Source organism: Cognatundibacterium squillarum (assembly GCF_014652435.1).
GTDB lineage: Bacteria > Pseudomonadota > Gammaproteobacteria > Burkholderiales > Burkholderiaceae_D > Undibacterium > Undibacterium squillarum.
Map to the genome: position 1 here is coordinate 57,672 of NZ_BMYU01000005.1, position 57,671 is coordinate 115,342.

At 53.1% G+C, this 57,671-nt stretch carries 55 protein-coding genes (2 of these 55 cut by a window edge); 35 read left to right on the plus strand and 20 right to left on the minus strand.

Annotation, left to right across the window (positions count from 1 at the left end; genetic code table 11):
- Positions 1–291, plus strand: the 3' portion of a protein-coding gene (locus IE092_RS11260; RefSeq protein ID WP_189357283.1) for a flavodoxin family protein. The gene continues 285 nt to the left of window position 1, outside the view; 291 of the gene's 576 nt are visible here — the last part of the coding sequence; its start codon lies off the left edge, out of view; it ends in the stop codon at positions 289–291.
- 54 nt (positions 292–345) lie between these two features.
- Here IE092_RS11260 and IE092_RS11265 read toward each other — a convergent pair whose 3' ends face one another.
- The 12 genes from IE092_RS11265 to IE092_RS11320 form a co-directional block, all read right to left on the minus strand.
- On the minus strand, positions 346–1,185 hold the full coding sequence (locus IE092_RS11265) for a DUF2145 domain-containing protein (protein ID WP_189357284.1): 840 nt from the start codon (positions 1,183–1,185) through the stop codon (positions 346–348).
- Between the two features lie 2 nt (positions 1,186–1,187).
- A complete protein-coding gene (locus IE092_RS11270) occupies positions 1,188–1,607 on the minus strand; it encodes a hypothetical protein (protein ID WP_189357285.1) in 420 nt (139 codons plus the stop codon).
- Positions 1,608–1,745: 138 nt separating this feature from the next.
- Positions 1,746–3,128 carry a serine hydrolase gene (locus IE092_RS11275; RefSeq protein WP_189357286.1) on the minus strand — a complete coding sequence of 461 codons (1,383 nt, stop codon included), beginning with the start codon at positions 3,126–3,128 and terminating at the stop codon, positions 1,746–1,748.
- Positions 3,129–3,139: 11 nt separating this feature from the next.
- Complete coding sequence (locus tag IE092_RS11280) at positions 3,140–3,715, minus strand: hypothetical protein (RefSeq protein WP_189357287.1); 576 nt, start codon at positions 3,713–3,715, stop codon at positions 3,140–3,142.
- The gene (locus IE092_RS11285) at positions 3,712–4,266 is read right to left on the minus strand and encodes an RNA polymerase sigma factor (protein ID WP_189357288.1); all 555 of its coding nucleotides are present in this window, start codon (positions 4,264–4,266) and stop codon (positions 3,712–3,714) included. Before IE092_RS11285 ends, IE092_RS11280 begins: the two co-directional genes overlap by 4 nt.
- 168 nt (positions 4,267–4,434) lie before the next feature.
- Entirely contained in the window at positions 4,435–6,504 is a 2,070-nt protein-coding gene (locus IE092_RS11290; protein ID WP_189357289.1) for a M13 family metallopeptidase, read from the minus strand.
- Positions 6,505–6,579: 75 nt separating this feature from the next.
- Positions 6,580–7,476, minus strand: coding sequence for a sulfurtransferase (locus tag IE092_RS11295; protein WP_189357290.1), 897 nt, complete (start codon positions 7,474–7,476; stop codon positions 6,580–6,582).
- Between the two features lie 90 nt (positions 7,477–7,566).
- Positions 7,567–8,049, minus strand: a complete 483-nt coding sequence (locus IE092_RS11300) for a GNAT family N-acetyltransferase (protein ID WP_189357291.1) — start codon at positions 8,047–8,049, stop codon at positions 7,567–7,569.
- Positions 8,046–8,483 carry a GNAT family N-acetyltransferase gene (locus tag IE092_RS11305; protein ID WP_189357292.1) on the minus strand — a complete coding sequence of 146 codons (438 nt, stop codon included), beginning with the start codon at positions 8,481–8,483 and terminating at the stop codon, positions 8,046–8,048. Before IE092_RS11305 ends, IE092_RS11300 begins: the two co-directional genes overlap by 4 nt.
- Entirely contained in the window at positions 8,483–9,328 is an 846-nt protein-coding gene (locus tag IE092_RS11310; RefSeq protein ID WP_189357293.1) for a LytR/AlgR family response regulator transcription factor, read from the minus strand. The genes IE092_RS11305 and IE092_RS11310 overlap by 1 nt, the downstream gene beginning before the upstream one ends.
- Positions 9,325–10,431: a sensor histidine kinase gene (locus IE092_RS11315; protein WP_189357294.1), complete on the minus strand. Its 1,107-nt coding sequence runs from the start codon at positions 10,429–10,431 to the stop codon at positions 9,325–9,327. The genes IE092_RS11310 and IE092_RS11315 overlap by 4 nt, the downstream gene beginning before the upstream one ends.
- A 137-nt stretch (positions 10,432–10,568) precedes the next feature.
- Positions 10,569–11,810 carry a CaiB/BaiF CoA transferase family protein gene (locus tag IE092_RS11320; RefSeq protein ID WP_189357295.1) on the minus strand — a complete coding sequence of 414 codons (1,242 nt, stop codon included), beginning with the start codon at positions 11,808–11,810 and terminating at the stop codon, positions 10,569–10,571.
- A 51-nt stretch (positions 11,811–11,861) separates the two neighbouring features.
- On the opposite strand from IE092_RS11320, the gene ugpQ reads away from it, so the two are divergent.
- From ugpQ to IE092_RS11365, 9 genes are all read left to right on the plus strand, one after another.
- The gene (gene ugpQ, locus IE092_RS11325) at positions 11,862–12,608 is read left to right on the plus strand and encodes a glycerophosphodiester phosphodiesterase (RefSeq protein WP_189357296.1); all 747 of its coding nucleotides are present in this window, start codon (positions 11,862–11,864) and stop codon (positions 12,606–12,608) included.
- 121 nt (positions 12,609–12,729) lie between these two features.
- Positions 12,730–13,056 carry a hypothetical protein gene (locus tag IE092_RS11330; protein WP_229793144.1) on the plus strand — a complete coding sequence of 109 codons (327 nt, stop codon included), beginning with the start codon at positions 12,730–12,732 and terminating at the stop codon, positions 13,054–13,056.
- A gap of 200 nt (positions 13,057–13,256) precedes the next feature.
- A complete protein-coding gene (alaS, locus tag IE092_RS11335; RefSeq protein ID WP_189357297.1) occupies positions 13,257–15,869 on the plus strand; it encodes an alanine--tRNA ligase in 2,613 nt (870 codons plus the stop codon).
- A complete protein-coding gene (locus tag IE092_RS11340) occupies positions 15,866–16,375 on the plus strand; it encodes a GNAT family N-acetyltransferase (protein WP_229793145.1) in 510 nt (169 codons plus the stop codon). The genes alaS and IE092_RS11340 overlap by 4 nt, the downstream gene beginning before the upstream one ends.
- A gap of 10 nt (positions 16,376–16,385) precedes the next feature.
- Positions 16,386–16,904 (plus strand): NUDIX domain-containing protein, encoded by a 519-nt coding sequence (locus tag IE092_RS11345; RefSeq protein ID WP_229793146.1) that lies wholly within the window; start codon positions 16,386–16,388, stop codon positions 16,902–16,904.
- A gap of 161 nt (positions 16,905–17,065) precedes the next feature.
- Complete coding sequence (locus IE092_RS11350) at positions 17,066–17,293, plus strand: sulfurtransferase TusA family protein (RefSeq protein WP_189357298.1); 228 nt, start codon at positions 17,066–17,068, stop codon at positions 17,291–17,293.
- 350 nt (positions 17,294–17,643) lie between these two features.
- Positions 17,644–18,396 (plus strand): electron transfer flavoprotein subunit beta/FixA family protein, encoded by a 753-nt coding sequence (locus tag IE092_RS11355; protein ID WP_189357299.1) that lies wholly within the window; start codon positions 17,644–17,646, stop codon positions 18,394–18,396.
- An 80-nt stretch (positions 18,397–18,476) separates the two neighbouring features.
- On the plus strand, positions 18,477–19,409 hold the full coding sequence (locus tag IE092_RS11360) for an electron transfer flavoprotein subunit alpha/FixB family protein (RefSeq protein WP_189357300.1): 933 nt from the start codon (positions 18,477–18,479) through the stop codon (positions 19,407–19,409).
- A 137-nt stretch (positions 19,410–19,546) separates the two neighbouring features.
- A complete protein-coding gene (locus tag IE092_RS11365) occupies positions 19,547–21,337 on the plus strand; it encodes an acyl-CoA dehydrogenase (protein ID WP_189357301.1) in 1,791 nt (596 codons plus the stop codon).
- 40 nt (positions 21,338–21,377) lie between these two features.
- Here IE092_RS11365 and IE092_RS11370 read toward each other — a convergent pair whose 3' ends face one another.
- Positions 21,378–21,785: an NINE protein gene (locus IE092_RS11370; RefSeq protein ID WP_189357302.1), complete on the minus strand. Its 408-nt coding sequence runs from the start codon at positions 21,783–21,785 to the stop codon at positions 21,378–21,380.
- Positions 21,786–21,956: 171 nt separating this feature from the next.
- Here IE092_RS11370 and rpsP point away from each other — a divergent pair, with 171 nt between their 5' ends.
- The 10 genes from rpsP to IE092_RS11420 all read left to right on the plus strand — a co-directional run bounded on the left by rpsP (position 21,957) and on the right by IE092_RS11420 (position 31,049).
- Positions 21,957–22,205 (plus strand): 30S ribosomal protein S16, encoded by a 249-nt coding sequence (gene rpsP / locus IE092_RS11375; protein WP_189357303.1) that lies wholly within the window; start codon positions 21,957–21,959, stop codon positions 22,203–22,205.
- A 13-nt stretch (positions 22,206–22,218) separates the two neighbouring features.
- Positions 22,219–22,761, plus strand: coding sequence for a ribosome maturation factor RimM (gene rimM, locus IE092_RS11380; RefSeq protein WP_229793147.1), 543 nt, complete (start codon positions 22,219–22,221; stop codon positions 22,759–22,761).
- Positions 22,762–22,766: 5 nt separating this feature from the next.
- Positions 22,767–23,528: a tRNA (guanosine(37)-N1)-methyltransferase TrmD gene (gene trmD, locus IE092_RS11385; protein ID WP_189357485.1), complete on the plus strand. Its 762-nt coding sequence runs from the start codon at positions 22,767–22,769 to the stop codon at positions 23,526–23,528.
- Between the two features lie 111 nt (positions 23,529–23,639).
- Positions 23,640–24,023, plus strand: a complete 384-nt coding sequence (gene rplS / locus IE092_RS11390; RefSeq protein WP_189357304.1) for a 50S ribosomal protein L19 — start codon at positions 23,640–23,642, stop codon at positions 24,021–24,023.
- Between the two features lie 65 nt (positions 24,024–24,088).
- Positions 24,089–24,751, plus strand: coding sequence for a CoA pyrophosphatase (locus IE092_RS11395; RefSeq protein ID WP_189357305.1), 663 nt, complete (start codon positions 24,089–24,091; stop codon positions 24,749–24,751).
- A 115-nt stretch (positions 24,752–24,866) separates the two neighbouring features.
- On the plus strand, positions 24,867–25,811 hold the full coding sequence (locus IE092_RS11400) for a CobD/CbiB family protein (protein ID WP_189357306.1): 945 nt from the start codon (positions 24,867–24,869) through the stop codon (positions 25,809–25,811).
- Positions 25,812–26,712: 901 nt separating this feature from the next.
- Positions 26,713–27,048 carry a DUF3579 domain-containing protein gene (locus IE092_RS11405; RefSeq protein ID WP_189357307.1) on the plus strand — a complete coding sequence of 112 codons (336 nt, stop codon included), beginning with the start codon at positions 26,713–26,715 and terminating at the stop codon, positions 27,046–27,048.
- Positions 27,049–27,114: 66 nt separating this feature from the next.
- Positions 27,115–27,843, plus strand: coding sequence for a histidine phosphatase family protein (locus tag IE092_RS11410; protein WP_189357308.1), 729 nt, complete (start codon positions 27,115–27,117; stop codon positions 27,841–27,843).
- A 159-nt stretch (positions 27,844–28,002) separates the two neighbouring features.
- Entirely contained in the window at positions 28,003–29,739 is a 1,737-nt protein-coding gene (locus IE092_RS11415) for an AMP-binding protein (protein WP_189357309.1), read from the plus strand.
- Between the two features lie 167 nt (positions 29,740–29,906).
- On the plus strand, positions 29,907–31,049 hold the full coding sequence (locus IE092_RS11420; protein ID WP_189357310.1) for an ATP-grasp domain-containing protein: 1,143 nt from the start codon (positions 29,907–29,909) through the stop codon (positions 31,047–31,049).
- Positions 31,050–31,067: 18 nt separating this feature from the next.
- Here IE092_RS11420 and IE092_RS11425 read toward each other — a convergent pair whose 3' ends face one another.
- The 5 genes from IE092_RS11425 to IE092_RS11445 form a co-directional block, all read right to left on the minus strand.
- Positions 31,068–31,673 carry a response regulator transcription factor gene (locus IE092_RS11425; protein WP_189357311.1) on the minus strand — a complete coding sequence of 202 codons (606 nt, stop codon included), beginning with the start codon at positions 31,671–31,673 and terminating at the stop codon, positions 31,068–31,070.
- Positions 31,670–32,764, minus strand: coding sequence for a sensor histidine kinase (locus IE092_RS11430; protein ID WP_189357312.1), 1,095 nt, complete (start codon positions 32,762–32,764; stop codon positions 31,670–31,672). The genes IE092_RS11425 and IE092_RS11430 overlap by 4 nt, the downstream gene beginning before the upstream one ends.
- A 61-nt stretch (positions 32,765–32,825) precedes the next feature.
- A complete protein-coding gene (locus IE092_RS11435; protein ID WP_229793148.1) occupies positions 32,826–34,619 on the minus strand; it encodes a CIA30 family protein in 1,794 nt (597 codons plus the stop codon).
- A gap of 226 nt (positions 34,620–34,845) precedes the next feature.
- Positions 34,846–36,711: a signal peptide peptidase SppA gene (gene sppA / locus IE092_RS11440; RefSeq protein WP_189357313.1), complete on the minus strand. Its 1,866-nt coding sequence runs from the start codon at positions 36,709–36,711 to the stop codon at positions 34,846–34,848.
- A 21-nt stretch (positions 36,712–36,732) separates the two neighbouring features.
- Positions 36,733–37,746, minus strand: a complete 1,014-nt coding sequence (locus IE092_RS11445) for a S1/P1 nuclease (protein ID WP_189357314.1) — start codon at positions 37,744–37,746, stop codon at positions 36,733–36,735.
- A 252-nt stretch (positions 37,747–37,998) separates the two neighbouring features.
- On the opposite strand from IE092_RS11445, the gene IE092_RS11450 reads away from it, so the two are divergent.
- A complete protein-coding gene (locus IE092_RS11450; protein ID WP_189357315.1) occupies positions 37,999–39,660 on the plus strand; it encodes a peptide chain release factor 3 in 1,662 nt (553 codons plus the stop codon).
- 273 nt (positions 39,661–39,933) lie between these two features.
- Here IE092_RS11450 and IE092_RS11455 read toward each other — a convergent pair whose 3' ends face one another.
- Positions 39,934–40,722 carry a hypothetical protein gene (locus tag IE092_RS11455; RefSeq protein ID WP_189357316.1) on the minus strand — a complete coding sequence of 263 codons (789 nt, stop codon included), beginning with the start codon at positions 40,720–40,722 and terminating at the stop codon, positions 39,934–39,936.
- Positions 40,723–41,209: 487 nt separating this feature from the next.
- Positions 41,210–41,719 carry a hypothetical protein gene (locus IE092_RS11460; RefSeq protein WP_189357317.1) on the minus strand — a complete coding sequence of 170 codons (510 nt, stop codon included), beginning with the start codon at positions 41,717–41,719 and terminating at the stop codon, positions 41,210–41,212.
- 1,137 nt (positions 41,720–42,856) lie between these two features.
- Between IE092_RS11460 and IE092_RS11465 the strand changes: the two genes are divergently transcribed.
- The 14 genes from IE092_RS11465 to nagZ all read left to right on the plus strand — a co-directional run.
- Positions 42,857–45,508 (plus strand): TonB-dependent receptor, encoded by a 2,652-nt coding sequence (locus IE092_RS11465; RefSeq protein WP_189357318.1) that lies wholly within the window; start codon positions 42,857–42,859, stop codon positions 45,506–45,508.
- A 233-nt stretch (positions 45,509–45,741) separates the two neighbouring features.
- The gene (locus IE092_RS11470) at positions 45,742–46,413 is read left to right on the plus strand and encodes an energy transducer TonB (protein ID WP_189357319.1); all 672 of its coding nucleotides are present in this window, start codon (positions 45,742–45,744) and stop codon (positions 46,411–46,413) included.
- A 321-nt stretch (positions 46,414–46,734) separates the two neighbouring features.
- Positions 46,735–47,595, plus strand: coding sequence for a MotA/TolQ/ExbB proton channel family protein (locus tag IE092_RS11475; protein WP_189357320.1), 861 nt, complete (start codon positions 46,735–46,737; stop codon positions 47,593–47,595).
- A gap of 133 nt (positions 47,596–47,728) precedes the next feature.
- Entirely contained in the window at positions 47,729–48,163 is a 435-nt protein-coding gene (locus tag IE092_RS11480) for an ExbD/TolR family protein (protein WP_189357321.1), read from the plus strand.
- Positions 48,164–48,176: 13 nt separating this feature from the next.
- On the plus strand, positions 48,177–48,608 hold the full coding sequence (locus IE092_RS11485; protein WP_189357322.1) for an ExbD/TolR family protein: 432 nt from the start codon (positions 48,177–48,179) through the stop codon (positions 48,606–48,608).
- Between the two features lie 108 nt (positions 48,609–48,716).
- Positions 48,717–49,133, plus strand: coding sequence for an ExbD/TolR family protein (locus IE092_RS11490; protein ID WP_189357323.1), 417 nt, complete (start codon positions 48,717–48,719; stop codon positions 49,131–49,133).
- A gap of 294 nt (positions 49,134–49,427) precedes the next feature.
- Positions 49,428–50,363 carry a glucosamine kinase nucleotide-binding domain-containing protein gene (locus tag IE092_RS11495; RefSeq protein ID WP_189357324.1) on the plus strand — a complete coding sequence of 312 codons (936 nt, stop codon included), beginning with the start codon at positions 49,428–49,430 and terminating at the stop codon, positions 50,361–50,363.
- Between the two features lie 19 nt (positions 50,364–50,382).
- Complete coding sequence (locus IE092_RS11500) at positions 50,383–51,117, plus strand: GntR family transcriptional regulator (protein WP_189357325.1); 735 nt, start codon at positions 50,383–50,385, stop codon at positions 51,115–51,117.
- Positions 51,114–52,226 carry an N-acetylglucosamine-6-phosphate deacetylase gene (nagA, locus tag IE092_RS11505; RefSeq protein ID WP_189357326.1) on the plus strand — a complete coding sequence of 371 codons (1,113 nt, stop codon included), beginning with the start codon at positions 51,114–51,116 and terminating at the stop codon, positions 52,224–52,226. The genes IE092_RS11500 and nagA overlap by 4 nt, the downstream gene beginning before the upstream one ends.
- A complete protein-coding gene (locus IE092_RS11510; protein WP_229793149.1) occupies positions 52,207–53,229 on the plus strand; it encodes an SIS domain-containing protein in 1,023 nt (340 codons plus the stop codon). The genes nagA and IE092_RS11510 overlap by 20 nt, the downstream gene beginning before the upstream one ends.
- Before the next feature lie 196 nt (positions 53,230–53,425).
- Positions 53,426–54,667 carry an ABC transporter substrate-binding protein gene (locus IE092_RS11515; protein ID WP_229793150.1) on the plus strand — a complete coding sequence of 414 codons (1,242 nt, stop codon included), beginning with the start codon at positions 53,426–53,428 and terminating at the stop codon, positions 54,665–54,667.
- Positions 54,667–55,542 (plus strand): carbohydrate ABC transporter permease, encoded by an 876-nt coding sequence (locus tag IE092_RS11520; protein ID WP_189357327.1) that lies wholly within the window; start codon positions 54,667–54,669, stop codon positions 55,540–55,542. Before IE092_RS11515 ends, IE092_RS11520 begins: the two co-directional genes overlap by 1 nt.
- Positions 55,539–56,360: a carbohydrate ABC transporter permease gene (locus IE092_RS11525; protein WP_189357328.1), complete on the plus strand. Its 822-nt coding sequence runs from the start codon at positions 55,539–55,541 to the stop codon at positions 56,358–56,360. The genes IE092_RS11520 and IE092_RS11525 overlap by 4 nt, the downstream gene beginning before the upstream one ends.
- Positions 56,357–57,671: the 5' portion of a beta-N-acetylhexosaminidase gene (nagZ, locus tag IE092_RS11530; RefSeq protein WP_229793151.1), read on the plus strand. It continues 224 nt past the right edge of the window; only the first 1,315 of its 1,539 coding nucleotides appear in the window; its start codon is at positions 56,357–56,359; its stop codon lies beyond the right edge, outside the window. The genes IE092_RS11525 and nagZ overlap by 4 nt, the downstream gene beginning before the upstream one ends.

Sequence of the window (57,671 nt, forward strand, 5' to 3'; positions counted from 1 at the left end):
GGCTTCACCAATTCGGCAACCATGAACGGTGATAAAGCTTCCACCATCAATTACCTGTTCACGCTGGCACAACAGCACGGTATGTTGTGGGTAGGTACCGGTTTGCTGCCATCCAACAGCAAAGCAGCGCAGCGTAATGACATCAACTACATCGGCGCATCGGCTGGCCTGATGACCGTTTCGCCTTCTGATTCCACACCGGAAGAAGGCCCGCTGCCGGGTGATCTGGAAACGGCGAAACTGTTTGGTCAGCGCATTGCAGAAACAGCAGCACGTTTGCTGCCAGCCTGAGCCGCATCGCTGTAAAACAAAACCGGCATGCTGTGAAGCCTGCCGGTTTTTTCTTTATTTACGCTCCGGCATGCCGCCGTCTATTTCCAGAGTGTTTTCGGTCAGCGCATGTTCCCACATGAATTGCTGCACGGATTCCACTGTGACAGTTGCAATTTTTCCTGCCATACGATCACCGAAAGGATGATCATCAAAGCGGATGTTGGCGCGAAACATCCTTGCACCGAGTCGTGTCATGGCGGGAACATCAATCACATCCGGTTTGTATTGCATGGCTCTCAGCCAGCGCTGGGCTTCGCTGCGCTTGTGTACACGCGGATCGGCTGCCGTGGCCAGCAATTCCAGTCCCCACTGATTCGAATTCTGGTAGCGGGTGCTGAAGGCATATGACAGCATATTGTATTGAGGTTCATGTAAAGCCAGCGCAGTACCGTCGCTGATTCTTGCCAGCATTGCCTGCTGCAGTGGCTGTGGCGGAATCAGGATCAGGCTGCGGAAGCGGAACATATCATCCAGAAAAAAATTACCCAGTCCTTCTTCGAACAAGCCGGAGCCGGATGTGCCGCAATGATTCAGTTCATGCAGTACAAACCAGCGTCCGTCCGGCATTTTGCGGATCACACCCAGATGGGAATACACCAGATGATACTGACTCAGATCCTGACCGGCGCGGGCAATGATGGCGAGTTCAGCACCGCTGTCATTCAGCGCTTCCTGCACTTTCAGCGCGAAATTCATAGCCTGCATGATTTTACGCGCGTCAGGCGGAGCATCATCACACGCAGTGCCGGCGTGCGCTGGCAGCGTTTGCCAGCACAGCAGCAGACAACTCAGAAAGACGATCAGCCGGAAAAAGCGCAGGCCGGTTTCCGGCAGGACAGGGCGGACAGGCATGATTACTGTACACGGCGATGATGCAGTAAAGCTTCACCGGCTTCGTTCGGAATAAATGCCAGTGCCTCGCCCGAAACCACCAGCAGATAGCCGGAAGCGACCACGGTCACTTCGATAATGGTGCCGCTGGTAATGGCTGCTTCTTTGATCGCATTACCGGATAACTTCAGCGTCACGCTGGCAGCATCGCCTGATGCTTTGGCAACGACAACCACGCTGTCACCGGTTTTTTGCGCAGTTTGTACCACCAGATAGCCGGAGGCTTTCAGGATAGTCAGGCTGCCCGCTACCACCAGAGCCGTACCAAATGAAGCGGCTTGCGATGATTGCCCTGAAGCTTCAGATAAGCGGTCGGCTGCGACTGCTGATGTACTGATGGCGATGGCGGTGATGAGGGAAACGATGCGAACGGAAAAGACCATGACAAACTCCTGTGAAGCATGTCATCCGGTGGATCACATGGCTGAGCTTACGTTGTAGCACAGTGTTTTGTGATCCACACCGCGTATCCGGTAAGCGCCTGAAAAGGCTACTGTCAGGCGACTTTTGCGCTGCTTTTTTCAGTCAGCCAGTTTCTTGCCGGGAATGCGCTGACCATTTTGCTGTAAAGTCAGCTGGCTGATAACACCGTTGGCATCACGCTGAAAGGTGATGACAGCGCCGACTTCCGCGATTTCAAAACTGTCTTCCGCAATGACTGCCGCACGGAATGCAGGCTGGCCAGTTGCCTGTATCGTCAGGCTGTTGTTACCGGGAACCACGCTGATGATGAAAGCCGGGGTCAGTGCGTAGCGACCTGTATATTGCTGCAAGGCTTCAGCTGATAAACGTATCGCCTTGCGTTCAGGAATCTGCTGCGGAAACAGGGCGGCAATGCCAAGGGATTCCGGCGAACGTGCAGTATTGGTCAGTACGATCACCCCCAGTTTTCCGTCCGCACTGAAACCGGCAAAGCTGGCGTAGCCGCCGGTCATCCCGTTATGCCAGACCAGCTCACCGCCATGCATATTGCTCAGATGCCAGCCGAGCGCAATCCGCGTTTTTGGCATTGTGGTATCCCGTTGCGCAGTCTGCACCAGCTTTTCTGCTGACGGCTGATCACTGCGTGCTGCCGCCATCAACACCTCCAGATAACGCAGCATGTCAGTGGCATCGGAACGCACTGCACCGGCTGCTGCCATTGCATCAAAATCCCATCCGGAAACTGGCTTGCCGCTGGCATCGTGTCCGCCCTGCAAGCGTTTTTGCAGATCAGCGCTGAGTTGTATGCCTGTGGAAGGCATGCCGAACGGTTTGATGATTTCGTCTTGAATCAGTTGCTCAAACGGCTTGCCGGATACAGCAGCAAGCGCGCAGCCCAGCATGCCGTAGCCAAGATTGGAGTAAGCGTATTTACCTTTTTCCGGCAGGCTTTTTATTGTATTAAGATAAGTATTGAGATGTTTCTGCATATAGTCCGCATAGGGATTTGCCATGTTTTTGGGTTGCAAATTTTCCGGCAGCCTTGGCAAGCCGGAAGTATGGGTTGCCAGATCCAGCCAGCTGATATGCAGGTCGGAAGTTGCCGGTGGCATGCATTCAGGCGCGAGCTCTGCTACGGGCTGTGCTGCTGGTATACGGCCCTGATGAATTTGCTTCGCCAGTATCAGCGCCGTCATGGTTTTGGTCAGTGAACCGATTTCGTAAATGCTGTTCTTATCCGGTACAGCCTGGCCTTTGGCACTGAATCCGGCAAACTGATGGCGCTGACCATCGGTGATTCCGATGACGACGCTGGCGAATTCTCCGTCTTCCACTTTCTGACGGATCAACTGTTGTACTTTGTCGTGCAGCAGTGTTTGTGGTGCTTCCGGTGTTTCAGCATATGCAAAGCAACAGACTGCAGAAATGAAAGCAGTTGCTGCTGCAGATTTCAGAAGTGACAGATGACGAGGACGATACATGATCGCTTTCCTTACTCAGAAACAGAATGTTGATCGAGACGCTGAATTTCTTTTTGCACACGGCGTGCTGCAAGCCAGTTGGCGAGCAAAACCAGTGCGAAGATCAGGGCAATCGCCAGATTGGCCAGCAAGCCGCGGGCAAATGGTGCACCGGCGCTGAGTTCCGTTTCCACACCCCAGCGAAATACCACAGTACCGGGAATCAGCGGGCCCAGATACCATAACCAGACTGCACGTAATGCGTCACGCTGCCGTACCAATTGCTGACGGTAAAACTGACTGCAGCCTTGTTGCGCGAGTTGCTGCGGTAAGGTCGCTGCCGATGCACGGCGGTGCAATTGCCACGCGACGGTACATGTTCCCAGAATGACCAGTACGCTGCCACTGCGCATCAGCGGTGTGGCAAAACTGAACCAGTAGCCGGTAAATACCCCGATCACCAGCACACAGGCAGCATATTCGAGCAGGTTCCGGAACAGCACACTGCGTTCCAGTCCGCGCGCTTTTTTTCTCAGATCATCCACTGTCCAGTGCAATTCAGGCACTGGCTGGTTTTGCCATAAAGACTGAATATCATCATGACTCATGCTGCAACTCCTTTTGCCTGCAAGCGGCTGCTTAATAAAGATTTGATACGGTGAATTTTGGTAGCGACATTGCGTGCCGATAAACCTGTGACTTCAGCAATACTGGCGGCGTCGATACCTTCCAGATACATCAGCATCACTTCGCGGTCAGGCGGCCCCATCTGATAAATCAGACGAAACAGGCGTTGCAGATCCAGTTGTCTGTCGGTGTTTTCCATGTCGCTGTGCTCACAGATAAGATCTTCTGCATCTTCCAGCGGCACATAATGCTGCTCTGTCGTGCGCAGACTTTTTTGTACATGACTGACGCCGACGTTATGGGCTACCCGGTACACCCAGGTGCGCACAGAACACTGTTCCTGAAATCCGGCAAAGCTTTGCCAGAGCGCCAGATGCACCTCCTGCAGTAATTCCTGCTGCCGCGCAGTGTCACGCTCGTAGCCAGCGGTTAATCGCGCAATACTGGGACCGAATTCGCGTATGGCGGCGAGGTAACGCTGCTCCTGCAACTGTTCGCCACTTCGCGTTTTTTGATGAAATAGTCTCAGCATGTTTTGAAAATTGTTGTCATGTGATGTTGTGTGTACAGAGATAGTCAGCGGCTGCCGGACTTTCTTACACCGTGACGCAAAATTTTTTTACACAAGCTACACAAAACAAAACAGCTGAATCCGGATAAAGGATTCAGCTGTTCGGGGCTTGCCTGAACTGGTCAGGAATTACCAGAGTTTGACGCGCTGTTCCGGAGGCAGATACATATTGTCGCCCGGCTTCACATCAAATGCTGAATAGAATTCCGGTGTGTTCCGCAGGCTGCCGTTCACACGGAATTCCCCCGGCGAATGCGGGTCGGTTTTCACCAGCATAATTGCGCGGGACTCGCGGGCTTTGAAGCGGCGTGCCTGCGCCAGACCGAAGAACAGTCGCTGTTCAGCGCTGTAACCATCAATCACCGGAGCAGGTTTGCCTTCCAGTGACAAATGATAGGCTTTGATCGCCATCACCAGACCGGCATTGTCAGCAATGTTTTCACCCAGTGTCAGTTTGCCATTCAGGAAATAACCGGCAACAGGACTGTACTTATTGTATTGCTCTACCAGAATGCCGGTGCGTTGTTCAAACTTCTGACGGTCCTGCTCAGTCCACCAGTTACGCAGATTGCCATCGCCGTCATATTGCGAGCCGGAATCATCAAATGCATGGCTGATTTCATGGCCAATCGAAATGCCGAGGGCGCCGTAGTTGAAAGCATCATCAGCTTGCGGATTGACCAGAGGCGCCTGCAGACGCGCTGCCGGGAACACGATTTCATTCATTTCCGGGCTGTAGTAGGCATTCACGGTTTGCGGCGTCATATGCCAGACACTGCGCTCAACCGGTTTGCCCAGATGGGCGATTTCACGCGCATGATCTGCGGCGCGGATGCGGCGGATATTGCCGATCAGATCGTCTGCTTTAATTTGCAGGGAACTGTAATCACGCCACTGATCCGGATAGCCGACTTTAACGCTGATTTTGGAGAGTTTGATTTTGGCCTGTTTTCTGGTTTCTTCACTCATCCAGTCCAGCGTATCAATACTCTGGTCAAAGGCTTTCAGGAAGTAATCCACCATCTTACGGACACGGGCTTTGCGTTCCGCAGGGAAATGATTTTCCACATACAGTTTGCCAACGGCTTCGCCGAGCATCTGGTCCGTCAGTTCGACGCCGCGTTTTTCGCGGCTGCGGTTTCTCTCAATGCCGGACAATACTTTGCCACGGAAGGCGAAATGCGCATCTGTATAAGCATCGGTCAGATACGGTGCGTAAGCATCCAGTAACTGTGTAGTCAGATAGGCTTGCCAGACTTCGGTACTGAACTGGCCAATAATCTGCTGCAAACCTTGCAGATACGAGGGTTGCATGACCTGCACTTCTTTGATTGTAACGCCGGCGTGCTGGGCTTTCAGCCATGCCTGCCACTGAATGGACGGTGTCAGTTTTTGCAGTTCAGTAACAGAGAGTTTGTTGTAGACCTTCACCGGATCGCGGTTTTCCACATTGCTCCATTGCGCTTTGGCAATCGCTGTTTCCAGTTCCAGTACCTGCGCTGCGTGCTGTTCTGCTGCTTTGTCACCGCTCTGCGACAGCAGGGTTTGCACGTATTGCAGATAGGCGGCGCGCGCCTGTGTCATGCGGGCATCGTCCTGCTTCAGATAGTAGTCACGGTTTGGCAATCCCAGGCCTGCCTGCGACAACACCAGCAGATAAGCACTGGATTGACGCGCATCCTGTTCGACTGCTGCTGCAAACGGTGTGCGCACTCCGGCTTGCTGCATTTGTGCAAACAAAGCGGCTAATTGCTTTTTGTCTTTCAGTGCGGCAATGGCTTTCAAATCGGCTTGTAATGGTTGCAGGCCCAGTTCGGCCAGCTTGCCGGTATTCATAAAGCTGTTGTACAGATCACCGATTTTCTGCGCATTGCTGCCTTTGGTGCTGGCTGCATTCGCTGCGGCTTGTTCGACGATGGCTTTTAACTGTTGCTGCACCAGTTCGCGTGCCTGAATGAAACCACCCCAGTCCGAACGGTCAGCCGGAATCTCCGTTGCTTTCAGCCATCCGCCTTGCGCATGGCGGTAGAAATCGTCCTGCGGACGTACGGCAGCATCCATTTGATCGCGTACCACGCCGGAAACGGTACTTGCAGCAGTCTGAGCGGCAGTTGCGGAGGATTGCGCTTGCAGGGAAGGTGTCCAGAGTGTCAGCAGGGCAGCCGACAGGGTGCTGAGCAGCAAAGGCTTATTGGTCATGGTATGTGCTTTATCTTGCGTAAAGCAGCATAGACCTGTGGCCGGAACGGAAGTTCCGGCCGGTTTCAGAGTAGATCAGACGCCGGCACCTGCAGCAGGTTCTGCACGACCCGAGTGTTCTTTTTTACAAATCGGGCAGGATTTGCCGGGGACATACCACGGTGACAATTGCTGGCGCGGAGTAATCACAGCACGGCAGGCGAAACATTGCTTGGTATCCGTGGCTTCCAGTTGCGGATTGAGTGCGGTACGGTAATCAAAAACAAAGCAGTCGCCGTGATAATGCGCACCGCCAACTTCTTCGAAGTATTTCAGAATGCCGCCTTCCAGCTGGTACACGTGATCAAAGCCTACGTTCTGCATATGGATTGCCGCTTTTTCACAGCGAATGCCGCCCGTGCAGAAGGTCACCACGGTTTTGTCTTCCAGTTCAGGACGGTGTTTTTCGACAATTTCCGGAAACTCAGTGAATTTCTGGATACGGTAGTCGATGGTGTTGTCGAAACTGCCCACATCGACCTCGTAGTCATTGCGGGTATCCATCATTACAACCGGACGACCTGCATCATCATGACCCTGATCCAGCCAGCGTTTCAGGGTTTGCGGATCAACGGCCGGTGCACGGCCTTCTTCCGGACGAATCAGCGGTTTGCGCATAGTGATGATTTCCTGCTTCACTTTCACCAGTAAGCGGGTGAACGGTTGACGGTCAGAAAAACTTTCTTTCGCCACCACATCCGCAAAGCGCGGGTCCTGATGCAGCCAGTCCATGTACGCATCGATTTCATGACGAAAGCCCGCCAGAAACATATTGATGCCTTCCGGCGTCAGCAGGATCGTACCTTTCAGATTCAGTGCAGCGCACTGATCGTAATAACGCTGACGTTGTTCTGCATGGTCTTCAAATGTGATGAATTTATATGCAGAAATATTAACGTAAGGATTTTCTTCGGTCAGAGTAAGGACGGACATAATAAGTGGCAGATTGCAGCAGATAATCCGCCATTATAGTGCGCTGCCGGTCAGATGCCGGAATAGCCCTGCAGAATTTGCGGTCGTTGTTCATGTGTCCGAACGGCGCAGCATATCCTGATGTTCGATGCCGTCTTCCAGATACACCGCAGAAACCGGTTCAAAGCCAAAGCTGCGGTAAAACTTGTCCAGATACAACTGCGCGCCGATCTGGATATCCTGCCCCGGATAATGCTGTTGCAAATACTGAATGCCTTGCTGCAGCAGCGTTTTACCGGCACCGCTGCCTCTGGCGGCTTCTGTCGTCAGTACCCGTCCGAGCGACGGCTGCGGATAGCTGAGTCCGGGCGGAACGATACGCATATAGGCAGCCAGCTCGCCGTCTGCTGTGTAAGCCATCAGGTGCAGACAATGCGGGTCTTTACCATCCACTTCCTGATACGGGCAATTCTGTTCAACCACAAACACCGCGATGCGTGCTTTAACGATGTCATGCCATTGTGTCAGTGATAATTCGGAAAAAGGAAGGCACTGCCATTGCAGCGGTAAAGCGGCGGAAGCTTGCAAATTCATCGTACAGATTTCATCAGGTATTTGGGAGATTCAGTATAACCCTGACGCGCATAAAAGCGGTGTGCATCGGTACGACGGCTGTGGCAATGGACTTCTATCCGGTCGCAATTGCGCGCTCTGGCGAGTTCCGTTGCGCGTACTTCCAGTAATGCACCGATACCCTGACCACGTACATCATCACCGATACAGAAATAGCTGATACGGCAAAAGTCACCCGCCAGTGCCAGTTGCGGAATAAAGTGCAGCGACAAAACACCGTATAGTCGCCCGTGTTGCTCGGCGACCAGCAAGCGGGCATCTGGATGCAACAGCAGCGTTTGAATGCGCTGTCCGATAAACGGCTCGGTATCGGGATAGCCGAGGCTGGCTAACAGTGTCGTGATTTCTGCAGCATCGGCCGCGGTGGCATCGCGGATCTGAAGTTCTTTGCTCATTACATTTGACGGAACAAGTGGGCATACACTCGGCTGACGGGCAGTTTGGCTTCACTGTTGCGCAGGCGCAGTGTTATTTTTCCTGCTTCATCCCGCTGTGCCAGACTGACTTCGCGGATGTTGACGACGGTACTGCGGTGAATTTGCCAGAACAGCGATGTATCCAGCTGTGGCAGTAAGTCGCGCAGACTGCTGCGTATCAGCGACTCATGATCACGCGTTACCACGTTGATGTATTTGTCGGTTGCCTCAAAATACAGTACGTCTTCGACCGGAATCATACGGATATTGTTGCCAACTGCAGCACGGATGACGCGCAATGGTTCAGTCGTTTTGGTTGTGGTGGCCAGACCTTGCAATTGGCCAGATGGTAAAAGATTTTGTAATTGCGTAATTAAGTTGTCGAGTGCCGGCGTGCCAGTGCTGACAGCGCTTTCTGCATTCTGATCGCTGCTGCTTTCGGCAGATAGCTGCTTTTGCAGACGGGTAACGGTGCGGCTGAGACGCTCTTCGCTGACTGGTTTCAGTACGTAGTCACTGGCACTGTGTTCAAATGCCTGCACAGCAAATTCATCATATGCGGTGACAAAGACAATGCGCGGGAAAGTGGTCTGATCCTGCCATTCTTCCGCCAGTTCCTCCGCTACTTCGAGTCCGGTTTTGCCCGGCATCTTGATATCTAAAAACAGAATATCCGGCTGATGTTCCAGTGTCAGTTGGACTGCTTCCGGCCCGTTTTCTGCCAGTGCGATGATTTGCAGTTCCGGCCATAACTTTTCCAGATGTTTTTTCAGCGTCAGGGCCAGAATCGGTTCATCTTCGGCAATCAGGGCTCTTACATTCATGGCAGTTTCTCGTTCGTTTCAAGTTTCAGATTCAACGGTAAGCGCAGTTCTGAGACCGCCCCCGCTGGCTGGTTGGCATATAAATGAAAGCCGGCGCTATCGCCATATAAGGCTTGCAAACGCTGGCGCAGATTGGCATTGCCGACATGATTTCCGAGTGCGTCCGGTCCCGGAATGGCTTCCGGCTGGTCAGGGAGACCAAGGCCGGTATCGACAATACGGATCACCAATTGCTGTTGCTCCTCAGAGGCACTGACAATCAGCGTGCCACCACTGATCGCTGGTTCCAGCCCGTGTTTGATGGCGTTTTCAACCAGTGGTTGCAGCAGCATCGGGGCGATACGGGCCTGTGCGAGTGATTCCGGCAGGTTTGTCTGGTATTGCAGGCGTTTGCCCATGCGAATCGCCAGCAACTCCAGATAGGCTTTGATCAGGGTGAATTCCTGTGCCAGTGAGGTTTCAGCGGCACGCGATGCCTGCAGTGTTGCGCGCATGTAGGTGATCAGTTGCGCCAGCATATGCTGGGCACGATCCGGATCGAGTGCAATCAGCCCCTGCAAATTCGCCAGCGTATTGAACAGCATATGCGGTTCGATCTGTGCCTGCAGCATTTGCAGCTGGCTTTGTACCGCCTGACGCTCAATCGCTGCAGAGCGCGCCTTCTCGGCTTCTGCCGCTGCCTGTAATTCTGAAATGCGGGCACGGTTCCACATCGACCATGCACCGATCGTTGCAGCAACCGCGCTGACGCTGAGAATGGCTTCGTAATAATGCAGCTGGTTTTTCAGGACTGCCTGCACCGGATACGCATATATCCATGCAGAAATCATGGAGCCTGTGAAATAGCCGACCGGGGTCAGCAGCAGCGTTGCCACAATCACGCCTGCCAGAGGTATTTTTTCTTTACGCCAGATGGCTCTGCATGTGCCGTGCACCATGAAAAAGCAGCAATAGCCTATGCAGTTGGAGAACACCAGATTTTCAATAAAACTGATGTTCCGGGTCATCAGTTTGCTGATCAGCAATGCGCACAGCAGATTGATGATAAATACATGCAGCAAGCGTTGCAGCAAAGGACGTCGGGTGAACTGAATGTAGCGCATGAATGGATCCGTCATCGTGAATACGCAATCAGATTAATGCGGAAGCCGGAGCAGGGCAGCAGCTGTGCGACCAATTGCTGCCTGTAGTCGCCAGATGCCGTAAATACGGCGTGGCTGGTTGCCCCGCTTCGGGCGATTCAGATGATGCCTTGCCCGGACAACGCCGTGATCTGCTGTTCGCTGTAACCGAGTACAGATGCAAGAGTCTGCGCGGTATGCTGACCCAGCATGGGCGGTGGATTCTGATACTGCACCGGCGTTTCTGATAAGCGCATCGGGCTGGCTACCAGCTTTACTTCACCGGCAGCGGGATGCGGCATATTGATTTCCATATTGCGCGCTTTTACCTGAGGATCATCAAACACTTCGTGTAACTGATTGATCGGGCCACAAGGGACACCGGCTTCTTCCAGTGCAGTGATCCATTCCTGTTTGGTTTTGGTTCTGACCATGTCTGCCAGTACCGGTACCAGAATGTCGCGATGACGAACACGTGCCGGATTGGTGGCGAAGCGTTCATCGTCAGCCAGTTCCGGTTTGCCGCCAATGGTGACGAACTTACGATACTGACTGTCGTTACCGGCGGCGACGATGATGTGGCCGTCTGCAGTCGCGAAGGTCTGGTAAGGCACGATATTCGCGTGCGCATTGCCCCAGCGCTTCGGCGACTGGCCGGTGGTCAGGAAATTCATATTCATATTCGCCAGCATGGCGACCTGCACGTCCAGCAGTGCCATATCGATGTACTGCCCCTCACCGGTACGCTCACGGTGATTCAGTGCAGCCAGCACGGCAATGCTCGCATACATACCGGTCATCAGATCGGCAATCGCAACACCGGCTTTTTGCGGGCCGCCACCCGGTAAATCATCGCGTTCACCGGTCAGAGACATAAAACCACCCATGCCCTGTACGATAAAGTCGTAACCGGCACGGTGCGCATACGGGCCGTCCTGTCCGAATCCGGTAATCGAGCAGTACACCAGATCCGGCTTGATCTGTTTCAGGGATTCGTAATCCAGTCCGTATTTTTTCAGCTGACCGACTTTATAGTTTTCCAGCACCACATCGGATTTGGCGGCCAGATCGCGGATGATTTGCTGACCTTCCGGCGTGGCAATATCTACCGTGATTGCGAGCTTGCCACGGTTGGCAGTCAGGTAATACGCCGCTTCAGAAGTCGCTTGTCCGTCCTGATCTTTCAGATACGGAGGTCCCCAGCTGCGTGTGTCATCACCGCTGCCCGGACGCTCCACTTTAATGACTTCCGCTCCCAGATCTGCCAGATTCTGTGCGCACCACGGACCAGCCAGTACGCGGGTCAGATCAAGTACACGAATATGCCCTAAGGCGGTTTTTGGTAATTCTGTGGAACGCATCCTGGAGTATCCTGTGAGGAAATCAATGAAACGGAAAACGGAGGAAAAAAGATGTGGCCGTATCCCAAAGTTTTAGCCCACCGTGGTGCCGGTACGCTGGCACCGGAAAACACGATGGCAGCCATGCGCTATGGCTGGGAACACGGTTTTGCCGCTGTGGAATTCGACGTGATGTTATCAAAGGATCAGCGTCCTGTGGTTATCCACGATGAGGAATTCGGCCGGACTGTTGCAGGAAGTGGCAAGGTGTCCGGGCATGATGCAGATTTCATCATGCAGCAAGATGCGGGAGCCTGGTTTTCTGCCGACTGCAAGGGAGAGCCTGTGCCGGACTACGCATCTGTGGTGAATTTTTGCCGTTCCAGAGGTATCTGGATGAATGTGGAGATTAAACCCGCGCAGGGCTATGAAAGGGAAACCGGTCTGGTGGTAGCAGCGGAAACGCTGCAATTGTTTGCCGACCTCAGCCCTGTCGATAAACAGCACCTGCCTTTGTTCTCTTCGTTTTCCCGTGCAGCATTGCTGGCCGCACATGAAGTCGCGCCGCATATTCCGCGCGCTTTGCTGGTACGTGAGGCTGGTCCGGACTGGAAACTGCATTTGCAGGAAGTGGGTGCCAGTGCTTTGCATATTCGTCATGATTGCCTGACGCGTGATCTCGCCGCGCAAGTCAAAGATGCTGGCTATGGCTTGTTCTGTTACACCGTGAATTCGCCTGAACGTGCCAGAGAGTTGTTGTCATGGGGCGTTGATGCGTTCTGCACCGACCGCATTGATCTGATTCCCGCAGATTTCTGAAGTATGTACAAAAGGCTACAAAGCGCTACAAATTCAGGTCAGCGCTTTATCGCGGGCTGCGTTGAGGATACAAGAGCTCTGAACAACCCGTAACGACACTTCTACATCTGAGGAGAAATCCATGAAAGCACTGCGCATCGCCCTGATCACTCTGGCAAGTCTGATGGTTGCACCGGTTTTTGCACAAAATACGGAAACACCGCGCATCGATAAACGTGAAGCACGTCAGCAGCAGCGTATTGCTCAGGGCGTTAAAAGCGGTGAGCTGACAGCGAAAGAAACCGCCAATCTGGAAAAACGTGAAGCAAAAATTGAAGCCGACAAACAGGCTGCCAAAGCCGACGGCGTGGTGACCAAGCAGGAGCGTGCGAAGCTGACACATGAAGAAAATGTCGCCAGCCATAAAATCGCTGAAAAAAAGCACAATAACCGTCGCGTAACACCATAAACGCAGTAATTACGTACTGTTAATGCAGATTTATGTCTGGTTCTGACCGGAAAACGCCGCGAAAAGCGGCGTTTTTTGTTGCGCAGGCGGCAATCTTGGCGAGTTTTGCTGACCGTTGAACCAGACTGTGCTGGCAGGCTGGCTTTATACCGTATAATCGGATCTTACTTTTGACTGAATGGCTCTATAGCTCTTTATCTATGAAATCGTCCGAAATCCGCGAGAAATTCCTCAGTTTTTTCGAATCTAAAGGACACACACGTGTCCGTTCCTCCAGCCTGGTACCGGGCAACGATCCGACCCTGCTGTTCACCAACTCCGGTATGGTGCAGTTCAAAGATGTATTCCTTGGTCAGGATCAGCGCGCGTACACACGTGCCACCACAGCGCAGCGCAGTGTGCGCGCCGGTGGTAAGCACAACGATCTGGAAAACGTCGGCTATACCGCACGTCACCATACCTTTTTCGAAATGCTGGGTAACTTCTCCTTCGGCGATTACTTCAAAAAAGATGCGATCAGCTATGCATGGGAATTGCTGACCACTGTCTACAATCTGCCGGCTGAAAAGCTGACAGTGACCGTGTATCACGAAGATGATGAAGCCTACGACATCTGGAAAAACGAGATCGGCGTACCGGCAGAACGCATCATCCGCATCGGCGACAACAAAGGCGCACGCTACGCATCCGACAATTTCTGGCAAATGGCAGACACTGGTCCTTGCGGTCCGTGTACGGAAATTTTCTACGACCACGGCCCGGACATCTGGGGTGGCCCACCGGGATCGGATCAGGAAGATGGCGACCGCTTCATCGAAATCTGGAATCTGGTGTTCATGCAATTCAATAAAGATGAGCACGGCGTACTGCATCCGCTGCCAAAACCATGCGTCGATACCGGCATGGGTATGGAACGTTTGTCTGCAGTATTGCAGCACGTCCACTCCAACTATGAGATTGATACTTTCCAGGCACTGATTAAAGCGGCTGCACGCGAAACCGGCTGTACCGATCTGGAAAACAAATCTCTGCGCGTGATTGCGGATCATATCCGTTGCGTCGCTTTCCTGATCGTGGACGGCGTAATTCCGGGGAATGAAGGTCGCGGCTACGTGCTGCGCCGTATCACCCGTCGCGCACTGCGTCACGGCCATAAACTGGGTCAGACTCAGCCGTTTTTCTTCAAACTGGTTGCAGATCTGGTTGTTGAAATGGGTAATGCATACCCAGAGCTGGCAGAGCAGGCAGCCCGTGTTGCGGATGTGATTCGTCAGGAAGAAGAGCGCTTCGGTGAAACACTGGGCAACGGTATGAAGATTCTGGAGGCGGCACTGGCAAAAGACAGTGCGAATCTGGATGGCGTAACCGCTTTCACTCTGTACGACACCTACGGCTTCCCGCTGGATCTGACCGCCGATATTTGCCGTGAACGCAATGTCGCACTGGACGAGGCCGGCTTCAACGCAGCGATGGAAGCTCAGCGTGAAAAAGCGCGTGAAGGCAGCAAATTCAAAATGAATGCAGCGCTCGAATATGCCGGCGATAAAACCCGCTTTACCGGTTACGAGCAACTGGCGCATGAAGCAAAAATCGTCGCGTTATATGTCGATGGCGTTGCGGTAAACGAGGTGAATGCTGGTCAGAACGCGATCGTGGTACTGGACACTACACCGTTCTACGCGGAATCCGGTGGTCAGTGCGGCGATGCCGGTGTACTGCTGGGTAGCGATGGTGCGGTGTTTGCCGTTAGCGATACCCTGAAAATTCAGGCAGATGTTTTCGGTCACCACGGTGTAGTCACAACAGGCAAACTGACCATCGTGCAAAACGTGAAAGCAGAAGTGAATCAGGAGCGCCGCGCAGCAACCATGCGTAATCACTCGGCAACCCATCTGATGCACAAAGCGCTGCGCGAAGTACTGGGCGCGCACGTGGCACAGCGTGGCTCGCTGGTCGATCCTGACAAAACCCGTTTCGACTTCAGCCACAATGCGCCGATGACAGATGAAGAAATCCGTCAGGTAGAAGCGATTGTGAACCGTGAAATTCTGGCTAACCAGGCGACCCGTGCACAGCTGATGGCATTTGATGATGCTGTCAAACACGGCGCGATGGCTTTGTTCGGTGAAAAATACGGCGACGAAGTACGTGTACTGGATATCGGTTCCTCACGCGAACTCTGTGGTGGTACGCACGTCAGTCGCACCGGCGATATCGGTCTGTTCAAAATTGTTTCTGAAGGTGGTGTGGCTGCCGGCATCCGGCGTGTTGAGGCCGTAACCGGCGAGGCCGCGCTGGCTCTGGTACAGCAACTGAACAATACTGTCGCACAAGCTTCCGCAGCATTACGTACGCAACCGGAAGAATTGCTGAACCGTATTGCCCAAGTGCAGGATCAGGTCAAAGGTCTGGAAAAAGAACTGGCGACACTGAAATCCAAACTGGCTTCCAGTCAGGGTGACGAGCTGGTGCAACAAGCAGCAGACATCAAAGGCATCAAAGTTCTGGCAGCAACGCTGGAAGGTGCAGACGTGACTGCATTGCGCGAAACCATGGATAAGCTGAAAGACAAGCTGAAAACGGCTGCCATCGTTCTGGCGTCTGTCAGCGACGGTAAAGTCTCACTGATCGCTGGTGTGACAGCAGATTCAACAGGCAAGATCAAGGCTGGTGAACTGGTGAATTTTGTCGCTCAGCAAGTCGGTGGCAAAGGTGGTGGTCGTCCGGATATGGCACAGGCAGGTGGTACCAATCCTGCAGCATTGCCAGCTGCACTGGCGGCGGTGAACGACTGGGTAGCTGGTAAATTATGATCACCATCCGCCGTGCCGGGCCGGCGGATGCTGCGCAATTGCAGCGTATCAGCGAGGGTGCCGCCGCCTATGGTGGCACTCTGCAATTACCTTATTCTTCTGTCGATGTCTGGGCTGAACGTTTGCGTCAGTCGTCCGGTGACGACATCGTATTGGTTGCTGTTGACGGTGAAGAGGTCGTCGGCAGCGCTGGTCTCCATCCCGAAAAAAAGCGTCGCCGTGCACACGTAGCAATGCTGGGTATTACTGTTGCAGAATCCCATACTGGTCGCGGTATCGGCAGTTTGCTGATGGCTGAGCTGGTACGTCTTGCCGACAATTGGATGCACTTGCTGCGGATCGAGCTGACGGTCTATACCGATAACGAAGCAGCGATTCATTTATATCGCAAATTTGGCTTTGAAACGGAAGGCCGGTTAAGGGCTTACGCATTGCGTGACGGCCAGTATGTTGATGCCTTTTGCATGGCACGTTTGCATCCTCATCCTCCTCAACTGCCAGTCTGAAAGGAAACACTTGGACCTGCGATATTGCCCGGTTTGTGCAAAAGAACTGACGCAACGCGCTGATGCCGATGATGGGCAAAAGCTGCGTCAGGCTTGTCCGGACGAGCACTGGGTGCACTGGAATAATCCTGTTCCCGTACTTGCAGCGATCGTGGAATATCAGGACAGAGTTTTGCTGGCGCGTAACGCACTGTGGCCGGAAGGGCATTTTGCGCTGATTGCCGGTTTTCTTGAGCAGGGTGAGTCGCCGGAACTCGGGATTGCACGCGAAGTGGCGGAGGAAACCGGCTTGCAGGCTGATCAGGTCAGTCTGGTCGGTGTCTACGGCTTTGAACGCAAAAATCAGCTGATTATTGCTTATCATGTGCGCGCCAGCGGAGAGGTGAGTCTGTCACCTGAGCTGGCAGAATTCAAGCTTGTAAAACATGAGGAAATATCTCCCTGGCCAGCGGGTACCGGTCCGGCACTATTTGACTGGCTGCGGGCTCAGGGTTATCAGCCTGCCTACAGCGAATGGGGTGCTGGCTGATTTTGCACTGAATTAGTGCAAAATGAAGGTAAAATTTCGTTAAGACTTTAAAGTTTTGTTGCATCTGTGTTGCGTTGCACCATATTGATGAAAAATTCTTGTAGAATTGGTGCATCGTTGTAGTGTGAGCGGTGAACTTATTCGCCAGTATGGGAAATATCATGCAAATCAATAAAGAACTTGATGCACGCGGACTGAATTGTCCACTGCCGATTCTGAAAACCAAAAAAGCGCTGGCAGAAATGCTGACAGGGGAGATCCTGCATGTGCTGGCAACAGATCCAGGCTCTGTGCGCGATTTCAAAGCGTTTTCCAAGCAGACCGGCAATGAACTGGTTGCGCATCAGGAAAACACTAACGAGTTTGAATACTTCATTAAGCGCAAATAAATTTTGCGCTCTTGAAAATAAGCTGACTTGCACAACCCGCTGATGCGGGTTTTTTTGTTGCATCTTTGAGATGTAAATTCCTTTTTTTTCAGCTGTTGATGATGCTGTGCATCATTCTTTGCGACATTTAGATAATCCGCTCTAACGTCGCGCAACAAAAAAAGGAACGATCGTGCTAAATTGCGCAAAATGTTGCCGGATTCGATTTATAATCCCTGAGATTTACGTATACGTCAATTTGCCCGGAATGGTGCACAATGTCAGTCGGGTGAAGCGACCGCAGCTTGCTGCATCCGCATGACCAATCAACAGTATTTTTTCTGTATTCCTCATTACATAAAGGCAGAACTATGAAAGTCCTGGTACCAGTAAAACGAGTCGTTGATTACAACGTCAAAGTACGTGTGAAAACAGACGGCACAGGCGTTGATATCGCCAATGTGAAAATGTCGATGAATCCTTTCGATGAAATCGCGGTTGAAGAAGCGACCCGCCTGAAAGAATCTGGTGCAGTCACTGAAGTAGTTGCTGTTTCTGCCGGTGTAACGCAATGCCAGGAAACACTGCGCACTGCAATGGCAATTGGCGCGGACCGCGGCATTCTGGTGGAAACCGATGCTGAACTGCAGCCTCTGGCAGTGGCAAAGCTGCTCAAAGCAATCGCTGATAAAGAGCAGCCGCAACTGATTATTCTGGGTAAACAGGCAATCGATGATGATTGCAATCAGACTGGCCAGATGCTGGCAGCATTGCTGGGCTGGCCGCAGGCAACTTTCGCATCGAAAGTGGTTGTCGCAGATGGTAAAGCCACGGTTACCCGTGAAGTGGATGGCGGTCTGGAAACGGTTGCACTGACACTGCCAGCGATCGTGACAACGGATCTGCGTCTGAATGAACCACGTTATGTGACGCTGCCGAACATCATGAAAGCGAAAAAGAAACAGCTGGATGTTGTGAAGCCTGCAGATCTGGGTGTGGATGTGACTTCCCGTGTGAAAACGATCAAAGTTGCAGAGCCTGCAAAACGCAGCGCCGGTATCAAAGTTGCTGATGCAGCGGCACTGGTCGAAAAACTGAAAACCGAAGCGAAAGTCATCGGCTGAGCGCTGACGGCATCAAAACGGATTTGTGATTGAATTTGTACAGCAGGCAAGCCTGCTGAATAACATAAGTGGATACCATCATGACTACACTCGTCATCGCTGAACACGACAATGCTGCACTGAAAGGCAGCACTCTGAATACCGTTACTGCTGCAGTGAAATGCGGCGGTGATGTACACGTTCTGGTTGCAGGCCACAATGCTGCAGGTGTTGCAGCAGCGGCAGCGCAAATTGCCGGCGTTTCTAAAGTATTGCACGCAGATGCTGCGCATTTTGCGCACGGTCTGGCAGAGAACGTTGCTGAGCAAGTGCTGGCAGTTGCCGGTGGCTACAGCCATATTCTGGCGCCTGCTACTTCTTTCGGTAAGAACGTGCTGCCACGCGTTGCAGCGAAACTGGATGTCGCACAGATTTCTGAAATCACCAAAGTAGAATCTGCTGACACGTTTGAGCGTCCTATCTACGCCGGTAATGCAATCGCAACAGTGCAGTCTGAAGACGCGGTCAAAGTGATTACTGTGCGTTCAACAGGCTTTGATGCTGCAGCAGCGACTGGCGGCAGTGCGGCTGTTGAGACTGTTGCAGCTGTTGCTGATTCCGGTAAGTCTGCATTCGTCAGCCTGGAAGTTGCGAAATCGGATCGTCCTGAACTGACAGCGGCGAAAGTAATTGTTTCCGGTGGCCGCGGTATGGGTTCCGGTGACAATTTCAAAATTCTGGAACCGCTGGCAGATAAGCTGGGTGCTGCAATGGGTGCATCCCGTGCTGCTGTGGACGCAGGTTTCGTGCCGAATGACTGGCAGGTTGGTCAGACTGGTAAGATCGTTGCGCCGCAACTGTATATCGCGGTCGGTATTTCCGGCGCGATCCAGCATCTGGCAGGTATGAAAGACTCCAAAGTGATCGTTGCGATCAATAAAGATCCTGAAGCGCCGATTTTCTCGGTTGCTGACTACGGTATCGTTGGTGACTTGTTTGAAGTAGTTCCTCAGCTGGTCAAAGAACTGGGCTGATTTGCAAGCTAAAACCGGCTTTCGGGCCGGTGCCGGGGCAGAGTTGGTATTTGGTCGCGCCATTGACAGCATGGTCTTTGTTGTTGTGACTCATTGCTGATTTTGCCCCTTTTTCTTTTTTATTCTTGGGAAATGCTATGAGCTATGTCGCGCCTGTAAAAGATATGCTGTTCGTGATGAATGAACTGGCGAATCTGGCTGAAGTAAATGCCTTGCCTGGTTGTGAAGATGCAACACCTGAAACTGTGGAAGCAGTACTGGAAGAAAAAGCGAAATTTACTAGTGAAGTGATTGCACCGCTGAACTGGGAAGGTGATAAAGCACCGAGTTACTGGCATGATGGTCAGGTTACTACAACCAAAGGCTTCAAGGAAGCGTTCCGCATGTTTGCGGAGGCTGGCTGGCAGGGCGTCCAGCATCCGCAAGAGTTCGGCGGTCAGGGGCTGCCTAAGCTGGTGGCGACACCTTGTCTGGAAATGCTGAATGCGGCAAATATTTCCTTTGCGTTGTGCCCTTTGCTCAGTGATGGCGCGATCGAAGCATTGCTGACAGCGGGTTCCGATGAGCAAAAAGCAATCTATCTGGAAAATCTGATCTCCGGTAAGTGGACCGGGACGATGAATCTGACTGAGCCGCAGGCCGGTTCCGATCTGGCACTGGTGCGTTCCCGTGCTGTTCCGCAAGGTGATGGCACTTATAAAGTATTCGGCACCAAGATTTTCATCACTTACGGTGAACATGATATGGCTGAAAATATCATTCACCTGGTGCTGGCGCGTACTCCGGATGCACCGGAAGGCGTCAAAGGTATTTCTCTGTTTATCGTGCCGAAATTCCTCGTGAATGCTGATGGCAGTCTCGGTGCGCGTAATGATGCGCACTGTGTTTCTATTGAACACAAACTCGGTATTAAGGCAAGCCCGACTGCAGTACTGCAGTTTGGTGATCACGGTGGTGCGACCGGTTATCTGGTTGGTGAGGAAAATCGTGGTCTCGAATACATGTTCATTATGATGAACGCAGCGCGATTCGGCGTTGGTATGCAGGGTATTGGTCTGGCAGAACGTGCGTACCAGAAAGCGGTTCAGTACGCGCGCGACCGCGTGCAGTCACGTGATCTGGCGGGTTCTGCCGGTCCGGTAGCGATTATTCACCATCCTGACGTGCGCCGTATGTTGATGTCGATGCGTGCGCAGATTGAAGCTTCCCGTGCGCTGGCTTATGTGGCCGCATCCTACAGCGATATGGCGCATCATCATGCAGACGCAGAAGTACGTAAGCAAAAGCAGGCTGTGTACGAATATCTGGTGCCTATCGTCAAAGGATGGTCTACCGAATTGTCGCAGGATGTGACTTGTACCGGTGTGCAGGTGCACGGCGGTATGGGCTTTATTGAAGAAACCGGTGCGGCACAGCATTACCGTGACGCAAAGATTCTGACGATTTACGAAGGTACAACAGCAATTCAGGCGAATGACCTGGTTGGTCGTAAAACCGCACGTGACGGCGGTGTGGTAGCACTGGCAATTCTGGCACAGGTTCGTGCAACTGAAGAGGCATTGGCGCAGTCAGGTGATGCGCAGTTGCAGGCAATTCAGCACCAACTGGCGCAGGGCAGTGCAGCGCTTGAAGACGTTGTGAAATACGTTGTTGCGAATGTTAAATCTGACATTAAAGGCGTGTTCTCCGGCAGCGTGTTGTATCTGAAGCTGGCGGGTATCGTGCTGGGTGGCTGGCAAATGGCACGTGCGGCACTCATCGCGCACGAGAAGCTGCAGACCGGTGATGCTGATAAGGCATTCATGGAAGCCAAAATTGTGACAGCACGCTTCTTCGCTGACCACATTCTGTCTGCAGCGCAGGGTATGCGTTCTGCGATTGTCGACGGCAGTGCCGGTGTTATGGGCTTGCCTGAAGAAATGTTCTGATGAATGTATTCGGCGGGAGGTGGCTGGAGTTCTCCGGAAATCAGCCGTAGGCACCGCCGGTCAGCATTAGATCCAGTGCTCTGGCCAGAATCGCCAGAATCAGGATGGCCGTCAGGCCGGCAGTCAGTACCAGAATCAATGCTAACTGCCAGCCGGATGCGCTGGGATGCTCACTGAGTGTGTTATAGTGCGCGTCCCACTTTTCATCGCTTTGCAACCCGCTGAACAGTGCGCTGATCAATCCGGTCAGTGCGGCTGCAATCATCGGGCTCCAGGTCAGCAGACCCGGGGTGCCAAAGTAAGTGTGTTGTAACCACAGGCTCAGCGGGAAACTGGCTGCTAACAGCCATCCTGCGGGATCTTTTCTGCCGCGCAGATAAAAGCGGTGTGCTCCGGTCCAACCCAGCGTACTTGCCAGCAATGTGGCGGTGGTTTTGTTTTTATGCATCACAATTCTCGCAGATCGTTACAGCGCGGTTGTAGCAGTAAGCGCCGCGTTTGTACAGAGAAGCTGTGTGCATTTTGTTAATCGTTGCGGATAGTTCTTGCCTGTAATTGAAATGCTGGACTATAATCTGCAGCTTTTTCCGCGTTTAGTACATTTTTTTCTGGAAATATTATGGTCGTTATTCGTTTAGCTCGTGGCGGCGCCAAAAAGCGTCCTTTCTACAACATCGTTGTTACTGATTCCCGTAACCGTCGTGACGGTCGCTTCATCGAGCGTATCGGCTTCTACAACCCAGTAGCAACCGGCAATGCAGAAGAAGTTCGTATCGCTGCTGACCGTCTGGGTTACTGGCAAGGTGTAGGCGCGCAACTGTCTCCTTCCGTTGCTCGTCTGGTAGCTCAAAGCAAACCAGCTGCTTAATAGCTGAAGCAGAATGTCTGCTGAAATGCATGTTCCTGAAGATCTGGTCCTGGTTGGCCATATCTCGGGAGCATTTGGTATTCAGGGCTGGGTAAAGATTCGTCCTTATTCAGCAGATGCTGATGCCCTGTTCAATGCCCGTCAGTGGTGGCTGAATAAGCCGGAACTGCGTGAGATCAATTGCCTCGAGGTAAAGCCTCATGGTGAAGATGTTGTGGCGCGTTTGCGCGGCGTGGCAGACAGAAATGCGGCAGAAGCATTAAAAGGTTCAACAGTCAGTATCTCCCGTCAGTCTTTCCCGCCTCTTGAGGACGGCGAATTTTACTGGGTGGATCTGATTGGTTTGTCCGTACAAAACCTTCAGGGTGATTCGCTGGGTGTGGTCCGTGATCTGATGGATAACGGTGCGCATCCGATTCTGCGTGTTGCGGCAGCAGAAGTGCCGGAAGCAGAATTGCACAAGTACGAACGTCTGATTCCGTTTGTTGATCAGTTTGTGAAACAGGTTGATTTGCAGGAAAAACGCGTTCAGGTGGACTGGGGACTGGACTTCTGATGACGATGCAGTTTGACGTCGTCACGCTGTTTCCTGAAATGTTCACCGCACTGACACAGTCAGGTGTGACGCGCAGAGCGTTTGAGCAGCAAAAAGCCGGATTGCACTTGTGGAATCCGCGCGATTGCACCAGTGACAGGCACCGTACCGTGGACGACAGGCCCTATGGCGGTGGTCCGGGTATGGTGATGATGCCGGGTCCTTTGCGGGACACGATTACGCTGGCGAAACAACGTCAGGCTGCAGTTACCGGACAGGCTCCGCGTGTGATTTTCATGTCACCGCAGGGGCAGCCGTTCACGCACCGCAAAGCCGTCGAACTGAGTGCGTTATCCGGTGTCGTGTTGTTGTGTGGCCGTTACGAGGCAGTTGACCAGCGTTTGCTGGACAATTGTGTGGATGAAGAAATCAGCCTCGGCGATTTCGTGTTATCCGGTGGCGAGTTGCCTGCAATGGCGGTGATGGATGCTGTAATCCGGCTGTTACCGGGTGTACTGCACGACGCAGATTCTGCGGTGCAGGACAGTTTCGTGAATGGCTTACTGGATTGCCCGCATTACACACGGCCTGAAGTGTTTGAAGGACAAGCGGTTCCGCCGGTTTTACTGGGCGGAAATCATGCGGAAATTGAAAAATGGCGTCGTCAGCGCGCACTGGAATCCAGTGCGAAAAAACGACCAGACCTGATTCTGCGTGCGCGCGAAGCCGGTTTGCTAAGCCGTGCTGACGAGCAGTTTTTGAAAAGTTTGACCGGTTCTGTTGAATGACAGAATTGGTTTCAAGTGCACAGATCACTGTGCGTTGTTTAACCCCATCCTCTGCCGGGCAGAAGTCAGGTAATGCCTGCGGCGTCGGTAAGATGGCTACTGGAGTCTGAAATGGATCTGATCCAAAAATTAGAGCAAGAAGAAATTGCTCGTCTGGCTAAAAACGTTCCTGAGTTCGCACCTGGCGACACAGTTGTAGTTAACGTCAACGTTGTTGAGGGTACTCGCAAACGTGTACAGGCTTACGAAGGCGTTGTTATCTCCCGTCGTAACCGTGGTCTGAACTCTAACTTCATCGTTCGTAAGATTTCTTCCGGCGAAGGCGTTGAGCGTACATTCCAGCTGTACTCCCCACTGATCGCTTCTATCGAAGTGAAACGTCGCGGTGACGTACGTCGTGCAAAACTGTACTACCTGCGTGAGCGTTCCGGTAAGTCTGCACGTATCAAAGAAAAACTGCCAGCACGTAAAGTGGTTGCAGAAGTTAAAGCATAATTTATGCTGCTTTGATTGCAAAAAAGGATGCTTCGGCATCCTTTTTGTTTTTGAAAGATGGATTGATGAGTCTGAAGTTTCATCCTCAGGAAGTGCCTGCAGATCCAGTGGCAGATTTTGGTGCCATAGCGTCCGAGCGTTTGCAGTCAGATGCACTGCGTGCCCGTTTTCAGACTTCGCGAATCTGGACACCGGATACCCGTCTGGATGAGCAGCGCATGCATGAGCAAGCCTTTCGTCCGGCGGCGGTGCTGATTCCTGTGCTTGAGACCGCGGACGGACCGGAAATCGTACTGACGCGCAGATCGGCGCAATTGCGGCATCATGCCGGACAAATCAGTTTTCCCGGTGGGCGCTATGAAGACAGTGATGCAGATCTGATTGCCACTGCACTGCGCGAAACCAGTGAGGAAACCGGTATACCGGAGCACGAAGTGGAAGTGCTCGGCACCTTGCCTTTATATCGCACAGGGACTGGTTATGAAGTCACGCCGGTTGTGGGTTTGCTGCATTCCGGCGCTATCTGGGCAGGTGATGCTTCGGAGGTAACGGAAATTTTTACCGTACCGCTGCCATTTCTGATGGATGATGCGCACCATTTTTTGCATCGCTATGCACTGACGCAGGAGCGGATCCGGCATTTTTATTCCATGCCTTACCACGACTATTTTATCTGGGGCGCCACTGCCGGAATGTTGCGGAATCTCTACCATTTCCTGCGGGCGTAGGTTTTTGTCCTGTGTCTCCGGGGCAATGCTTCATAAACCCGGCATTTCGGTTTACACTTGCCGCATTTGCAAACCCTTGTGCGGCCTGACGAACCGCCCGAATGCCTGACTCATTATGACTTTTATTTCGATTTTGCTGGCATTGCTGATTGAACAAATCAAACCTTTGCGCGTTGATAATCCGGTGTATATCCAGATTCAGCAACTGGCGCATAAGATCGAGGAAAGTTTCAATGCGGGTGCGGCTAAACATGGCCGGCTTGGCTGGTGGATCGTGGTTGGTCTGCTGACAGTACCGACGGCGCTGATTTACTGGCTGTGTATGAAGCTGAACCCGCTGGCCGGTTTGTTGTGGAATGTGTTCATCGTCTACATGACACTGGGTTTCCGTCGCTACAGCCATTACTTCACCTCCATACAACTGGCCCTGAGTGCCGGTGATGACGATGCTGCGCGCCGTCATCTGGCGGAGTGGGCGCATATTGATACCACGGGCATGGATGTTCCGGAAATTTCCCGCCTTGCCGTTGAGCGCTCTCTGATCGCCACGCACCGCAATGTTTTCGGTGTCTTTTTCTGGTTCCTGATGCCGGTAGGTCCGGCCTGTGCGGTGATGTACCGCGTTTCTGAATATTTGGCCCGTGCCTGGTCTGAGCCGGAACATATGCGGAATGAAGCGTTTGGTGAATACGCGCGCAAAGTGTTTTACTGGATAGACTGGTTGCCGGCGCGCCTGACCGCGGTGGCATTCGCGATTGTCGGTAATTTTGAAGATGCAGTGTATTCCTGGCGGAATTATGCGGATCGCTGGAAAGATGAAGCGATGGGCATCATTTTGTCCGCTGGTGGCGGTGCGCTCGGTGTGCGTCTCGGCGAGCCTGAAGAGAAAGCGCTGATCATCACTGACGCAGACGCGGAAGATGAAGCCGCGGAAATCGAATCCCAGCCGGGTGCAGAGGCAACACCGCGTTCACTGCAAAGTGTGGTCGGCCTGGTCTGGCGTGCCTTGTTATTGTGGATGCTGATGCTGGCAATCTTGTCGTTTGCAGTCTGGCTCTGAGTCAGTTTGGCTTCAGGCTGAAAAGCCGCTCCGGTCCGGAGCGGCTTTTTTGTTTTTGCGCTGACTGACTGGTGTGCAGCAGGGGGGGGCGGAGATGCCTGAATCTGAATGAAGAATGGGGGAGCCGGCAGCAGGGCACGCCGTTGTTGATGCAATATTCGTCATCATGACTTTTCGAAGTGCCAGGCTTTTCGCCGGCAAGCGGGCAGGTGCTGTGCAGAAGTCCGCAAAACAGGCCTCCGGCAGTTGTTTCAGCGCGTTTTTCCTGCCCCTGAGCTTGCCTGCGTATCATCTGCGGATGGCCGGTGAAGAGGGAATTGCGGTTTGCCGGTGTCAACTCGGGCTTGTTTGCCGTAGTGACGTCTGAATGTCATCGCCCTGTGAATTTTAGTTGTGCAGTGATCATCATGCACTGATTGCGGAACCCACTGTTTTCGCGGGCGTTCACGCTGCCCTGTGCAGAACTGCGCAAATGACCGGCTTTTTTCCGTGTTTTTTGCACCAAACGCGTGCGTGTACTTTGTTTGTCCGGAAAGTCTCAGAAGATTTTTTTTGGAAGCGATGCTCGGTAGCATTCAGCGCCACAGTATGCATAGTCAGTAAAGACGGATGTGTTGCCGGATTTTTATGATCTGCATTAATCGTGGAATTTGTCAGAAATTGGCAGATGTTGCTGTTATTTTTGTCCGGAAATCCCGTGCGGGCTGACTTTCTTTACTGCGCGGCAAAATCGGCTATAGTGGTTAAGCATGCTGTGCCAGCGGCCGGCAGGGTGGAAAATCTGTAAGTCCGGTTTCGAACTAAGTCTTCTATAAGATATAATATGGAAGTATTTTGAAAGCTGGATATCACATAATGACATTCTGCTTTTTTCAAACCTGCTTCATTGCGAGCCGAGCACATGGCCGATTCCGACAAAACACCTTCCAAACCCGTTAAAGAGTTTTTTATTCTGGGTCTGACCAATCAGGGAAAACAGTTTCGCCCGAGTGACTGGGCGGAACGGCTTTGTGGCGCCATGTCCTGTTTCAGCCCGGACGGTGGTCGCCACGCCCATTTGAAATATTCCCCCTATGTTCGTCCGATTCTGATGAACGGCGTTCGCTCCGTGGTGGTGAATGAAGCCATCCGCGATATCGAACCGATGGCATTTCACTTCGTGCTGAATTTTGCAAAAGATAATGATTTGCAAATTATTGATGCCTGCCTGATTCCTGACGACAACAACGCTGGCTGATCGCGCCAGCCTCTCCTGCCACTGTGGCATGTGTTACCCTTACATTTTTACTCAGGGGCAGGCACGGTGGCGCAACTCATTCTGGTCCGGCACGGACAAGCTTCTTTCGGTAGTCAGCATTACGATCAGTTGTCTGAGCGCGGATATTTGCAGGCGCAATTGCTGGGCCAATGGTGGAATCAATGCCAGCGCCCGCCAGCGGCGATAGTCACAGGCAGTATGCAGCGCCATCATCAGACCGCAGAACACTGCGCTGCCGCCTGGTCAGGCAGTGCGCATGCTGCGCATCTTGCCAGTGAATGGCAAACGGACAGCGACTGGAATGAATTTCACCACCATGAAATTCTTGTGCGCCATATGCCTGCACTGGACGATCCCGCTGAAAGCCGGGCGATTCTGGCGCAGCCGGATGGAATGCGGACGTTTCAGGGGATTTTCACTGCCGCAATGGAGCGCTGGATTGCCGCACCGGAACAGCATGATTACACCGAAAGCTGGCCTGCGTTCCGGCAGCGCGTACAACAAGCCTTAATGAAGCAGATCAGGCAAGTGCAGCAAAGCGGTCAGGATGTGGTGGTGTTCACGTCCGCAGGTGTGATTACAACGATCGCGCAAATACTGCTCGAGTTTCCGCCACTGCATTTCATGCGCTTAAGCTGGTCTATGGTCAACACCGGCGTCACATGCCTGAATACCGCGCCGTCTGATCCATCGCTGCCTGCTGTGATTACCAGTCTGAATCAGGTACCGCATCTGGAATTGAAAAATCAGCCGGATTTGATCACCTTCGTCTGAATATTTCATACAGCGCTTTGTGCATGTGATCAGAATGATGCATATTGCATAATTTACTGCACCGGATAATATGAAAAGCCTGAGTGCTGCATTCCTGCCGGTGTCATGGCATGCAGCAACTGTTGTCGTCTGTGATTCCATCCCGTCCGGAGGTTTGGTATGCAAGATGCACCCTGGCTTCAACATTATCCGGCCGGAATCCCGCGCCATTTGTGTGCGGTCAGACAACATCTGAGCGACTGGTTTGCGCAGATGTGCGAACGCTGGTCAGATCATGCCGCATTACAGGCTGGTGGCCGCTGCTGGACTTATGCAGAAATCGCCACGGAAACGGCGCAACTGCGTGATCGTTTGCAGCAGGCAGGGGTGCTGGCAGGGCAGGCGGTTGGTTTGCTGAGCGGAAATTCTCCGCAGGCCATCTTCAGTTATTTTGCACTGTGGCAATGCGGCGCAGTCGTGGTTCCTTTGTCGCCGCTCGATGCACCTCAGCAACTGGCGCGCAAACTGCAGGACAGTCAGGCGGTCTTTGTCCTGACGCAAAATCTCACTCCGTTCATTTCTGCACTGCTGCAGATTGCTGACAGCAGTGGCTTGCAGGCAGTGCTGGTGCAGGATGTCTGTGCATGTGCTGCTGATCCGCTGTCAGCAAGACAGCAATTGCAGACTGCCGGTTTGCTGGCGGAACTGCCGTCACATACGCTGTTCCGAACTTTGCCTGATGTTTGCGCTGCTGCGGGTGCGCTGATCCGCCACGATGACAGCGAACAGCCAGCGCTGATTCAGTACACCGGCGGTACGACAGGTGAACCGAAAGGTGCGCTGCTGACGCACAGCAACTTACTCAGTGCCTGCGAGCAATTACTGGCAACGACCCGTACTGAACCGCCGGTATTGCGGCTCGGCCAGGAGCGCCTGCTGCTGGTCTTGCCGGTATTTCATATTTATGCACTGACGGCAGGCATTTTGCTTGCGCTGTCTGCCGGTGCGGAAATCATCCTGCATGCGCGTTTTGATGCAGATGCGGTCTTGCAAGATTTACTGAAGAAACAGGTCAGTATATTCCCCGGTGTACCGACCATGTATGCGGGACTGATGATGCATCCGCAGGCAGAAAGGCTGCGTCAGTGTCATTTGCGGTTCTGCTGTTCCGGCGGGGCGCCGCTGCCGCATGTTCTGGCAGAGCGGTTTGCGGCCGTCAGTGCCTGTCGTTTGCTGGAAGGCTGGGGCATGACTGAAGCAGGACCGTCCGGCACGTTTACGCCGCGTACCGGTGCAGTGCGCGCAGGTTCTTGTGGTTTGCCGGTGCCGGGGCTGGCGCTGAAGATTGTACGTCTGGGTGCGCCGGATATCACCGAAGCTACCGGTACCAAGGGCGAAATCTGCATCAGCGGCCCAAACGTGATTCGTCAGTACTGGAGACGGCCACCTGATGCTGACAGTTTTACAGCGGACGGCTATTTGCGGACCGGTGATATCGGTTATCTGGATCAGGATGGTTATCTTTACATCGTGGATCGCTGCAAAGATATGCTGATCACTGGCGGTATGAATGTTTATCCGCGTCTGATTGAAGAAGCGATATACCGTCATCCGGATGTGGCAGAAGTCATGGTCATCGGCATGCCGGATCCTTACCGCGGGCAGCTGGCACGTGCCGGTATTGTGATGAAGCCGGGGTGTTCTCCGCTAAGCTTATCGGACTTAAGATCATTTTTAAGCCCTGTTCTCGGAAAGCATGAATTACCTGCACAACTGGTGATACGCAGCAGTCTGCCAAAAACTGCGATCGGAAAGTTGTCAAAAAAAGACTTTCTGGCTGAGGAACTGGCGAATACTGCCGTAACAGCTGACACGCTGACTGGACCGCCCACTACAGCTACCCGCGAGGCCGACTGAGCAGGGAAAAAGACGCGCAGAGGAAAAGTGGTCTTCCCACAGGCTGGAAATCAGTCTTTCAGCGGGTATTTGCAATGGTAAAAAACAAATTTTTGTGATGTATTTGTCATTAAAAGAACAGATGGTCGGTGTTACAGTCTGATCTGTTTTATTCAACTGGTTGACGTATGTTGCCCGCTTTACCCGCAGCCGTTGCTCCACGTATTCTGATTCTCAGTCAAGCTTGCTGGGAGGGCTTGTCACGCCTGCCGGCGATGCTGCATGCAGCCGGTGCATCCGTTGAAGTGTTTGGCCCGGCCGGAAATTATCCTTCGCTGTCACGCCATGTGACCGCCAGCCATTGCGCACCGGCTGCGATGGATGCTTACCTGCAGGCTTTGCAGGAATTTCTGGCGAAAACAGCGCCTCACGACTGGATTGTGATCGGTGACGACACCCTGTGGTATGCGCTGGCAGCGCATCGCACGCAAAGCTGGGTACAGGATGTGATTCAGCATGCGGTGCCTTTGACCTCACTGGATATGGTGGTTTCTAAAATAAATTTTTCAGAAAAATGTATTGCTGCCGGTATTCGGATGCCGGCATTTCGAGTCTGCCATAATCTTGCCGAAGCGCAGGATGCCGCTGCTGTGCTGGGCTTTCCGCTTGTCTTAAAAGAGGCGCAGGGATATGCGGGCTTATCGGTGCAGATACTGCATACGCCGGAAAGTCTGGCGGCGGCAGATTTTTCTGAACCACGCATTGTGCAGGCATTTATCCGTGGGAAAACCCTGAGTGCTTGTGCTTTGTATCAGCACGGCGTGCTGGCGGGGATGTTTTCCTATTACCGCAGCCGTACCTGGGGCAGCCTCGGTCCTTCTGCTGCAATTCGTTTTAAAGTGTTTGACGGCTTAACCGAGATGGCGCAGAAGCTCGGGCAGCTCAGCGGATTTCATGGTTTGTGCGGGCTGGATCTGATCGAATCCGAAGAGGACGGGAAATGGTATTTGCTGGAGCAGAATTTCCGGCCGACCCTGACGATGGATGCCGGGCATCTGGCTGGCGCAGATCTGACCGGATTGCTGCCACTGTTATGGTCGGAGCGCAGTCTGCCGGCAAATTTGCCCCGCCTTCAAAATCCGGCGTCTGGTCAGCTGGAAGCATTGTTCCCGCAAGACTTTTTCCGCGCGATTGATGAGCGGCGTGCCCTGCAGATTGCATGCTGGCTGTTGCGCCCGTGGCGCTGGCGCTGGCAGGAGCCGGCAATTATGGCGCTGAATCTGCGTATCGCAATGCGCAAACTATTTAATAGTCAGCACGGTACGGTGTAAGCCACTCAGTGGTTACGCTTACAGCCAGCCCTGATCCCGTGCCAGACGGAAGGCATCGACCCGGTTTTTCGCCTGCAATTTGCTGATAGCTTCCGATAAATAGTTTCTTACCGTACCTTCAGATAAAAACAAACGCTTTGCAATATCTGCATTGCTTGCGCCTTCACCCGCCAGACGCAGAATTTGCCGTTCGCGTTCGTTCAGTGGATCCGCTGCCGCGCCCCAGCTTTCCACGGCCAGTTCCGGCGCAATCGCTTTGCCGCCTGCGTGCACAGTACGGATTGCTGCCGCCAGCGTTTCTGCCGGAGCATCTTTCAGCATATAACCACGCACACCGCTTGCCAGTGCACGGCGCAGAAATCCGCTGCGGGCAAATGTGGTCAGCACAATGACTTTGACCGTGCTGCGCGCAGTATGCAGTTCTGCCGCCAGATCCAGTCCGCTCATGTGCGGCATTTCGATATCCGTAATCAGGATATCCGGCTGCAGTGTCTGGCAAAGCTGCAATGCCTCTTTACCGTCTTTTGCCTGCGCAAGCACATCAATATCATCTTCCAGTTTCAGCAGTGCCGCCAGTGCACCGGCGACCAGTGCCTGATCTTCGGCTAATAAAATACGTATCATGCAAAGTCCTTTGCTAAAGTGGCGCGAATTTCCCACTGTTCTTCGCAGCGAATATCAATATTTCCGTTCAGAGAAGCCAGTCGTTCACGCATGCCGCGCAAACCATTACCGTCGCGAACTGGCTGATGCTGTGCATCCTGCGGTAAATCGTTACAAATACTCAGCACCCATTGCGCAGCCTGTTGTTCAAGACGGATATGGCATTGTGTTGCTTTTCCATGGCGCAGAATATTGGTTGCTGCCTCACGCAGCAGTAAAGCCAGTATGTTTTCAGTCGCAGCGGATAATGCGGGGAAGTTTGCGGGCATTTGGATCTGACATTGCACACCGGAAGATTCCAGCGTTGCGCAAGCCTGACGCAACTCATGCGCGAATCCGGTGGAGCGGTAGCCGGTAATTGCTGCTCGTACTTCTGCCAGTGCATCGCGCGCCGTTTTTTCCACATCCCGGATTTCCTGTTCGGCCTGTTCCGGCGCACGCTGCATCAGCTTACGTGCAAGCTCTGCTTTTAAGGCGATCACCGATAAACTGTGTCCCAGCAGATCATGCATATCCCTTGCGATCCGTTCACGTTCTGCAATGGTCGCCAGATATTCAACTTCTTCCTGCTTGCGCAGCAGATCCTCTTTACTGCGCAGCATTTTTTCACCAATGACGGCACTGACGCCGGCAGTGGTGCCGAACAAGAGTGCAGGGATCCAGAAAAACGACTGCAGGTTCAGCAGCAGTGTACATGTGATGATCAGCAGACCGGCAAATCCCAGTGTCTGATACGCCCTGCGCTCCGGCGTGATGCGGCTCGCCATCGCTGCAGCGAAGATGCAAAAAGTGGAACCGCCGCCATTCCACGGCGCCCAGATCAGGCCCAGCGCCAGTGTTGCAAACACGCACGCCATCAAGCGCTTTCCGGTGCTGTTGAAACTCAGAAAATACACCGGTAAGAAGACACAGATACTCAGCAATATCAGCCCGATTTCTGTCATGTCCATACGGGTGTAGAGGGCTTTCCAGCCAAAGATTACCAGCGACAACAGCCAGAAATACGGTGCTTTACCGTAGCGCTCAGGAATCAGAGGAGAGGGCAGGTGCATACAGCGTTATCCTTATCATTGCAAAAAAGAGCAGGCATCGTTGCCTGCTCCTGTGCCGGCATTATTCACTGATCAGACGAATGTCCGCAATCTCAAACTGACGTTCACCCGCAGCGCCACCGGCATTCCAGCTGATCATCGTAATCAGTTTCATATTCAGACCGGCAACGTCTGCGAAACGCACGCGGACTTCCTGCCAGTCCTGACTGGTCTGAAACGGAATCTGCACCGGAATAAAGCTGCCATCAATACCGAATGCCAGCGCATAAGTTTGTCCGTCACCGCGCGTTTTAAAACGCAGTTCGCTTGCCTTTTCCAGATTCGCTGCCTGCATAGGGCGGGCTCCAGGCATCAGGCTGACGCCTGCCCACGGATACGCGAATCCGGGTTGTATATTTGCCTGCAATTGCAATACCGGACCTGCTTCGCTATCTTGCTGCACCTGCATGCGGGCAGTGGATTTGCCTCCCATCATCTTGTCCGATGCCGCCATCCAGCCTGTGCCGAACGGAGATGCCGCCTTATTATTTTTTATTTGCAGAAGGCTGGTAACTGCGGAAAGCTGAATCGCATTGCTTTGCATTGCAGCGACTTTTTTAATCTGCGCCTGTTGCAAGGGACTCACAGGCTCACCTTGTTTCCAGACCTCCGTGATACGTTGCGTATCGGTGATTTTCTGATCCGGCTGTCCGTCGATCAGCAACAGATTCGCGACCATGCCGGTTGCGATGCGTCCCTGATCAGACAAATGAAATATCTTTGCCGGAGAGCTGGTTGCAGCCTGCAAGGCTTGCACCGGTGACAGCCCGGCTTCCACCAGTTCCAGTAATTCCTGGTGCATGCTGATACCGAATTGAGTGCCGTTATTTCCGGCATCCGTTCCCGCCAGCACCGGAATGCCAGCCTTCTGGAATGCTGCCGCAGCTTTACGGGCGGGCGCTACCAGTTCCGGTTGCGGCTTACGACCGTAGGTTTGCTGTAACGCCTGTTGCTGCACTGGTGTCAGCCAGCGCATCCACGCCGGATTCGCCAGAACTGCATCCGCTTTGATGCCTGCAATGCTGTTCAGTACCGAGAAGGTTGGAATTACAAAGGCACGGTGTTTTTTTGCAGCGCGAACCAGTGCACTTAATTGCTGATCGCTGATTTCTTTTGCGGTGAATAAATGCACCAGACCATCTGCGCCGTTTTCCAGTGCAAACAGGGCATCGTCAATGCTGCTGATGTGTACCAGTGCCAGTTTGTTGCGCTTGTGTGCAGCGCTGATCAGTGCTTTCACGGCGTCGCGGCTGAGGCTGGGGACGACGTGTTCATGTCCGCCGCTTTCCATCACGATTTTGATGAAGTGTGAACCTTCCGCAATCCGTGCATCCACCCATGCCTGCGCCTGATCCGGCGCGCTCAGTGTTTCTACCGGTAATCCGTATTCAGTGCCGTGTCCGCCTTTGACAGTTGCCAGCATACCTGCGGAGTAGGTGTCAGGCAGCTGGGTATTTTTTTCTTTCAGCTGACGGTTAAAGGCTTGTAATGCAGGCTGTGCGGCAAATAAGTCAATTTGCGCAGTGACGCCAAACAGCAGCGGTAATTCCTGGTCTTTAAACGCATGCACATGGCTGTCGATCAGGCCCGGCAACAGGGTTTTGCCGGCGGCTTCCGTAATCACCGCACCTGCAGGTGCCGGAATGCTGGTGTCGATGCGGGAAATTTTGCCATCCTGTATCAGCACGTCGCGCACACCGATAATGCGTTCTCCATCGAACACACGCGCCTGACGAATCAGGGTATCGGCAGCGCTGGCTTGCATTGCCAGACCGGACAACAACAGACTCAGTACACTACGGGAAAATCGGGACATCTCAGCCTCCGTCAGAAAGAATATTGAACAGGCTTCAGTGTGCCTGTGCGGCATCAGAAAGTTCAGGGGCATACGTCATAACTTTCACATGACAATTGTCATGTTCCGTGTCCGGTATTCCGTGTTCCAACACGCGCAGACATAAAAAAACCGTCGCCGGAGCGACGGTTTCTGGCAGACCGGAAATGCGGAAACCGGTCACTGCAGGGGCGGCAGCCCGCGCAGATTAAGGCGCTTTACAGAAGCAGTGCGTGACTTCTGCATAACCTTTCGGATTATTGTTCAGATCATTAATCCAGCGGATATCTTCCTGCACCTGATTCACCATTGCCGGTGTCATGCCGGTTGGTACCAGTGCCAGCTGGAAGTGCTTCGCCAGTGTGGCACTGATCTGTGCATTGAACATTTCCAGCAATTTATCAAGCTTGGAACCTTCCGGTTCGATATAGCTGGCATGATAGTTGTTACCGAGTTTCGCCAGTTTGGCAGCGGAATTCAGTGCATCCTCAAAACTGCCCAGACGATCGACCAGACCACGCTCTTTTGCCTGCACACCGGTCCAGACGCGGCCTTGTGCCACTTCATTGATTTTTTCCGGCGTGGTTTTGCGTGCGGCTGCGGCTTTGGTTGTGAACTCTGCGTAGATATGGTTAATGCTGCTCTGTACCATATCGGCAAACTTCGGATTCAGCGGACGCAGCGGGTTATACGGTTCAGCCAGCCATGTAGTGGTGGTGCCCGCAGTATGGATGCCCAGTTTTTCCACGGCTTTGTCAGCTGTCGGCAGAATTGCAAACACACCGATAGAACCGGTAATGGTCGCTTCATCCGCAATCACTTCATCCGACGACATGGAAACCCAGTAACCACCGGAAGCCGCAACGTTACCCATGGAAATGACGACAGGCTTGCCTGCTTTGCGTGTCAGTTCCAGTTCGCGGCGGATCAGTTCTGAACCGAAAGCGCTGCCACCCGGCGAGTTAACACGCAGAACAACGGCTTTGACTTTGTCATCTTCGCGTGCTTTGCGGATCAGACTCGATGTGGACAAACCACCGATGGAACCGGCAGGTGCTTTGCCTTCGCTGATTTCGCCTTCGGCAATAATCACACCAACCTGATCACCACCCAGATTCATGTTGTGACCTTTGTTCAGTGCCAGATACTCGTCAAAACCGATCTGACGGAAGCTTTTGTTTTTGCTGTCCGGTGCACCGATGGTGTACATCAGTTCGCGCAGTTCATCGCGGGTTTTCAGGCCATCCACCCATTTCAGATTCACAGCCAGCTGACCGCTGCTGTCGCCGGCGGCTTTCAGCAGTTCAGGCAATTTGTTGATGCTTTCTGTGACCGAACCAGCAGGCAGTTTGCGTGCTTTTTCGATGTCATCGGTGTAGATCTTCCACAAACCGTTGTACAGATAAGCATCTGCTTCAGCAGCAGCCTGAGAAGGGCCGTTGCTGATATACGGTTCAGCGAAGCTTTTATACGTACCGACTTTCAGCACATTGACTGTGACACCCAGTTTATCCAGTGCATCGCGGTAATAATTGCGATAGCCGCCGAAGCCGGTGACCGATACCATCCCCATCGGGTGCATGTAGATCTGATCGGCGTGCGCCGCCAGCAGGTATTGCTTCTGGCTGTAAGAAGAACCCCAGGCGATCACTTTTTTGCCGGTCGCGCGGAATTTATCCAGCGCTGCGGCAACTTCACGCTCCAGTACCAGACCACCGCCGTTCAGCTCATCCAGCAACAGAACAATGCTGGTGATTTTGCTGTCGTCTTTGGCGGTATCGATTGCTTCCAGAATATCGCGTAACTGAATGGAACGGCGCGTATCACCCTGTGCTTCGGCGAGGAAGGCATCGCGTGCTGTTCCTGCATGCTGCTCTACCAGATTCCCTTTGAGATCGAGGATCAGTGCCGTTTTATCTTCCAGCTTACGTGGTTTTTCAGAGGAAAACGACGCTGCGATACCGATCAGGATAATCAGTAACAGCAGGTTCAGGATTGCACGGCGGCCGTAATCGAGTACGGTCCACAGCATGCGGAATCCTTTTCCTATCCATTGCAAAGGCGTAATACGCATTGTTGCTCCTTCAGTTAAAAATTACTCCGGCCAGATTTCCTGCAAAATCTGGGTCAGATGTGCACCACCGCGTACCAGTGCATCATCTTTCATGTTTGCCATCATTTTTTCATATTCTAATGGCAACGCGATTGACCAGTTTAACCCACGTGAAGCCGGCGCGGCTTTTCCGAACTGAGAACCGGTGAATAAAGTGCGCGCATCACGGATTGCATCGTTCGCCCACAGCACTGGCAAATCGTTCAGTGGTGCTTTTGCAACATTGTAAGTGCGGGCTTTTTTCACCAGCGCATCGTTCATGCGGCCGCGTTTGTAGTTGTACGGCACATCGTCCCACAGCGAGTGCAGGTTGCCGCATGGACATTGCAGCGCATTACCACCAACGGTGTTGGTGCTGTGATCATAGCCGTGCTCATCCGGATTGACCTGTTTGCCATCTTTATCCAGAAACACAGAACCAACGTGCAGCGGCTGGTGAATATCGCCGATGTAATGCACCAGCAAGGCCAGTGCTTCCGCTTTGTCTTTGAATGAGAACGGGGCAGGGGCTTCTTTGCCCTGCAGTACCAGTGCAGCAGCGCGGATCGCATTCACCACATCGTGATCGCTGGTGCCTGCATAGCCGGTTTTGTAATGGTCATGCTGAATCGCGACGTCGGCGTAATGGTATTGCTTGTGGCAGGTTTCTTCGCCTTCTCCCGGTTTGCACTGGGTATTGTTACGGCGTACGTAATCTGCCATCGCCGCAATGCCAGCCTGCGTTTCAAACGGTGCACATTCCGGATAGCGACCCATGGAGGTATAGGCAAAATCTTTTTGCGGATCGATGCCTTTCACGCAATCACCCCAGACCGAGACTTTTTCCAGCGTCTGACCCGCCAGAATGGCTTTGACCTGCGCACCGGCTTTGGTGCCTTCCAGCAGCTTGTCAGCGACGGCACCAACGGACTGGTGACCATCTGCACCCCACGCAAATGCCAGACCCGGCATCGCGACAGCCGCGCTCAGCAGGCTGCTCAACAACAGTTTTTTCATGATGTATTCTTTCTTATAAAACAAAACAGGACGTCATGACGACGATATCAGCATAGTCATTCCGGATGTCATTGTGATGAAATCCGGTAAATAAGCAATCGTTTGCGTCATTTGGACAACGGCACAACAGTCAGGTTCCTGCCGTTATAAAAAATGACCGTGAAAGCGGCAGGGCTTGTCTGTCCGTACATCGACTTCGACCCGCAGTGGCGATAAAATAGAGGGTTTTATCTCTGATCTGAACGGAAACCGATGAGTACCGAATCTGCCAATCCAGAAGCAAGCGTCGCCAGCGCGCAGACCAGTGCTTCGCTGCAAAACCTGATTAAGCGTGAAACAGCACGCCGCCGCACTTTCGGCATCATTTCCCACCCGGATGCGGGTAAAACCACACTGACTGAAAAACTGCTGATGTTTTCCGGTGCGATTCAGCTGGCCGGTACGGTGAAAGCGCGTAAGAGCGCGCGCCACGCCACGTCCGACTGGATGGAGATTGAAAAGCAGCGTGGTATTTCGGTGGCTTCATCGGTGATGCAGTTCGAGTACCGCGATCACGTCGTCAATCTGCTCGATACCCCGGGCCACCAGGACTTCTCGGAAGATACTTACCGCGTGCTGACCGCCGTTGACTCTGCGCTGATGGTGATTGACGCGGCTAAGGGTGTGGAAGAACAAACCCTGAAGCTGCTGAACGTCTGCCGTATGCGTGACACCCCGATCATCACCTTCGTCAATAAAATGGACCGCGAAACCCGCGATCCGCTGGAACTGCTGGATGAACTGGAATCGGTACTCAAAATCCAGTGCGCACCGGTCACATGGCCTATCGGCATGGGTAAAAATTTCCGTGGTGTGTATCACATCATCAAAGATGAAGTGCTGCTGTTCACGCCGGGCAATGAGCGCGCAGATCAGGAAGTGGAAGTCATCAAAGGCATCGACAATCCGCGTCTGCAGGAAATGTTCCCGATTGAAATGGAACAGTTGCGCATGGAAGTGGAACTGGTACACGGTGCATCGCATCCGTTCAGTCTGGAAGACTTCCTGTCCGGTGTACAGACGCCGGTCTTCTTCGGTTCCGCGATCAATAACTTCGGTGTGCGTGAAATTCTGAATGCCCTGATCGAATGGGCACCGGCACCGCGTGAACGCGATGCCACCGTGCGTGCCGTCGGCCCGACCGAAGCACCGTTCTCCGGTTTCGTTTTCAAAATTCAGGCGAATATGGACCCGGCCCACCGCGACCGTATCGCTTTCCTGCGCGTCTGTTCCGGCCGTTTTGAACGCGGCATGAAACTCAAACATTTGCGTCTGAACCGCGAAGTCAAAGTATCGTCCGTGGTGACGTTTATGGCTTCCTCGCGTGAACAGGTGGAAGAAGCCTACGCAGGCGATATCATCGGTTTGCCGAACCACGGCAATATGCAGATCGGCGACAGTTTCTCCGAAGGCGAACTGTTGCAATTCACCGGTATTCCTTACTTCGCACCGGACTTTTTCCGTACCGCACGCATTCTGAATCCGCTGAAAATCAAGCAATTGCAAAAAGGCTTGCAGCAGCTGGGTGAAGAGGGCGCGGTACAGGTGTTCCGTCCGGTTACCGGCAGCGATCTGGTGCTGGGTGCGGTCGGTGTGCTGCAGTTTGAAGTGGTTGCCAGCCGTCTCAAAAATGAATACGGCGTGGACGCTGTGTTTGAAGGCACCAGCATCAGCAGCGCACGCTGGATTACCTGTGACGATAAGAAAATGCTGGCTGATTTCGAACGTTCGTCCGCCGGTGCCAATCTGGCCTACGATGCCGCCGGCAATCTGGCCTATCTGGCCACCTCCGGCGTCAACCTGCGCTTAACGCAGGAACGCTGGCCGGACATCACTTTCCACAATACGCGCGAACACGCGGTCAAACTGACCTGATCCGCTGATTGCACGGAACATCAAAACCCGCCCTGCAGATGCACGGCGGGTTTTTTGTTGTCCGGTGCGTTTAGTTTTCAGACTTTCCAATCGAACGCTAAGCCAGCATTGCCGCGAGAGCCGGTTTTCAGCGCCAAAACACCCCAAATGCGGTGTTCAGCACAGCGATACTGCGGTCGTCGGCAGAAAGTCCGGGCTTTACAAAAGTGCGAATGACGATATTTGCACAGTGTCTGGTCAGGTGCCATGCTACGACAGGGAAGGCGGGGGTAACTATTCGTGTTGTTGCAAGACTGTTGTTGCATCAAAATGGAAATGAGGAGGTGATTCACAGACATAGTCCGAAACCCGACTTCGAATCGATACTCTCGGGGAATTGATAACTTCGATGTCGTGAATTAATACGCCGGAAATTCCGGAGAGGCAAATCTCCGCTCTCACGAAGCCAAGGATCAGACTGTTTGTTGCAAGTGACTGAATTTGCGTTTTCGACGACTTCCACGAGCGACTCCGATGCTCTTGGATTATTCCCTGTATATCGAGCAATAAAATAAAAGGCTTGAAATCCTCTCTTTCACTGAATTTGTCTAAACAACGTTGTTTTGCCGCTGTATAGAGTGTGATCATGTGAGGCGTAAGGTCGTCTTCAGTTCCCTCAAAAGGATAAGGTGAGACTTTCACGTTTGCGTAGGTTTCCAGTTTCCCAAAAGCCCTGAGTTCGGCGGCTACAGCATATTTGACAGATTGTATTCTGTTCTTCCAGATCATTCCCTCGCATTCTTGCAGCGTATGCGCCCCCGTTTTGGAATCACCTGCGACATATGCTTCGTAAGACATTTCGATGAGTTCACGCATGATGCGCAGTTTTCGCGTGTCGGTTATTTTTCGCTCTGCAAAGCGAAATCCAGAGCGAAGCGCATTAAACGCAGCAGCCAGGGTTTCTTTCTGATTCACCGGCGTGTCGTCGAAAGAAGTAAAGCGATCCGGAGCGTTGAATAGTACATGTGCCCAAAAATCGTGGTACTGCCCTAATGTTTCAAAGTCATCGAAGAATAGAGTCATAATTTCATAGGAATGAAACGTGTTGTAGTCTTGCTAATCGGCGGCTGGGTTATCAGCGTAGCAGTCCTGCTAAAAAAAATTCAAATGAAATTTAATGGACGTATCTGCACTTCAGGTGTCAAACGGAATAGAGGCCTGGCGCCGATCTGCGCATGAATTTTTTTGTACGAAATAATTGATGAATTTTAACTTGGCGTTGCGTCGGTGGAATTGACTGTAAGCGAGTGGTCATTCCTTGCTTGTTCACGCCATATATGTTCGAGGGCAGTTTTTCGTATTTCTGTCAGCTCCGATAGTGAGCTGTTATCCAGTTGCGTTAAATTCAGCCCAAAAACACCCTAAATCACCCCAAATGCGGTGTTCAGCACAGCGATACGGCGGTCGTCGGCAGAAAGTCCGGGCTTCAGAAAAATGCGAATGACGATAGTTGCACAGTGGTGGCTAGTTATCCTGCGATGGCATGCCCGCCGAATTTCAGCTTTGCAAGTTAACGTTCATCGAATGCATCTTCGTCCAGTAAATACAGAATCTTTTCTGATTGCTGCGACAGCAGGCTGGTGTTTTTGTTGCAGATCAGCGTTTGTTCAGGCTTATCATCCGGCGCGACTTTGATGACTTGCCGGTGCGTGCCATCATGCTCGTCATCCTGTATCACATAACGGTATTTACCGACCTTAAAACTGAGCCAGACGGAGCGTGTATTTCCTTTCCTGCCCAGCGTATCTGACGACAGTGCCCGAAAACTTGTGAAAGGGTCGATTACTTTCGGGTAAATCATTTCCGGCTGACGGCTTTCCGGTTTTCCGAAGCGATACTGCAAACCACCGGACGACCGCGACCAGTCGGCTGTTGCGCACAAAGAAGCGACCTTGTGATTGCTGAAAGTGCAGCTGAACAATTCGCGCTCGGAACGTGTGCACCATGTCCGGTGCTCTTCGGCGTGGCTGGCGGCGCTCAGAAAAAAGAGCAGGAAAAACATAATACGCAGAGAAGTCATGCTGATGATGTCCTGAGCTGTTGAACAGATGAAGTGCGGCGTAAATCATAGCAGCAAGCCCCGGCTTGTTTTAACGGGTTTTGCGCTTTCAGTTGTCACGAATGGAAAGCGCCGGATGCCACTTGCAGTCTGCACTTTTTTTGCGCAGGTGAGCTGGCTGTCTACTGGCGATGCATCCGGCGCAATACCCGCTTCGAAACCCCCGAAAACACGCAAAAATTCCCTGAATGCGGTGTTCAGCACAGCGATACTGCGGTCGTCGGCAGAAAGTCTGGCTGTCCGGAACATGCCAATGCGGATATCTGCACAAATGTTGTTGCCTGATCTGAATCCGGGGCCGGGAGCTGTTGACGCTGTGCCGTCAGATACCGGTTGCCGCAGACGTGGTACATGGCAAGTAAATTGGATGCAGTTGTATAGATAGCTGTAATACCACTTTGAACCGTGCGGATTGCCGGCCCTTATCCGGATGCGGGCTGGCGCCGGAGGCTGTGCCGGTGTGACTGCCTGCGTCCAGACCAGTTGTGCTGAGAGCCATTTTTTACTTTTCCCACAGACTGAGAATGCCTGTTGCCGCGCACAGCGGACGCCCGACTGGCTGTGCGCCTGCCAGTGCTGCCGTTGTGCAGCAACTGGTTTTTTCTGTTGGGAAAACTAAACAGACCACTTTTTCATTTCGCTAAGGAAAATTTATTCTTTATCGTTAAAAAACAAGGATCTATATATGTTTAGTGTGGTATTGAATCAATACCAATATGGGGGTAAGTAATACCACGTACATACCGCTTGACAACCACTTTTGCCAGTCATAAAGTGAGCCTCAATTCGAATTGATGCTTATTTTTTAGGCTGTATAAAGACTGAAAAAGCAGGGCGGATTTCGGAGCAGGCGAAGCAGCACGGTTTGTCCTCAGGCAGATTTGTGCAGCCGTCAGCGAACAGGCTGACCCGCTTCGCGCCAGACTGAGTGGCTTGCCCAACAGGCATACCAGTCGGTTGCGGCGAACCGACTTGGTTCCGGATCACTGAACTGGAATTAAAGTGGAATGACTCTGAGGGGTGGGCAGTGAACACGCCAGTGTGATGACAGCAAACGGTTGTCATGCTGCTTTCAAAAATGTAAACGAGGGGGAGTAAATGAAAAAAAGTCTCACAACCGGACTGACACCGATTGCTGCTGCAGTCGCCCTGTTGTCCATCAGCGCCAGTGTTTCCGCGCAACAGGCAGAAAAGCCACAGGAAGTGGTTGTTACCGGTATTCGCGCTTCGCTGCAACAATCGATCAATCAGAAACGCAATGCGGATTCTCTGGTTGAAGTCATCACCGCAGAAGACGTCGGCAAAATGCCGGACAAAAACGTGGCAGATTCCCTGCAGCGTATTCCTGGTGTGAACGTCGCAACTGCCGGTGGTACTGAAGGTGGCTTCGGTGAAAACGACCGCGTATCCCTGCGCGGCACACCGTCTGCACTGACACTGACAACGTTCAACGGTCACTCTATCTCCAGTGGTGACTGGTACGCTGCAAACATCGCCGGCGGTGGCCGCAGCGTCAGCTATTCTCTGTTCCCGTCTGAACTGATCGGCCGTGTGACTGTGTATAAAACAGCGCAGGCAGATCTGGTCGAAGGTGGTGCAGCAGGTTCCGTGGATATCGAATCCCGCAAACCGCTGGACTTCAAACAAAAACTGACAGCCATCGGTTCCCTGCAAGGCGTGAACTCCAGTCTGGCTGGCAAAACCAATGCGCAGATCAGCGGTCTGGTCAACTGGAAGAGCGATGACAATTCCGTTGGCGTCATGGTCCAGGCATTTGATCAGAAGCGTTCGCTGCTGCGTGACGGTCAGGAATTCCTGTGGTGGGACAAAATGGTTCCCGGCTACGATGGTTCCGGCTGGGTACAGGCTAACCCGAATGTTCTGGGTAAAAACCTCTCTCTGCTGACCGGTACTGCGCAATTCTCGCAAGAGCGCGAAACCAAAGGCGGTATGATTGATCTGCAATACAAGGTCAATCCTGATCTGACATTTGATCTGACCGGTTTCTACAGCAAACTGGAAGCGTCTAACGTCAACCGCAATATGATGTTTGCTCCTTACTCTGCAATGACCAATGGCTGGAGCGGTAAGGGCGGCGTTGCACCATCGAACTGGACTGTGGTTGGCGACACCATCACTTCCCTGACACTGCCAGGCAGCTGCCCGACAGGTCTGGATTGCTCCAATATGTCCACAACAGTGCAGGATATCGCTGTGCGTCCGGGTTCTTACAGTGATTCCCGTTTTGTGAATCTGGATGTGTCTTACAAAGCCAGCAAAGATCTGAGCTTCACTGGTAAAGTGGGTCAGACGCAGGGTACAGGCCACACCCGTGACATCGGTTATGAAGTCTGGAATGCTTACTCCGGCGGCAGCATTACTTTGTTCGGTCTGAGTGAGCCGGCACGTATCGTTGTACCGGGCTCCGACAAGCTGACTTTCCGTCCTAACGGTCCTATCGGTGGCTGGGCATCCGATGTGACTGCAACAGATAAAGAATCTTACGGTCAGTTCGACGGTACATTCAAAACCGGTAACGATATTCTGCAAAGCATCAAGTTTGGTGCACGCGTTGCAACACACAAACGTGATCTGACCAATCTGGCAGGTACTGTGGATGCAGCAGGCACACTGGTGGCCAATGCACCGAAAGACGTGACGACACTGAACTCCAGTCTGCCAAACGTGCTGAATAACACCTGGACACTGACCGGTGATTCCGTGACTGCGTGGGCAAACAAGTATGTCACTTTCAATACCCATGCTTATCAGGCTGAATTCAACGTCAAAGAAGACGTACAGTCTGCTTATGCAATGGCAAACTTCAACACAGAAAAAGTATCCGGTAACTTCGGTGTGCGTTTTGTGAACACCAAAGAACGTGTTGAAAACGGTTCCCCGAACAATACCTGGGCACCGATCGTGACAGAAAATACCTACACCGACATTCTGCCTAGCGCAAACTTCCGTGTAGATATCGCTGACAAACTGGTAGGCCGTTTTGCAGTAAGCCGCACCATGGCACGTCCTGACTTCGGTCAGCTGGCTGCACTGTCGCTGCTGGACACACAGATGACCGGTTCCGGTGGTAACCCTAACCTGAAACCTATCCGTTCGAATAACTTCGATCTGGGTGTGGAATGGTACTTTGCACCAAAATCCATGGTATCCGCAGGCATCTACAATATGTCGATGGATTCTTATGTGACTTACGGTTCTTTCACGCAGCAGTTCTATAACTATGCGCAGAAAAAAGTCACTGACTACAAAATGAGTGCAGCGACTAACACCACAGCAGAAGTCAAAGGTCTGGAACTGGCTTATGTTCAGGACTTCGGCAACGGTTTCGGTGTGAACGGTAACTACACTTATGCTGACGGTAAAGAAACCGGTAAAGCGCCGGGTTCTGCCTGCGCAGCCACCGGTGACTGCAGCATGGTGGGTACTTCCCGTCATTCTTACAACCTGGGTGCTTACTTCGAAAACAGCAAGTTCAGCGCACGTGTTCAGTACAACTACCGTTCTAAATTCCTGAACGGTCTGGATCGTAACTCTGCGATTTATCAGGATGCAGTCGGCACTATCTCCGCATCTCTGGGTTACAACCTGACTGATAACATCAGCCTGACACTGGAAGGTAAAGATCTGAACAATCCGATGCTGAAGTCTTACGCAACAACACCGGATCAGCCACGTGCCTTCTACAAAAACGGCCGTCAGATTTTCTTCGGCGTACGCGCAAAAATCTGATTGAACTGATTGTCACCACTCCGACCAGCGTCGGAACCTTCAATGGCGGAGCGCATCCTGCTCCGCCATTTTTTTGAGTAAGTATCAATATTCCGGTTAATAAATATCTGGTTCAGCCTGTTGCTGCCTGTGCTTCTGTTCGTTTTTTTTGAGCAGGAATACATACAGCAGTATGTTGCAAATCCCCGTGATCTGCGCGGCAGCAGAACGGAAATCAGTCAGGAAGGGAAGGTATGGATTTTTCAAATCGCCAGCAAGAGCCGGGCAAGAAGTTTCTCGGCATAGGGCTGGTCATCGCATTTCACGCGATACTTGTGTACGCGTTACTGAACGGTCTCGGACATAAAATCGTCCAGATCATTCAGAAACCACTGGAAACCAAAATGGTGGAAGAGGTCAAACCGCCTCCGCCACCACCGGACACACCACCGCCGCCACCACCAAAACTGGCAGCGCCACCACCACCGTTCATCCCTCCGCCAGAGGTAGCGGTACAGCCACAGGTTCAGCAAAACACGATCTCTACCGTGACCAACACCAAGCCGGAAAACCCGACTTTCGTGAAATCGGCACCACCGGTAGATACCAAACCTGCTGAACCCAAGCCAGCCGCACCCGCCGTGGTTCAGGCAGTGATCGACTTCAGCGCAAGTGGCTGCAAACCGGAATATCCGCGTGCATCCGCCCGTAACGAAGAAACCGGTACCACCCGTCTGGCAGTCCTGATCGGTGCAGACGGTTCGGTGGCCGAAGTCAAGATCGAGAAATCCAGTGGATTCCGCGCCCTTGATAACGCCGTCCGTAACCAGCTGATGTCCGGTAGCTGCCGGAATAAACCGGGCCTGGTGGATGGCAAGCCACAACAAACCTGGACGCACGTGGATTACGTCTGGAAACTCGACTGATCCCGCATAACAAAGGCGGTCAGACAACGTACCCGGAAGGGCACAGTTCTGACCAACTGATAAAAGGAACGTATTACATCACCTTCAGGGAGTGCGAACTTGAGCATCAAATCGCCGGACTTTGTTAGTCAGCGACGTTCCCTTCGGGTTGCACGTCACAGTCGCGCCGGACTGCGTTAAGTACTTTGTCCATCGCCCCACGATGGACGGCAGTACTTGCCTTGCCGGCACACCTGTGACGCACAACGCATCTCCCTGCTGATGAAGTAATACGTTCCAGTAAGCACTACCAACCTTATTTTGTTTAAAGGAAGCACCATAATGAAAAACCGTTTCTCCGCATTCCTGGCTGCCGCCGTACTGGCCCTGACCGCAGCAGTTGCCGCACCTGTGATGGCACAAGAACAAGCCTCCGCAGCCGCACCGGCCACTTCCGCACAAGCCTCTGCAGCAGCACCTGCAGCATCCGTTCCTGCAGCAGCACCGGCAGCTGAAGGCGGCGCAGCAAAAGAAGTGATCGAAAACCCGTACGGCCTGGACGCGCTCTGGAAAACCGGTGACTTCGTCGCCAAAGGCACCCTGATCATCATGATCATCATGTCCATGGGCTCCTGGTACATCCTGATCACCAAAACCATCGACCAGGTCAAACTGTCCGGTCAGGCTGGTGAAGCACGCTCCAAATTCTGGAAAGCTGCTTCCGTACAAGCTGGCGTAAGCTCCCTGAAAGACGGCAGCCCGTTCCGCTTCATCGCTGAATCCGGCGTGAAAGCCAGCGAACACCACGAAGGTGCCCTGCTGGAACAAATCGACCTGAACACCTGGGTATCCATGTCCATCCAGCGCGCTGTTGAAAAAGTACAGTCCCGCCTGCAAGACGGCCTGGCATTCCTGGCAACCGTTGGTTCGACTGCACCGTTCGTTGGTCTGTTCGGTACCGTTTGGGGTATTTACCACGCGCTGACAGCGATCGGTATGTCCGGTCAGGCATCCATCGACAAAGTCGCTGGTCCGGTTGGTGAAGCGCTGATCATGACCGCAATCGGTCTGGGCGTCGCGGTTCCTGCAGTTCTGGGTTACAACTTCCTGGTACGCCGCAACAAATCCGCGATGGAAGAAGTGCGTGCTTTCGCTGCCGACCTGCACTCCGTGCTGCTGTCCGGCAACATGGGCAAGAAATAATCTGACCGGAACCACAGGAGGCAACGCCTCCTGAACTCCGCACACCAGACCCCGGCCCCGTCGTGCCCTGACTGTCTCCTGTCAGCAGACACCCCGGCCGGGACAAGCGAATCAAGAAGGAAAGAGAACAACTATGGGAATGGCAGTCGGCAACGATGGTGATGAAGACGAAGTCAACAGCACCATTAACACCACCCCGCTGGTAGACGTCATGCTCGTGCTCCTGATCATCTTCCTGATCACCACCCCGGTGATCACCGACGTGGTCAAACTCAAGCTGCCGGCAGAACGCAACCAGGTCTACAAAACCAAACCGGAAAACATCACCATCTCTGTGAGCAAAGACGGTGACATCTACTGGAACGGCGCGATCCGTCCGCTGGCCGGAGGCACAGAAGCCCTGTTCGACCAGCTGAAAGTGGAATCGGTCAAACAACCGCAACCGGAAGTCCACATCCGTGGCGACCAGAACACCCGTTACGAATTCGTCGGGCGCACGATTCTGGCAGCGCAACGTGCCGGTATTGCGAAAGTGGCGTTCGTGATTGAACCGCCACCGAAGAGCTAAGGAAGGAAAGACGATGGGAATGCAAATAGGCGGAGGCGGATCCTCCTCTGAACCGGAAGTCATGACCGAACTGAACATGACGCCGCTGATCGACGTCATGCTGGTACTGATCATCATGTTCATCATTACGATCCCGATTCAGAACCACTCGATCAACCTGAATCTGCCGACCGGACCATCCAGCCCGCCGATCACAGAACCAGTCGTGATCAACATCGACGTGGACTTTGACGGCACAGTGCTGTGGAACGGTGCAGCAGTACCGACCCGTGGTGAACTGGAAGCGAAGCTGAGCGAAGTGGCAGCTCAGCCGAATCAGCCGGAAGTACATCTGCGTCCGAATGCGGTCGTGGAGTACAAATCGGTGGCTGCGGTGATGGCCTCGGCACAGCGTCTGGGCGTGACCAAGATCGGTATGGTGGGGAACGAGCAGTTCCTGAAATAAGGCTGTTAAACTGCCTTCTCCGGCAGGCGCACCAGCAGTACTGCATACGTTGGCATGATGTGTTCTGAATCCGGATATGAATAAACATATTTCACAGGAGACAGAATTATGCTGAGGAATGATGCCCGGGGTACAGATGAACCTGATGCGCTGTTCACGGAAATCAATATGTCGCCAATGGTTGATGTATTGCTGGCGATTGTTGTGATGTTTTTGTTTTCGATACCTGTCCAGTATCACGAAATTCGGTATGGAGAGCACTCTTGCTTTCCGCTGCCGGCACCTGTCATTGACATTGATATCGATTTTGATGGCAGTCTGTTGTGGAATGGTGATCCCGTTGCAAGTCAGTCAGCACTGGAGGCAAAGATGGCAGAGGCAGCGTCGGAGCGGGTTCAGCCGGAATTTTTCATCCGGCCAAATGCCTTCGTTGAGTACAAAGCGGTCGCTGCCGTGATGGCCTCGGCACAGCGTCTGGGCGTAACCAAGATCGGTATGGTGGGGAACGAGCAGTTTTTACGCTGAAAAAATTGATGAAGCGTATGCAGTCCAGTGAGGATTAAGCGACGCAATGGCAGTGAGGCAGGTGCGAGTGGTTGCTGGTGTGTCGTATAAAACCTAAGTCAGATCAGGGTTTTTTCGGAGCGAGGGTAAAGAGGTATTAGTGCAGTAGTGAAAATCGGTTAGATACCACTTAAATACCTATTGACAACCACTATAAAAAGCTCTTACAGTGAGACAGATGATTTTAACAGAAAACCTCAGTAGCGCTGATTTACCGCGCGGCTGAATGTTCGCTACCGGACACCTGAAAACACCATGTATAACCGAGATCAATCTGCACAAACTCCGTCGATAAACCTGAATTCTGCTGCATCAGACTTGCTGTATCTGGCAGGTGTGGATGGCGGCGGAACTGGAACGCGAGTGGTGTTGAGTACACCGGACGGGCAAGAGCTGGCGCGTGGTGCCGGCGGGCCAGGTGGTCTGGCACTGGGGCGTGCGGAGTCCTGGCAATCGGTGATGACGGCACTGACACAGGCTTTTGAAATTGCAGGGATTGCAATGCCGCCTTTACAGCAGATCGGTATCGGTTTCGGACTGGCTGGCGTAACGGTAACTGCGTGGCGTGAAGAGTTTTTGCAACTGAATCCTGGCTTCGGTTTGCTGATTGTGGAAAGCGACGCATATACCACGCTGCTGGGCGCACACGGTGGCGAAGCCGGTGCGATTATCGCGCTTGGTACCGGCAGTGTCGGCGAAGCTTTATACAGCGACGGATCGCGTCTGGAAGTCGGTGGCTGGGGTTTTCCTATCGGTGATGAAGCCAGTGGTGCATGGCTGGGCTGGCAGGCAGTGAATTATCTGCAAAGGGTGCTGGACGGTCGTCAGCCTGCCGAGGCACTGGCATTGGCGCTGGAAGAGCATACGGGCAATTGCCGTGATTCCTTGTTTGCATGGATGGGTAATGCGAATCAGACCCGGTATGCGAGTCTTGCGCCAACTGTAATCCGCATGGCGGAACACAGTGAAGTCGCCCGCCAGCTGTTGCAGACTGCCGGACAGGATATCGCGCAGATGGCGGCAGCACTGACAGCGAAAGAACAATTAAGTATTGCTTTATGCGGTGGTCTGGCGCCCGTGCTGAAACCGTATATTCCGCAAGCTTTGCAACAAACACTGACAGAGCCGCAGGCTGATTCTGCGACCGGTGCGATGTTGCTGGTGAAAAGACAGAGCCGGAAACTACAATAACAGGTTTTGGGAGGAACAGATGCTGGAACAATTAAACGATTTCAGACCGGACAGCGAGAGCTCCACGCCGCTGTACCTGCAGCTGGCGAATAAACTGGCGAATGCCATTCACAGCGGCCTCTGGCAGCCTGATGAGGCTTTGCCTTCTGAACGCATGTTGTCTGAGTCGCTGAATATTTCGCGCGTTACGGCACGTAAAGCGATTGACATGCTGTGCGAACGCGGTTTGCTGACACGTCGTCACGGTTCCGGCACCTATATCACGCCGAAACTGGAACAGCCATTATCCCGGTTAACAAACTTCAGTGAAGAATTGCGTCAGCGCGGCTTCGTGCCCGGTTCACGCTGGATTTCGCGTGAGACAGGTATCGCTTCACCGGAAGAAATTTTATCTCTGGGCTTATCGCCGAATACCGTGGTGTCGCGTCTGAAGCGCTTGCGTACCGCAGACAATGTGGTGATGGCGATTGAAAGTACAACGATCCCGGCGATGTACATGCCGAATCCTAAACTGGTGACGGACAGCCTGTACGGCTATCTGGAAGCGCATCATGTTGCCCCGACCCGCGCGCTGCAGCATATCCGCGCTGTCAATGCAACTGCAGAACAGGCGCGTCTGGCAGATATTAAGCAGGGCGCTGCCATGTTGTTTATTACCCGTGTCGGTTATCTGCCGAACGGTACCGCAATTGAGCTGTCGCATTCATACTGCCGCAGCGATTACTATGACTTTGTGGCGGAGTTGTTCAGATGAGTAAGATGCAGCACCTGCAGGGCAGTATCCTGACGCCACAAGGCTGGGTTGACGGAGAATTGACATTCAGTGACCGGATCGCCGATATCAGCGCCGGTGCTGCTGTGACATCCGGTAAGACCTATATTCTGCCGGGATTTATTGATCTGCATGTGCACGGTGCCGGTGGTAAGGACACCATGGAAGCCGGTGACGCTGTCAGCGTGATTGCACGCCGTCATGCGATGCATGGCACCACCAGTATGCTTGCCACCACGATGACAGCACCACTGGGTGACATCGAAGCCGCACTGACTGCAATGGCTGATGTGATCCGGCAGCGTCCTGCCGGTACTGCGCGTGTACTTGGTGTGCATCTGGAAGGACCATATATCAATCCCGGTAAGCTCGGTGCACAGCCGGATTTTGCAGGGCAGGGCGACATTACACAGGTAATGGCTTTGCATGCACTGGCACCGATACGTCTGATTACGATTGCACCGGAAATGCCGGGGCATATGGATCTGATCAGTCAGTTGGTCGATGCCGGTATGCGTGTGCAGATTGGTCATACGCTCGGCACTTACGATGAAGGCGTTCAGGCATTAGGACGCGGCGCCAAAGGATTCACCCATTTATTTAACGCGATGTCACGTTTTGATCATCGCGCTCCCGGCATGGTCGGTGCTGCGCTGGCCCATGCTGAATATTCAGAAATTATTCCGGATCTGCTCCATGTACATCCTGGTGCGATCAAAGCAGCGTTGCGGTCTATTCCGCATTTGTATTGTGTTACTGATTCGACCTCTGCGTCCGGAATGCCGGACGGGCAGTATATGCTGGGTCGCCAGATCGTACACAAATGTCTCGGTGGTGTGCGCCTTGAAGATGGCACGCTGGCTGGCAGTACCCTGACGATGGATCAGGCACTGCGTAATCTGGTCAGCATTGGTCTCAGTCTCGAAGAAGCGTCGCGCCGGGTTTCTACTTACGCCGCGGATTATCTCGGTTTATCAGAACGTGGCCGCCTGCAGGCGGATGCGTTTGCCGACCTGGTGGTGCTGGATGAAGCACTTAACCTGATTGCTGTGTATGTAGAAGGAGAGAAGATTGACCTCGCAAATGCTTAAGGAAGCCTGTGCTGCATCGGAACGTGTCGCGTTTCAGCTGACGCAGGATCAGGAACGATTCGCAGAACTGGGCGCGTTATTACGTGCGAATCCGCCGCGCTCTGCGGTCACGGTTGCTCGTGGCAGTTCAGATCACGCAGCAGCGTATCTGGCTTATCTGATGATGGCCAGAACCGGCTGTCTGACAGCGTCGCTGCCGATGTCGCTGGTGACGCTGAATCAGGCGCCGCTGCAGGTACAGAACACGCTGGCAGTGGCGATTTCTCAATCCGGACAAAGCCCGGATGTGGTGGAACCTTTGCGCTATTTCAGCGCAAACGGCGCAACGACCGTAGCACTGGTTAATGACGCGACTTCGCCGCTGGCAGACGCAGCGCAATGGACCATGCCTTTGCATGCAGGACCGGAACTGAGTGTTGCAGCGACCAAAAGCTATATCACATCGTTGTCAGCTGCGGCACGACTGGTCGCGCACTGGCAAAACGATGCTGCTTTGCTGGAGGCATTGCAGCGCTTGCCGGAAGACCTGCAGGTGGCAACGCAGCAGGACTGGGATAAAGCGATCGATGTATTTGCACCGGCTGAACGCATTATGGTGGTCGGGCGTGGTACAGGATTTACCACCGCGCTGGAATCGGCACTGAAATTTAAAGAAACATCCACCATTCAGGCGGAAGCATTCAGTGGTGCGGAAATCAAGCATGGCCCGATGGCACTGATTCACGAAGGCTACCCACTGCTGGTGTACGCGACACGTGGTCCGGCGCAGCAGGGCTTGATTAAACTGGCGGAAGAAATGCGCGGTCGCGGTGCACGCGTATTGCTGGCAGCACCGGCAGATATTGCTGAGCGCGACCTGACCATTGCCACAGCCTCCGTACCGGATCTGGACCCGCTGACCGCTATTCAGTCTTTCTATGTGATGGCAGCCAAACTGTCGGTGGCACGTGGTCTGAATCCGGATCAGCCGCGTCACTTAAGCAAAGTGACAAAAACCAACTGACGTCAGAAAACTGAAACACACTCGCTGATCAGACTTCAAGATGAAAACCGTTTTCTGCAAAATGGCATCGGGTGTGTTTCGTCGCATCTGCGGCGGGAAGGAAACTGTTTACCGGTACGGTTCCGGTGCGACAGTTTCTTTTTCCGTTGCCCGCCTTCTCCGCTCGTTGACTGTATTGTTGCTGTTTTTTCTGAGCGTGTTAACGTTCACGCAGGCAAAGGCCAGTCAGCAAAAGCCAGTCCGGATTGAATTCTGGACGATGAGCCTGAAGCCAAAATTCATTCCCTATTTTCAGCAGTTAATACGCGATTACGAAAGTCTGCATCCGGATACGCAGGTCATCTGGACAGATTATCCTTGGGATATTCTGCAGTTAAAACTGGTGACTGCGATTGCTGCCGGTAAGCCGCCGGCACTTGTCAATTTATCTGTGCCATGGGCGGAAGCACTGGCGCGTGACGGTATGCTGGAGCCGGTTGATCAGTGGCTTGCGCCAGCCGGACAGCAGGCTGACTACACTGACGGTGCGCTGGACGATTTGCGTTTTAACGGACATCTGTACGGCTTTCCTCACTACAGCAATGTCAACGTTATTGCTTACAACAAAGCCTTATTGCAAAAAGCCGGTGTGAGTCGTGCTCCCGCAGATCTGAATCAGGTATTTCAGATGGCGATGCAGATTGCTGCCCGCACAGGCAAGCCCGCATATGCGCCCGCGCTCGGAAAAATCGACGGTTTCTTTTTGCAGCAGGGATTGCCCGTGATAAAAGCGAACCGCGCTGCGTTTGATTCCGATGCCCATGTGCGGCTGGTCGAACAACTGAAAACGGTCTATACCGCGGGCGGCCTGCTGAAAGATAAGTTATTTGCAGAAGATAATTTTCCTGCCGTGATCGATGCCTATCTTGGCGGCAGGCTCGCGATGATGGTCAGCGCACCTTCAGCCATCCGGCGGGTGCAGACGGATGCGCCGGACGTATATGCGCAAACCGGAATTTTTCCTATGCCAGCAGGACCGACCGGCATCAATGACGGTGGCTGGATGTTTCACTTTGCGGTTCCGAAAGGGAATCAGCCCAGGCAGATGCCGGCAATCGCTGAATTTGCACGTTATCTGACGGGCAGTGCGCGCCAGCTTGATTTTGCCGCGCTGGCCGGTGTGATGCCGACTACCCGCAGCGGACTCAGGCAAACCCTGATCAGAGCTGCAGCGAACAGCAATGATCCGGCGCAACAGGCTGTCATCGAAGCCGCACGTTCAATGCAGAATGCGCGCAGTTTATATGTTTCCGGCATAGAAGATTACGATGAATTACGTCGTGTGCTGGTACAGGCAACTGAGGCAGCGGTTACCGGTCGCAAACCGGTAAAACCTGCGCTGGAAGAGGCTGCACGAATCTGGAACCGCAAGCTGGCAGCTCAGAAAGGAGGCCACTGATGTTCCGCCTTCTGCGCTGGCAATCGCTGGTACCGTGGTTTTTTTTATTCCCTGCACTGATGATTTTTGCAGCTTTTGCATTCTGGCCGGTGCTGGCAGGTGCATGGTTCAGTCTGACGGATTACCGCTTATTGCATACACCGCAGTTTGTCGGCCTCGATAACTACCGCGCACTGCTGAACAATCCTTTGTTTCTGACCGGATTGCGAAACTCCTTTTTATTTTTGCTGGTTGTGCCTTTTACGCAGATCGCTGCGCTGGCGCTTGCTGTATTAGTGAATCAGCCATTGCGCGGCATACACTGGTTTCGTACGGTGTTCTATTTACCGGTGGTTACCACAGTCTCGGTAGTCGGAATTTTGTGGGGCTTTATGTTTCACGAGCAGGGGACACTGAACTATGTTTTGCTGCAATTAAAACTGATTCATACACCACTGGGCTGGTTATCGGATGATCATCTTGCGTTAGCAGCGGTGATGTTTGTCTGTTTCTGGCGCGGGCTTGGCTGGTATATGGTGATGTATCTGGCTGCACTGCAGGCGGTACCGGCAGATTTGTATGAAGCTGCAGAGCTGGATGGTGCCGGGCGCTGGGCACGCTTTCGGTATATCACTGTTCCCGCACTGTATCCGGTGATCGCCATGTGTACCGTGATGTCTGTTCTGGCTGCGCTGAAAGCGTATCAGGAAGTGGATGTGCTGACGCAGGGCGGGCCGATGAATTCGACCTTTACCGCGCTTTACTACGCCTATGATCAGGGCCTTAAACATTTGAGAATTCCGCGCGGGCTGGCTGCCAGCTTTATTGTCTCACTGATTTGTATGGCAATTGCACTCAGCGGATTATGGTTGCTGCGCCCGGGGAGTAAGCGATGAACTTGCGGCGCGGTTTGCAGACTTTGTTCAGTTACAGCTTGCTGATGCTGATTGCCGTGCTTTGTATTTTTCCGTTCTGGTGGACCGCAGTGATTGCATTTTCTGCGTCAGGAAATGTATTCAGTTTTCCACCCGTATGGTGGCCGCAGGACTGGACACTGGCGCATTTTGAAGAAGTGTTTCGTGTGATTCCGATCGGAGGTTTTCTGTGGAATTCCGTCTGCCTGACGCTGATGACTGTGGCTGGTAAATTGCTGCTGTGCGCGATGGCTGCCTATCCTTTATCCCGTATGCGTTTCCGCGGGCGCCGTACTGTGCTCGCGATCATCATGTTCACCATGATTTTGCCCGGCGAAGTCAATTTTCTGATGAATTTTCTGAGCATTACCCAACTCGGGCTGGTGGACAGCTGGTTTGGTGTCGTATTACCGAATCTGGTGACTGCGATTTCGATACTGATGCTGAAGCAGGCGTTTGATGAAATTCCGCAGGACTTACTGGATGCAGCCCGCATCGATGGTGCCGGAGAAATCACGATTCTGTTCCGCATCATGTTGCCGTTGATTGCACCCTGGCTGGCAACTGTGGGAATTCTTACCGCAGTGGAAACCTGGAATGATTATTTATGGCCATCGCTGGTGATGGCCAAGCCGGAAGATTTTCCGGTATCGGCCGGAGTGCTGTATTTGCGCGGCACGTATGGCAGTAGTACGCGCGTGATTGCAGCAGGAACGATATTAACCGTCGCACCGGTCATGGTTGCGTTTTTATGGACTCAGCGCTTTTTTATGCGCGGTATGGATGGAGCAGTGAAATGACAGCAAACAATGAGCAGGCAGACATCATCGTCGACGAGCAGGAAGCACGTCGCATCGCCGGACAACTGGTCATGATCCGTATGCCGGGACTGGCGCTGGATGCGGAAAATGCCGCATTCATGCGTGATAACCATATCCGCGCAATCTGCCTGTTCCGGGGCAATATGCAGGATGAACACCAGCTGAAGCAGTTCACCCGCGATTTGCGTCAGACCATGGGTGCAGATAGCCTGATCGCACTGGATCAGGAAGGTGGCGCTGTGGTGCGTTCGTTATGGGTGCCGCAGCCACCTGCGGCGATGTCGCTGGGCGCGAGTGCTGATCCGGAACTCTGCCGTCAAGTTGGTGCGGCGGTTGCGCGCTCGGTACGTGCGCTCGGTTTTAACTGGAATTTCGCGCCGGTACTGGATCTGAATAATAATGTTTATAACCCGGTTATTTCTGAACGCTCGTTTGGCTCTGAGCCAGCCAAAGCGGCGGAGCTGGCACTGGCATGGATGCAGGGTAGTCTGGCTGAAGGTGTTTCCTGCTGCGTTAAACATTTTCCAGGACACGGTGACACGCATGTGGACTCACATCGCGACTTGCCAACCGTGGATAAATCGTTGGATGCATTACGCGCACTGGAACTGGAGCCTTTCCGAATCGCGGTAGGACAGCAGGCGCCTGCAATCATGACAGCGCACATTGTTTATCCGGCGCTGGATGCAGAACATCCGGCCACCATGTCGCACCGTATTCTGACTGGCTTGCTGCGCGAAGAATGGGGATACCAGGGCGTTGTGATTACCGACGGGATGGATATGCATGCGATTGCCGGTCGCTACGGCGTCGGGCAAGCCGCAGTGCGCGCGCTGGCTGCCGGTGCCGATCTGGTGATGGCGCTGGGTACGCGTGAAACCCAGATGGAAACCCTGAATGCACTGACGGAATTTATACTGTCCGGCAAGATCAGCCGCGCCGAACTGATGACCAGATTACAGCGTGTGAAAAACCTGTGCGAGCGCTTCCCTTGTCAGGATGAGGTGTATCAGACAGAAATTGCAGACCGGATTCTGATGTCACAGGCATGGAAGAAAGGCCTGACTGCATATGGGCAGCCGACTGCACCGGTTGCAGGCAGCCGTGTGCGTCTGGTTGTCAGTGCGGATGTGGTCAGTGACGGCGTTTCTGAAGCAGGTATTCCCGCCGCCAAAGTGAAAGCAATGCTGGAAACGCTGTACGACGTAGAGATGACAACATTCAGCGATGCAGAACAGTTTGACTGGTCTGCACTGCCGCAGGATGGCCGTGCGGTGATTCTGGCGTCGA

What these genes read in the sequence shown, in the direction of transcription:
- IE092_RS11340 (WP_229793145.1), top strand. Translation starts at nt 15,866, where the DNA reads ATGATCACCATCCGCCGTGCCGGGCCGGCGGATGCTGCGCAATTGCAG.
- IE092_RS11295 (WP_189357290.1), bottom strand. Translation starts at nt 7,476, where the DNA reads ATGTCCGTCCTTACTCTGACCGAAGAAAATCCTTACGTTAATATTTCT.
- IE092_RS11425 (WP_189357311.1), bottom strand. Translation starts at nt 31,673, where the DNA reads ATGATACGTATTTTATTAGCCGAAGATCAGGCACTGGTCGCCGGTGCA.
- IE092_RS11285 (WP_189357288.1), bottom strand. Translation starts at nt 4,266, where the DNA reads ATGCTGAGACTATTTCATCAAAAAACGCGAAGTGGCGAACAGTTGCAG.
- IE092_RS11485 (WP_189357322.1), top strand. Translation starts at nt 48,177, where the DNA reads ATGGGAATGCAAATAGGCGGAGGCGGATCCTCCTCTGAACCGGAAGTC.
- IE092_RS11420 (WP_189357310.1), top strand. Translation starts at nt 29,907, where the DNA reads ATGTTGCCCGCTTTACCCGCAGCCGTTGCTCCACGTATTCTGATTCTC.
- rplS (WP_189357304.1), top strand. Translation starts at nt 23,640, where the DNA reads ATGGATCTGATCCAAAAATTAGAGCAAGAAGAAATTGCTCGTCTGGCT.
- sppA (WP_189357313.1), bottom strand. Translation starts at nt 36,711, where the DNA reads ATGCGTATTACGCCTTTGCAATGGATAGGAAAAGGATTCCGCATGCTG.
- IE092_RS11290 (WP_189357289.1), bottom strand. Translation starts at nt 6,504, where the DNA reads ATGACCAATAAGCCTTTGCTGCTCAGCACCCTGTCGGCTGCCCTGCTG.
- IE092_RS11350 (WP_189357298.1), top strand. Translation starts at nt 17,066, where the DNA reads ATGCAAATCAATAAAGAACTTGATGCACGCGGACTGAATTGTCCACTG.
- IE092_RS11315 (WP_189357294.1), bottom strand. Translation starts at nt 10,431, where the DNA reads ATGCGCTACATTCAGTTCACCCGACGTCCTTTGCTGCAACGCTTGCTG.
- rpsP (WP_189357303.1), top strand. Translation starts at nt 21,957, where the DNA reads ATGGTCGTTATTCGTTTAGCTCGTGGCGGCGCCAAAAAGCGTCCTTTC.
- ugpQ (WP_189357296.1), top strand. Translation starts at nt 11,862, where the DNA reads ATGTGGCCGTATCCCAAAGTTTTAGCCCACCGTGGTGCCGGTACGCTG.
- trmD (WP_189357485.1), top strand. Translation starts at nt 22,767, where the DNA reads ATGCAGTTTGACGTCGTCACGCTGTTTCCTGAAATGTTCACCGCACTG.
- IE092_RS11280 (WP_189357287.1), bottom strand. Translation starts at nt 3,715, where the DNA reads ATGAGTCATGATGATATTCAGTCTTTATGGCAAAACCAGCCAGTGCCT.
- IE092_RS11430 (WP_189357312.1), bottom strand. Translation starts at nt 32,764, where the DNA reads ATGCACCTGCCCTCTCCTCTGATTCCTGAGCGCTACGGTAAAGCACCG.
- IE092_RS11455 (WP_189357316.1), bottom strand. Translation starts at nt 40,722, where the DNA reads ATGACTCTATTCTTCGATGACTTTGAAACATTAGGGCAGTACCACGAT.
- IE092_RS11300 (WP_189357291.1), bottom strand. Translation starts at nt 8,049, where the DNA reads ATGAATTTGCAAGCTTCCGCCGCTTTACCGCTGCAATGGCAGTGCCTT.
- IE092_RS11320 (WP_189357295.1), bottom strand. Translation starts at nt 11,810, where the DNA reads ATGCGTTCCACAGAATTACCAAAAACCGCCTTAGGGCATATTCGTGTA.
- IE092_RS11435 (WP_229793148.1), bottom strand. Translation starts at nt 34,619, where the DNA reads ATGTCCCGATTTTCCCGTAGTGTACTGAGTCTGTTGTTGTCCGGTCTG.
- alaS (WP_189357297.1), top strand. Translation starts at nt 13,257, where the DNA reads ATGAAATCGTCCGAAATCCGCGAGAAATTCCTCAGTTTTTTCGAATCT.
- IE092_RS11405 (WP_189357307.1), top strand. Translation starts at nt 26,713, where the DNA reads ATGGCCGATTCCGACAAAACACCTTCCAAACCCGTTAAAGAGTTTTTT.
- IE092_RS11500 (WP_189357325.1), top strand. Translation starts at nt 50,383, where the DNA reads ATGCTGGAACAATTAAACGATTTCAGACCGGACAGCGAGAGCTCCACG.
- IE092_RS11365 (WP_189357301.1), top strand. Translation starts at nt 19,547, where the DNA reads ATGAGCTATGTCGCGCCTGTAAAAGATATGCTGTTCGTGATGAATGAA.
- IE092_RS11495 (WP_189357324.1), top strand. Translation starts at nt 49,428, where the DNA reads ATGTATAACCGAGATCAATCTGCACAAACTCCGTCGATAAACCTGAAT.
- IE092_RS11400 (WP_189357306.1), top strand. Translation starts at nt 24,867, where the DNA reads ATGACTTTTATTTCGATTTTGCTGGCATTGCTGATTGAACAAATCAAA.
- IE092_RS11460 (WP_189357317.1), bottom strand. Translation starts at nt 41,719, where the DNA reads ATGACTTCTCTGCGTATTATGTTTTTCCTGCTCTTTTTTCTGAGCGCC.
- IE092_RS11355 (WP_189357299.1), top strand. Translation starts at nt 17,644, where the DNA reads ATGAAAGTCCTGGTACCAGTAAAACGAGTCGTTGATTACAACGTCAAA.
- IE092_RS11330 (WP_229793144.1), top strand. Translation starts at nt 12,730, where the DNA reads ATGAAAGCACTGCGCATCGCCCTGATCACTCTGGCAAGTCTGATGGTT.
- IE092_RS11265 (WP_189357284.1), bottom strand. Translation starts at nt 1,185, where the DNA reads ATGCCTGTCCGCCCTGTCCTGCCGGAAACCGGCCTGCGCTTTTTCCGG.
- IE092_RS11470 (WP_189357319.1), top strand. Translation starts at nt 45,742, where the DNA reads ATGGATTTTTCAAATCGCCAGCAAGAGCCGGGCAAGAAGTTTCTCGGC.
- IE092_RS11520 (WP_189357327.1), top strand. Translation starts at nt 54,667, where the DNA reads ATGTTCCGCCTTCTGCGCTGGCAATCGCTGGTACCGTGGTTTTTTTTA.
- IE092_RS11270 (WP_189357285.1), bottom strand. Translation starts at nt 1,607, where the DNA reads ATGGTCTTTTCCGTTCGCATCGTTTCCCTCATCACCGCCATCGCCATC.
- IE092_RS11445 (WP_189357314.1), bottom strand. Translation starts at nt 37,746, where the DNA reads ATGAAAAAACTGTTGTTGAGCAGCCTGCTGAGCGCGGCTGTCGCGATG.
- IE092_RS11415 (WP_189357309.1), top strand. Translation starts at nt 28,003, where the DNA reads ATGCAAGATGCACCCTGGCTTCAACATTATCCGGCCGGAATCCCGCGC.
- IE092_RS11395 (WP_189357305.1), top strand. Translation starts at nt 24,089, where the DNA reads ATGAGTCTGAAGTTTCATCCTCAGGAAGTGCCTGCAGATCCAGTGGCA.
- IE092_RS11525 (WP_189357328.1), top strand. Translation starts at nt 55,539, where the DNA reads ATGAACTTGCGGCGCGGTTTGCAGACTTTGTTCAGTTACAGCTTGCTG.
- IE092_RS11275 (WP_189357286.1), bottom strand. Translation starts at nt 3,128, where the DNA reads ATGTATCGTCCTCGTCATCTGTCACTTCTGAAATCTGCAGCAGCAACT.
- IE092_RS11370 (WP_189357302.1), bottom strand. Translation starts at nt 21,785, where the DNA reads ATGCATAAAAACAAAACCACCGCCACATTGCTGGCAAGTACGCTGGGT.
- IE092_RS11480 (WP_189357321.1), top strand. Translation starts at nt 47,729, where the DNA reads ATGGGAATGGCAGTCGGCAACGATGGTGATGAAGACGAAGTCAACAGC.
- IE092_RS11465 (WP_189357318.1), top strand. Translation starts at nt 42,857, where the DNA reads ATGAAAAAAAGTCTCACAACCGGACTGACACCGATTGCTGCTGCAGTC.
- IE092_RS11450 (WP_189357315.1), top strand. Translation starts at nt 37,999, where the DNA reads ATGAGTACCGAATCTGCCAATCCAGAAGCAAGCGTCGCCAGCGCGCAG.
- nagA (WP_189357326.1), top strand. Translation starts at nt 51,114, where the DNA reads ATGAGTAAGATGCAGCACCTGCAGGGCAGTATCCTGACGCCACAAGGC.
- IE092_RS11490 (WP_189357323.1), top strand. Translation starts at nt 48,717, where the DNA reads ATGCTGAGGAATGATGCCCGGGGTACAGATGAACCTGATGCGCTGTTC.
- IE092_RS11310 (WP_189357293.1), bottom strand. Translation starts at nt 9,328, where the DNA reads ATGAATGTAAGAGCCCTGATTGCCGAAGATGAACCGATTCTGGCCCTG.
- IE092_RS11305 (WP_189357292.1), bottom strand. Translation starts at nt 8,483, where the DNA reads ATGAGCAAAGAACTTCAGATCCGCGATGCCACCGCGGCCGATGCTGCA.
- IE092_RS11475 (WP_189357320.1), top strand. Translation starts at nt 46,735, where the DNA reads ATGAAAAACCGTTTCTCCGCATTCCTGGCTGCCGCCGTACTGGCCCTG.
- IE092_RS11360 (WP_189357300.1), top strand. Translation starts at nt 18,477, where the DNA reads ATGACTACACTCGTCATCGCTGAACACGACAATGCTGCACTGAAAGGC.
- rimM (WP_229793147.1), top strand. Translation starts at nt 22,219, where the DNA reads ATGTCTGCTGAAATGCATGTTCCTGAAGATCTGGTCCTGGTTGGCCAT.